The organism is Enterobacter cloacae complex sp. SHL018, from assembly GCF_049237905.1.
GTDB lineage: Bacteria > Pseudomonadota > Gammaproteobacteria > Enterobacterales > Enterobacteriaceae > Enterobacter > Enterobacter hormaechei_C.
Map to the genome: position 1 here is coordinate 1,422,270 of NZ_JBMKJE010000001.1, position 57,295 is coordinate 1,479,564.

The following is a 57,295-nucleotide window of genomic DNA, read 5'->3' on the forward strand; positions in this document are numbered from 1 at the left end:
GTGTTGCGGTAATTAATATTTAGCTCCTTTATAATACCGCCCGACCGCACCCCGTAGCACAGGCCAGAAAGATGACAAACAGCAGTGTCAGGGACGGATCTTCTTAAAAAGAGTGAGTGACATGGACAACAAACTGAAAAAACATCGTTCCCTTTATATTCCTTACGCCGGTCCGGTTTTACTGGAGTTTCCCCTTCTGAACAAAGGCAGCGCCTTTAGCATGGAAGAGCGCAGCAGCTTTAACCTGCTGGGTCTGCTGCCTGAAGTGGTTGAAACCATTGAAGAACAGGCGGAACGCGCCTGGATCCAGTATCAGGGCTTTAAAACCGAAATCGATAAGCACATCTACCTGCGTAATATCCAGGACACCAACGAAACCCTCTTCTACCGCCTGGTGCAGAACCATCTCGAAGAGATGATGCCCGTCATTTACACCCCAACCGTCGGCGCGGCGTGTGAACGCTTCTCAGAGATCTACCGTCGTTCCCGCGGCGTGTTCATCTCCTATCAGAACCGTCACAACATGGACGACATTCTGCAAAACGTGCCTAATCACAACATCAAGGTGATCGTGGTAACCGATGGCGAACGTATTCTGGGCCTTGGCGACCAGGGCATTGGTGGGATGGGTATCCCCATCGGTAAGCTCTCGCTGTATACCGCCTGCGGCGGGATCAGCCCGGCCTACACCCTGCCGGTTGTGCTGGACGTGGGGACCAACAACCAGCAACTGCTGAACGATCCGCTGTACATGGGCTGGCGTCACCCGCGCATTACCGACGACGAGTACTATCAGTTTGTTGATGATTTCATCCAGGCCGTGAAGCACCGCTGGCCGGACGTGCTGTTGCAGTTCGAAGACTTCGCGCAGAAAAACGCCATGCCGCTGCTGAACCGCTACCGCGATGAGATCTGCTCGTTCAACGATGACATTCAGGGCACTGCGGCAGTGACCGTGGGGACGCTGATTGCCGCGAGCCGTGCGGCAGGCAGCCAGCTCAGCTATCAGAAAATTGTCTTCCTGGGTGCAGGCTCCGCGGGCTGCGGCATCGCCGAGCAAATTATTGCCCAGACCCAGCGCGAAGGCTTAAGCGAAGAGCTGGCTCGCTCCCGCGTCTTTATGGTGGACCGTTTTGGCCTGCTGACCGACGGTATGCCAAACCTGCTCCCGTTCCAGACCAAACTGGTGCAGAAGCGTGAAAACCTGAAAAACTGGGATACGGATAACGAAGTGCTCTCGCTTCTTGACGTGGTGCGCAACGTGAAGCCGGACATTCTGATCGGCGTATCCGGGCAGACCGGCCTCTTCACGGAAGAGATTATTCGCGAGATGCACAAGCACTGCGAACGCCCTATCGTGATGCCGCTGTCTAACCCGACTTCACGCGTGGAGGCAACGCCGCAGGATATCATCGCCTGGACAGAAGGTAAGGCACTGGTCGCGACCGGCAGCCCGTTTGATCCGGTGCTGTGGAAGGACAAACTCTATCCCATCGCACAGTGCAATAACTCCTATATCTTCCCGGGTATTGGTCTGGGGGTTATCGCCTCCGGTGCGTCACGCATCACCGACGAAATGCTGATGTCCGCGAGCGAAACGCTGGCAGGTCACTCACCGCTGGTGAATAACGGTGAAGGCCTGGTACTGCCGGAGCTGAAAGACATTCATAAAGTGTCCCGCGCAATTGCCTTCGCGGTAGGCAAAATGGCGCAGCAGCAAGGCGTCGCGGTGAAAACCTCTGCCGATGCGTTGCAGCAGGCGATTGACGATAACTTCTGGATGCCGGAATACCGTAGCTATCGTCGTACTTCTATTTAAGCATTGCCCCTCACCCAGCCCTATCCCCAAAGGGGAGAGGGTTAGGGTGAGGGGAATATACGGCACCTCCCACTAGCCAAACCCATTTTCCCCCGCTACACTCCCTTCATCCATTAACCTACTGAATATATAAGGAGGCCAATTATGCTGTACTGTGAAATTTTCAATGTTTCACATACATTTGGTGATCGCACCAGCTCAAGCGTTATCGGTATCGTGCTGCGATAACTTCCGCTTGAGCGAAGACACCAACCCCTGAAATCCCTTCTCTCGGGCTTACTGAGTTATCGTCAGCGATGTTTGACGAGGCATAAACATGCCTGTAACTCCTGGGTAAGCAACAATGAGCACTTTACTCACTGCACATTCTTTACGCGTTGATACAGCGTTCGGCACGCTCTTCGACTCTCTCTCCTTTACGTTGAAAAAAGGCGATCGCATCGGCCTGCTGGGTGATAACGGCTGCGGAAAAAGTACGCTGCTGAAAATCCTCGACGGGACGCAGTCCCCTGCTGCCGGAACCGTTTCACTGGCGGGGCATTGCCTGCTGGCGCGCGTGGAACAACATCTGCCGGAGGTCCTTTATCCCCTGACCATGCTGGATGCGGTGCTGGCGCAGCTGTCGATCGGTGAGCGCGACAGTTTGCGCTGGAAAGCCGAGTCGCTGCTGGCCGGAATGGGCTTCACGACGCAGGAAACGGCGTTAACCTCCGCCACGCTGAGCGGCGGCCAGCATACGCGGTTGCTGCTGGCACGAGCGTTGATAAGCGATCCGGATCTGCTGCTTCTGGACGAACCGAGCAACCACCTTGACCTGCCGACCCTGCTGTGGCTGGAGCAGTTTCTACAAAACTGGTCCGGCAGCTTTGTGCTGGTCTCACACGACAGGCAACTGCTGGACGCGGTAACCAACGGCAGCTGGATCCTGCGCGATAAAACGCTGCACGCCTTTGCCCTTCCCTGCACTGCCGCCCGTCTGGCGCTCGACGCAAAAGACGAAAGCGATGCGTTGCGCCATAAGGCAGAGCAAAAAGAGATCGACCGCGTCACGGCCAGCGCACGGCGTCTCGCGACCTGGGGCAAGGTCTATGACAACGAAGATCTCTCCCGTAAGGCTAAGCAGATGGAAAAACAGGTCGAACGCCTGAAAGAGACCCAGACGGAACTGACGGCGGGAAGCCCGTGGACCTTAACCCTGCGCGGGGACGCGCTTCGCGCCGACCGCCTGCTGGAAATGACTCACCTCGGCGTCCCCCCGGCGCCGGGTCTGCCAGACCTGTTTACTCTCGACAGCGCGCGGCTGAAGAGCGGCGATTGCGTGGCGATTGTGGGTCGTAACGGCTGCGGAAAATCGTCGCTGCTGAAGCTTATCTGGCGACATTTTCGCGACGAGATCGCGGACGAGCGGCTTAAGCGTCATCCGCGCGTCTCACCCGGCTACTACGACCAGACGCTGCACCAGTTGCCAGACGATGCGGCGCTGCTTGATGCGCTGGAGCCTTTCGCGCCAGATCCGCAGACCCGTAAAATGGCGCTCATCAGTGCCGGGTTCCCGTGGGCGCGTCACGGGCAAAAAGTCAGTACGCTGAGCGGCGGGGAACGTTCGCGCCTGCTGTTCGTCGGCCTGACGCTTGCCCGTTATAGCCTGCTGATGCTGGATGAACCGACCAATCACCTGGACATGGAAGGCAAAGAGGCGCTGGCGGAAACGCTGCAACAGTTTGAAGGCGGAGTGCTGCTGGTGAGCCACGATCGTCAGTTAATTAGCCAGAGCTGTAACCGCTTCTGGCTGATTGAGGACGGCGGGCTGAGCGAATGGCACGATGCGGAGGCGGTGTTTGAGCGCCTGCGTGAGGACACCGCTCCGGTTGTACCTGAGGCATCGAATAACGCATTGAAGGCACCCTCTTCAGCGTCTGACGATCTGCTCGAACGCCTGGTTGCCCTGGAAACACTGCTGGAAGAAGATTTGGCGCGCAAGCCAAAACATCAAAAACCGCAGTTACAGGCGCAATGGCGAAAAGAGATTGAGGTAATAGAAGCGCAACTGTAAATCTGAGCCCGGCGGTGGCGTCGCCGGGCCAGTGTTTTTCACCCCAATTTATGAGGGGTACAGCTTTTTCTTAATCCGAAAATGCATCAAATAATGACATTATGTTGCGGTTACCTTGCATTACAGCGCCAAAGTATTAATCCTTAATGGGTAATCAGACCTGCTATGCAGATACTCATCATGAAAGGAGAAACACATGAAGGCTGCTGTTGTCACTCAGGATCATCAGGTTAATGTCACAGAAAAAACCTTACGCGCGCTCAAACATGGTGAAGCGCTGCTGAAGATGGAGTGCTGTGGCGTTTGCCATACCGATCTCCATGTTAAGAATGGCGATTTTGGCGACAAAACCGGGGTGATCCTCGGCCACGAAGGGATTGGTATCGTCAAAGAGATTGGTCCTGGCGTCACGTCGCTAAAAGTAGGCGATCGTGCAAGCGTGGCGTGGTTCTTCGAAGGCTGTGGCCACTGTGAATATTGTAATACCGGCAACGAAACGCTGTGCCGTGACGTGAAAAACGCGGGTTACTCCGTTGACGGCGGCATGGCGGAAGAATGCATCGTCACCGCGGATTACGCGGTTAAAGTTCCGGACGGACTGGACTCTGCGGCGGCCAGCAGCATCACCTGCGCCGGGGTCACCACTTACAAAGCGGTAAAAGTCTCTGACATCAAACCCGGCCAGTGGATTGCGATCTATGGCCTGGGCGGTCTGGGCAACCTCGCGCTGCAATACGCCAAAAATGTCTTCAATGCGAAAGTTATCGCCATTGACGTGAATGACGAGCAGCTGAAGCTCGCTGCCAGCATGGGCGCAGACTTAACCGTGAACTCCCGCAGTGAAGATGCGGCAAAAGTGATTCAGGAGAAAACCGGCGGTGCGCATGCGGCGGTGGTGACGGCGGTAGCGAAAGCGGCCTTCAACTCTGCCGTTGACGCAGTTCGCGCCGGAGGCCGCGTGGTGGCTGTAGGCCTGCCGCCGGAAGCGATGAGCCTGGATATTCCACGTCTGGTCCTCGATGGGATTCAGGTGGTGGGTTCCCTGGTGGGTACCCGTCAGGATCTGCTCGAAGCCTTCCAGTTTGCGGCTGAAGGTAAGGTGAAACCGAAAGTTACAATGCGCCCACTGGAAGATATCAACGCCATCTTCAAAGAGATGGAACAGGGCCAGATCCGTGGCCGTATGGTGATTGATTTACGTTCTTAACCGCGGTGGCCGGGTAGCGGCTTTGCCCTGCCCGGCTTTTCACGTGGACGAACGGCGATCGGAAATCCATTCCTGAACCTCGATCTGGAACGTGTCCGGCGCTTTCCGATACATCTTCCGCGCCAGATCCAGGATAGTATGGCGCCCTAACTCCTCTTCCATCCGCTGCTGCGCGCTGTCCATGACCGAGCGCACCCCACACGGGCCGTCACAGACCCAGGCAGGTGGCGTTTCATCAAACACCGCCAGGCGCTGACGCACTTCCCGACACTCAAACATATTCTTCTCGCCGTCGATGGCGTGCGCCACGTCCAGCACGCTGATCAGCTCTGCCGGACGCGCCAGCCGGAAGCCTCCCCCTTTGCCTTCGGTGCTGATGACCAGCCCCGCGCGTGATAAACGGGTGAAGATTTTTCCAAGATAGTCGTACGGCACACCCTGCAAGGCCGCCATCTCCCGGACGCTCATCTCACGTTCATTGCCTTTTGCATCCACCATACACATCAGGCTATGAATGCCATATTCCACACCAGAACTGTAAAACGCCATGGCTCACTCCGGGTCATTGTTCGCTGCATTATAACGATTTTTAACTCAGAAAGAAGTTGTCGCAGTTAACTCCGACAAGTATAGTGGCAGTTATGTCAGACATACAGCCTGACGCACTAAAGGATCGAGTATGAAAAAGCAGATTTTAATTGTGGGTAGTGGGTTTTCCGGTATGTGGGCTGCGGTCAGCGCCGCGCGCCTTTCTGCTCTGGAGGGTAACAATAGCCTCAGCATTGCCGTGCTGGCCCCTGTTGCGGAGCTACGCGTTCGCCCACGCTTTTATGAAGAGAACGTGTCGACGATGGTCGCGCCGCTAACCGAACTGTTTGCTGAGCTGGGTATCGCCTTTATTGCGGGCGAAGCACAACGTATTGATACCTCGTCTAAAACCGTTTTGTATCGCGATTCAAACGGCGCGATTGCTGACGTCGCCTGGGAACGTCTGATCCTCGCAACCGGTAGCCAGACTAAACGTCCTCCTGTTGCCGGTCTCGCTGAGTACGCCTTTGATATCGACCAACTCGACTCCGCCAGATTATTCGAGCAGCATCTTGATTCGCTGGTTTCGCGCCCCTCCACCCCGGAGCGTAATACCGTGGTCGTGTGTGGCGGCGGCTTTACCGGCATCGAACTGGCAACGGAACTCCCTGCCCGACTCCGTACTCGCTTCGGCGCTGATACAAAGACTAAAGTAATCGTAGTTGAAAGAGGTGCAACCATCGGCGGGCGTTATAGCGAGGCGCTGCGTAACACAATTGAAGAAGCAAGCAACGCGCTGGGCGTTGAATGGCGTTTAAACAGTGAAATTGAAGCCATCGATGCCAGCGGCGTAACGCTGAAAAACGGAGAGCGCATTGCCAGCGCCACTGTAGTGTGGACGGCAGGGGTAGAAGCTAACCCCCTCAGCCTGCAAATTGACGGGGAACGCGATACTCAGGGACGGCTGATCGTCAACGACACGTTGCAGGTTCCTGCACATCCTGAGGTTTACGCGACGGGTGATATGGCGCACGCCAAAACGGACGATGCGGGCAACACGGCGCTGATGACCTGCCAGCACGCGATCCAGCTTGGGAAATTCGCCGGACACAACGCGGCGGCCAGCCTGTTAAATCTGGAGCCGTACCCTTACCGTCAGGTGAACTACGTCACCTGTCTGGATTTAGGTGGCTGGGGCGCGGTATACACCGAGGGCTGGGAACAGCGCGTTAAATCCGTGCGCGAGGAAGGCAAAAAGATCAAAGTCGCCATCACCAACGAACTGATTTATCCCCCAGCAGCAGACAAAGCGGTCGCTTTTGCCGCCGCTGACCCACTGGCGAAATTCGTTTAGTCCCCTTCTGCGCCCGCGACCAGCGGGCAAAGTGTGTAATCAGGCCAGCGCACCTGCGTTGGCCTGACGCTTTTTGGCACATAAATAACCATACATCAGCAGAGAGGTCATCGCAGAGAAGGATAAAATCGCGGCCGGCAGCGTGACATAGCTCCAGCTAAAGCCGAGCGTAATCATCAATCCACCGAAATAGGCGCCAATTGCGCTGCCGAGGTTAAACGCCATTTGCCCGCCTGCGGCCCCCAGCATCTCGCCGCCTTTCGCATTTTGCAGCAGCAGAATTTGCAGCGGCGCAGAGAGCGCAAACAGCCCGGCGCAGCAGATGAATCCCATGACCAGTGAAGCTGTTTTAAGCTCGCCAAAGGCAAACAACGCCAGCAGCGAAGCCACAATCACCACGTCGGTGGTGGCAGCAATGCGCAGCGGGCTAAAGCGTGACGACAGCTTGCCGCTGAAGACATTTCCCAGCACCATGCCCAGCCCCATCAGCATCATGATCACGGTCATGACGCCCTCAGAAAAGCCTGACACGTTGACCATAAACGGCTTCACGAAGCTAAACCAGGCAAACACCCCGGCATTGCCAAACATCGTAGCGGCAAAAATCAGCCACGGTTCCGGTTTCTTCAGGAAGTGGAATTGTTCTGCCAGCCGGGTGGTTGTCGTGTCGTGAATGTCAGGCACCCACAGCAGAACAGACAGGATCACCAGCGCGTCAAAGACCGCAATCAAAAAGAAGGTGTAACGCCAGTTAAATTCATGTCCCAGCCACGTCCCGAGCGGCACGCCAAGCAGGTTGGCAACGGTCATCCCGGCAATCATCCCGGCCACAGCGACCGTCACTTTACCCGGCGGCGCGATTTTTGACAGGATTATCGCCCCCACTCCGAAAATCGCGCCATGCGGGAAACCAGAGATTAAGCGCCCCGCCGCCAGTCCCACGTAGGAGTCAGCGAAGGTAAAGAGCGCGTTACCGACGACGCACATCGCCACCAGAAACAGCAGCGTTGTTTTCAGCGAAAATTTGCTGGAGAACAGCGCCACAATCGGCGCGCCGATCACCACGCCAAAAGCGTAAAACGAAATCATATTTCCGGCGGAGGGAATCGAAATGCCCGTATCATGAGCCAGCTCGGTCAGCACGCCCATAATGCCAAACTCAGCCATCCCGAGGCCAAAGGTACCCAGTGCTAACGAAAAAATTGTCTTTTTCATACCGCGACCACTGTTAAAAAATATGCAGCGTGCATTATTGATTAAACTTGTATGGTGAACCAGTTCAAATCAGATTTCTGACACATTAATCCATTCATTCAGGCCGATTACACTCTTAGTACGGCCTCGATCCCGCGACCGGATACAAAGGGAGAACCACCATGGTCAGTAAGAAGAAAACCCATGTTGTTGATGATGTCGTTAAAAACGCGCCGCTCAAAACTAAAGCGTACGAGCAAGAGCTTCGCCGCCTCCATGTTGAACTGGTTAAGCTCCAGCAATGGGTAGTCGCCAAAGGGTTAAAGGTCTGTATTGTTTTTGAAGGGCGAGACGGCGCCGGTAAAGGCGGCGCTATCAAAGCCATCACCGAACGCGTCAGCCCTCGGGTGTTTCGCGTTGTTGCGTTACCGGCCCCCACCGATAAAGAGAAAAGTCAGCTCTATTTTCAGCGTTACGTTCCCCATCTGCCTTCTGCCGGGGAAATCGTTATTTTTGACCGCAGCTGGTACAACCGCGCGGGCGTGGAAAGAGTCATGGGTTTCTGTACCGAAGAGCAGGCCGAAAAATTTCTTGATGGAACGCCGGTAATGGAAAAAGCGATGGTCGATGCCGGGATCATTTTGTTGAAATACTGGCTTGAAGTAACGCCAAAAGAGCAGGAGCGACGCCTGCGCGATCGCATCAATGATGGTCGCAAGATCTGGAAGCTGTCTCCAATGGATATTAAATCTTTCAATCTGTGGGATGAATATACCCTCGCCCGCGACGCGATGTTTAAAGCGACCGACACCGCCTGGGCGCCGTGGTTTGTGGCGCGCTCAGAAGATAAAAAAAGGGTGCGGCTGAATATTATTTCGCATCTGCTTTCCCAGATCCCCTATAAAGAAATTCACGTAGACAAGGTGGATTTACCGAAACGCAAGATCGGCAAAGTGAAGCCTACAAAATATCCCTTCCGGTATATTGCAGAGCAATTTTGATATTACTGGAAGACGGCTCGCATAATGTAGATTACCAAGGGAAACAGTATTGTTTTTTGTTGGCTGCGGTTGATAATGACCGCACCAACAAAGGAGAAACCGATGAAACGCACGGCAGAATCGACCCCTTCCAGACCTAAAGCAGCAACAAAGCCTACAACCCATGCTAAGCCAGGCTCGACACCATCACATCAGCTATCAGAAGCGGATCGTGCATTTATACGAGCAATGAATGAGTTTGTGGAGAAACATGGAACTATCACTGATGATGAGTTTTTCAGGGTGCTTTAATGCTGAGACAATTTAATGTTTATCGTAATACGTCTGCGGCAACGCGGGACCAGCTTCCTTATTATATGCTTATCCAGGATGATTATTATGACGATCTCCCCACTCGCGTCATTGTACCCCTCGCGAGAAATAACAGGCTACCGCTATGGCAGAGCCAGCTGGCTCCAGGAATAAATATTGAATTTGAAACCTTTCTGATTTATTCGCCAATGATAACCAATATTAATAACCAGAAAATTAATCCAAAAGACTTTGTTTGTAATTTACGTAACGCTCGTCAGGATGTTATAGCAGCAATTGATCGCTTATTGACTAACACATGACGCCAGCCTGCCAGGCAGTTATTCCTGCCCGCGCAAGTGCAGCGCCGCCGGACAATGCCGACGGCGCGAGGTTTACTTCAACCCTTCCGAACTCTCTTTTTGCGCTTCAAGTCGCTCAACGTCCCGATACCAGCGCGGATGGTGTTTTTGCGCCCAGCGGCGGCTCACCTTCCCTTCAATCATGCCTTTAATCGATCCTTTCACCCAGAAGGCCATATACATATGGATCAGGATGGCGTGGATCAGAATAATGGCCGAGGTCGCGTGGATCAGCAGTGCGTAGCGCACCACCTGGATCGGGAAATATTGGGCAAAATACGGACGCCAGATAATCACTCCGGTTACCAGCAGCACGAAAATCATGCTCATGATGGTCCAGAACATCATCTTCTGCCCGGCGTTGTATTTGCCCACCTTCGCGACTTTATGCTCGTTGCCTTTCAGAACCTCAACAATCCCTTTAATCCAGGGAATATCCTGCTTGTCAGGGATGTTGTGATGAACGAAACGCACGAACATAAACATCAGCACCACGAAAATCAGCACGCCGAAGAACGGATGCAGAATGCGCCCCATCTGCGGTGTCCCGAAGGTTTCCGTGAGCCACTGTAGCGTCGGGAAAAAGAACGAAATGCCGGATACCGCCACCAGGAAGAAGCAGATGACCACCGTCCAGTGACAGGCGCGATCGACAAATTTTGTGCGCACTATCATTTTCGACTTACTCATGATGCTCCTCCTCGTCGTCATCCACCTCTTTATTCGGTCCGATACCGATGTAGTGATAAATCAGCCCGGCAAAGGTGGCGATAAAGCCCGCTGCTGAGAGCGGCTTAAGCGCCCCTTTCCACAGGTTGATTGAGGTATCGATCGCCGGATCTTTCGGCAGATTGTGATACAGCTCCGGCTGGTCATTGTGGTGCAGAACATACATGACGTGCGTACCGCCGACACCCTGCGGGTTATAAATCCCGGCCTTGTCATAGCCGCGCGCTTTGAGCTTATCCACCCGCTGCTGTGCCACTTCCAGCATCTCTTTTTTGGTACCGAAGTGGATCGCCCCGGTAGGACAGGTCTTCACGCAGGCAGGCTCCTGGCCGACGCTGACGCGATCGACGCACAGCGTGCATTTATAGACCCGGTTATCCTCTTTATTGAGGCGCGGGATATTAAACGGACAGCCCGCAATACAGTAACCGCAGCCGATGCAGTTATCCTGCTGGAAGTCGACGATCCCGTTGGCGTACTGAATGATTGCCCCGGCAGACGGGCATGCCTTCAGGCAGCCCGGATCTTCACAGTGCATACAGCCGTCTTTACGGATCAGCCACTCCAGCTTGCCGTTCTGGTCGGTTTCGCTAAAGCGCATCACCGTCCAGGACTTGGCGCTCAGATCAGCAGGATTGTCATAGACCCCAACGCAGTGCCCCACCTCGTCGCGAATATCGTTCCACTCCGAGCAGGCCACCTGGCAGGCCTTACAGCCCACGCAGGAGGAGACATCGATCAGTTTGGCGACTTCTGCCTTGTAATCCCGCGCACGAGGCGCGGGCGTTATCGGGTTGGTCGCGGAGCGTTTAATAATGTCTTGTGTTTCCATCGCCATTTAATCGCTCCTTACGCTTTCTCGATGTTGACCAGAAACGCTTTATACTCCGGCGTTTGCGAGTTTGAATCGCCGACGTTTGGCGTCAGGGTATTGGCGATGTAGCCTTTCTGCGCTACCCCTTCAAAGCCCCAGTGCAGTGGTATACCGACGGTTTCCACCTGCTGGCCATGCACGTTCAGCGTTTGCAGACGACGGGTGACCACCGCCACCGCGCGAATAAAGCCGCGCTTGCTGCTGACCTTCACGCGATCGCCGTTGGCAATGCCTTTCGCCTTCGCCAGCGTTTCGCTTATCTCCACAAACTGTTCCGGCTGCGCGATGGCGTTAAGCCGCGCGTGCTTGGTCCAGGTATGGAAATGCTCGGTCAGGCGGTAGGTGGTGCCGACATACGGGAACTTGTCCTTTTTACCTAAACGCAGCACGTCGTCTTCGTAGATGCGTACCACCGGACTGGAGACCACATTCGGGTGCAGCGGGTTAGTGCCGAGCGGCGTTTCCATCGGCTCGTAGTGTTCCGGGAACGGCCCTTCCGCCAGTTTGTCGATAGCAAACAGACGTCCCAGCCCTTCCGGCTGCATGATAAACGGCCCGGTGTTGCTGCCCGGCGCGGCGGTGTTGAAGTCCGGGATATCGTTCCCCGTCCACTTCGTGCCGTTCCACTCGATCAGCATGCGTTTCGGATCCCACGGCTTACCGTTCACGTCTGCGGAGGCACGGTTGTACAGTACGCGGCGGTTCAACGGCCACGCCCATGCCCAGCCCAGGGTATTGCCCAGGCCTGACGGATCGGCGTTATCGCGGTTGGCCATCTGGTTACCCTGCTCCGTCCAGCTGCCGGTGTAGATCCAGCAGGAAGAGGCCGTGGTACCGTCGTCACGCAACAGCGCGAAGCTATTGAGCAGCTGTCCTTTCTTCGCCACCAGATTGCCGTTGGCATCGTACAGGTCGGCCAGCGCCACGCCGTTGTTCTCTTTTGCCACCTCTTCGGACTCAGGATGATCCGGCTGCTTGTAGTTCCAGCTCATCTTCAGCAGCGGCTCAGCGCCTTTGCCGCCTTCGGCGCGGTACATCTCGCGCAGACGATGGTAAATCCCGGCCAGAATTTCGCCGTCATTACGCGCTTCGCCGGGCGCATCCTGACCTTTCCAGTGCCACTGTAACCAGCGGCCAGAGTTGGCAATAGAACCGTCCTCTTCCGCAAAGCAGGTCGACGGCAGGCGGAACACCTCGGTCTGAATCGCTGCCGGATCGACATCGTTTGATTCACCGTGGTTCTGCCAGAACGTAGACGTTTCGGTGACCAGCGGATCGATAACCACCATGTACTTCAGCTTGCTCAGGCTGCGAACGACTTTGTTTTTATCCGGGAATGACGCTACCGGGTTAAAGCCCTGGCAGATATACCCCGTGACGTCGCCCTTATCCATCATATTGAAATACTTGATGACATCGTAAGCCTGGTCCCATTTCGGCAACCACTCAAAGCCCCAGTCATTCTCTTTCTGCGCCGCGTCGCCGTAGAACGATTTCATCAGACTGACGGCAAACTTCGGATAGTTACTCCAGTAGTTCACCTGGTCCGGACGCGTCGCTTTTGGCGTGTTGGCGTCAAGCCAGCTTTGCCAGTCGGTCTGCTTCTCGGACGGCAGGGTCAGGTAACCCGGCAGGCTGGTCGACAGCAGGCCGAGGTCGGTTAAGCCCTGAATGTTAGAGTGCCCGCGCAGGGCGTTCACGCCGCCACCGGCCATCCCCATGTTGCCGAGCAGCAGCTGGATCATCGCCATGGTACGGATGTTCTGCGCGCCCACGGTATGCTGCGTCCAGCCCAGCGCGTACAGGAATGTAGTGGTTCTGTCGGCGGCACTGGTGGAAGCCAGCACTTCACATACTTTCAGGAAGTCCGCTTTCGGCGTACCGCAGATGTTTTCCACCACGTCCGGCGTATAGCGGGAAACGTGCTGTTTCAGCAAGTTCCACACGCAGCGCGGATCGCTCAGGGTCTCATCGCGTTTCGCGTAGCCGTTTTCGTCGAACTGATAGTTCCAGGACGATTTATCGTACTGACGTTTCCCGGCGTCATAGCCGCTGAAGAGGCCATCTTCGAAGGCGAAATCTTCCCGTACCAGCAGGCCGGCATTGGTGTAATGCTTAACGTATTCCACGTTAATTTTGTTATTTTCGATCAGGTACAACAGCACGCCGGAAAGGAACGTAATATCCGTACCGGAGCGGATCGGCGCATAGATATCAGCCACCGATGCCGTACGCGTAAAGCGCGGATCGACGACGATCAGCGTCGCATCGTTGTTGTTTTTCGCTTCCATCGCCCAGCGGAATCCCACCGGATGGGCTTCAGCGGCGTTACCGCCCATTACCACCACGACGTTAGCGTTTTTGATATCAACCCAGTGGTTGGTCATCGCACCGCGACCAAATGTTGGAGCAAGACTTGCTACCGTTGGTCCGTGTCAGACGCGCGCCTGGTTATCAACCGCCAGCATGCCGAGGGAGCGCACAAATTTTTGCGTCAGCATGCCGGTCTCATTACTTGCCGCAGAGGCACACAGCATCCCGGTGGAGGTCCAGCGGTTTACCGTGATGCCCTGCTCGTTCTTCTCAATAAAGTTGGCGTCGCGATCCGCTTTCATCAGTTTTGCAATTCGGGAGAAGGCTTCGTCCCAGGAGATACGCTGCCATTTGTCAGAGCCCGGCGCACGATACTCCGGGTAGCGCAGACGGTTTTCACTGTGGACGTAGTCCAGCAGCCCCGCCCCTTTCGGGCAAAGCGCCCCGCGGCTCACCGGATGGTCCGGGTCCCCTTCAATATGATAAATCGCTTCTTTGGCGTTCTTTGCGCCATCACCCAGGCTATACATTAATAGCCCACAACCCACGGAGCAGTATGTGCAGGTGTTACGGATCTCTTTCGCGCGCAGCAGTTTATAGTTGCGTGCCTGAGCCAGCGCCATTTTGGGAGCGAATCCCAGCATTGCGGCTGTTGTTCCGGCCATACCGCCCGCGCAGATTTTAAAAAATTGTCTGCGGCTGACGTCCATTGCTGTCCTCGTTATCTAATAAGACTTCGCGCCGCAAACTAACAGCAAAGCCCCTGTTTTTTTTGCGTCAAATCAAGGTCGCCAGACTTCGCCCCCTTAATAGTCACTGCCGGTACGATTTGCTAATCCTTTCGGGTTAACAGGCTCTTTGAAAATTCGCCAGGTGTAGCAAATAGATGCTATAAGTTTTCCCTTTGATTTTTAGAAGACTGGCAGGGTAATGGACAGAAAAAGAGCAACGCTGACAGGCCTGGCGGCCATATTGTTGTGGAGCACCATGGTGGGTCTCATCCGCAGCGTCAGTGAAGGACTGGGCCCGGTGGGCGGCGCGGCGATGATTTACACCGTCAGCGGGCTGTTGTGTCTGGTGACGGTGGGTTTTCCCGATCTTCGGCGTTTTTCCACGCGCTATCTCATTGCGGGCAGCATCCTGTTTGTCAGCTATGAGATGTGCCTGGCCCTGTCGCTGGGATATGCCGCGACGCGCTCACAGGCGATTGAAGTCGGTATGGTCAATTATCTGTGGCCAAGCCTGACGATTGCGTTCGCGATTTTGTTCAACGGGCAAAAAACCACCCTGTGGGTGATCCCTGGGCTTCTCATCTCGCTGTTGGGGGTGTGCTGGGTTTTAGGTGGCGAAAACGGTCTGCAACTGAATGACATCATGCAGAACGTCGTTTCCAGTCCGCTAAGTTATGGGCTGGCGTTTGCTGGCGCTTTTATCTGGGCCGCCTACTGCACCGTCACCAGCAAGTATGCCAAAGGGCAAAATGGCATTACCCTTTTCGTCCTGCTGACCGCCTTGAGCCTGTGGGTCAAATATGCCGTCAGCGATCAGCCCGAAATGGTGTTCAGCGTCCCGGTTGTGGTGAAGCTATTGATGTGTGGGGTTGCGCTTGGCTTTGGCTACGCCGCCTGGAATATCGGTATTCTTCACGGTAACGTCACGGTGCTTGCGGCTGTCTCTTATTTCACGCCAGTTCTTTCCGCCGCACTGGCGGCTATTCTGCTGAGTTCTCCGCTTTCACTCTCATTCTGGCAAGGGGCATTGATGGTGTGCGCCGGATCGTTACTGTGCTGGTATGCCACCCGCAAATAGCATTTTTATTTTTGCCGGGTACCGAATATGCCCGGCAAAATATTAACAATATTTTAATATGTGATCACACCCTCGAATATAATTCGTAACATTAGAGAGTAATTAAATTTCTGTATAGAGTGCTGTCAGAAAGCCAGAGTTGTTGTGGAAATTGACATAAACTGACAACGCAGGTAATTAATTCAGCGCCAATATTCCCGCGCTATATAGCACAAAGTGCAATAGTTTATTTCTGAATATTTCTCTTAAAAAACAGGTTCTGGTTTCCCGAGAAATTTATAATCAACTGTTTTAAAAAAGGTTATCCTGCCACATGCTTTGACATTCCCTGCCAAACCCTTTTAATCTCACCAAAAAACTAAAACGTCCGACAACTATTCACAGCCATATTATCTTGATTGGTTAATAATCACTTTATGTCTATATATTAACCTGATTGGCCGATTTAAGGGCAATTTATCCGATCAGGATCACACTAATTGAAATTATCTTTAATATTTTGAAACTTATTATTGAAAGCAGTCTACGGAATTTTAAAAATAGTCTGCCATTGACGATAAGCCTCGTTTAAAAATCGCTCAGGTGGCTTAGGAAATACCTAAATAAAATTATAAGGATTATTTAAGATGAAACTTAAATTAGTTGCAGTGGCTGTGACTTCCATGTTGGCAGCTGGCGTTGTTAACGCGGCTGAAGTTTTTAACAAAGACGGTAACAAACTGGATCTGTACGGCAAAGTTACTGGTCTGCACTATTTTTCTGATGATGCTGGTAGCGACGGCGACAAAACGTATGTTCGCCTGGGCTTCAAAGGTGAAACTCAGATTAACGATCAGCTGACCGGATACGGCCAGTGGGAATATGAGTTCAAGGGCAATCGCTCTGAAGCTCAAGGTTCCGACGGCAACAAAACCCGTCTGGCGTACGCTGGTCTGAAATTCGATGAATTCGGTTCCTTCGACTACGGTCGTAACTACGGTGTGGCTTATGACATCGGCGCGTGGACTGACGTTCTGCCAGAGTTCGGTGGCGATACCTGGACGCAGACTGACGGCTTCATGACCGGCCGTACCACTGGCGTTGCAACCTACCGTAACACCGACTTCTTTGGTCTGGTTGACGGCCTGAACGTGGCTGCTCAGTACCAGGGTAAAAACGACCGTGACGATATCACCGAATCCAACGGTGACGGCTGGGGTCTGTCTTCTACCTATGAATTCGACGGCTTCGGTGTGGGTGCGACCTACGCGAAATCTGACCGTACCGACCGTCAGGTTCGTGCTGCAAGCAACCTGAACGCCGGTGGCGAAAACGCAGAAGTCTGGGCTGCTGGCCTGAAGTACGATGCGAACAACATCTACCTGGCAACCACCTACTCTGAAACCCGCAACATGACGGCGTTCGGTAACGGTCACGTTGCCAACAAAGCGCAGAACTTCGAAGTTGTGGCTCAGTACCAGTTCGACTTCGGTCTGCGTCCGTCCATCGCTTACCTGAAATCCAAAGGTAAAGACATCGGTTCTTATGGCGACCAGGACCTGGTTGAATACGTTGACGTTGGCGCGAGCTACTACTTCAACAAAAACATGTCCACCTATGTTGATTACAAAATCAACCTCGTGGATGACAGCCAGTTCACCAAAGATGCCAAAGTGGCTACCGACAACATCGTAGCTGTAGGTCTGACCTACCAGTTCTAAAATCTGTTAGTTCAAAAGGCCAGCCCTCGCGGCTGGCCTTTTTTATTACTGCTGCCCTCCGACCTTCGCCAGACTAAACCAAATCCCGACCGCCAGAATCAGCAGCATGCCTCCCGCACTGCCCAGGGCCACGCTGTGCGAGGTGATGAAAGCGGTTTTCGCCGCCGTCATCACCGGCTCGGCCAGCGACGGCGTCAGCTCCTGCGCCACCTTCATCGCTTCACCGATGGACGACGAGGCTTTATCGGTCAGCGACGCGCTCAGCCCCTGCGGCAGTACAATAGACGCCGAAAAGCTGCGGGTTAACAGCAGACCGAAAATGGCGATACCCAGACCAGCACCCAGCTCGTAGGACATGGTTTCGATCGCGCCTGCGGCGGCCGCTTTCTCTTTCGGCGCGGCAGCCATGATCGCTGACGTCGAGGCCAGCAGTGCGCTGGCGGCACTGAAGCCCAGCAGCACCATCAGGCTCCACGCCTGCCACTGTTGGGTGCTGAAATCGAGCGTCGACAGGCCGATAAAACTGACCGCGCTAAGCCCCATGCCTCCGGCCGCGACAATGCGCAGCCCCAGACGCCCGACCAGCACACCCGCGATCGGCCCGCTAAATCCGCTCGCCACCATCACCGGCAGCATAAATATCCCTGCTTCAAACGGCGTAAAACCATGCACGAACTGCAACTCCTGCGCCATCAGCAGTTCAAAGCCCACCAGCGCAATCATGGCGGTCATCGCCATGACCACGCCGCTTAAAATAATGCGATGGCAAAACAGGCGCATGTCGATCATCGGCACGCGGGCGCTCAACTGGATACGGACGAAGATAAACAGCATCACCGCCCCGGTAAGCAGCGTACAGGCCACCATCCACGGCGACAGCACCCCTTTCAGGGCGGTTTTGGCGCTATAGACCAGCAGTAAAATGGCGACAATCAGCATAATGGCATGGCTGATATTGAGCGGCTGTTCGGGACGCCCCTGCTGAGCAGGCACAAAGCGCGCAGCAAGCGAAACCACGATCAGCACGATCGGCACGTTAATCAGGAACACCGCCCCCCAGTAAAAGTGCTCCAGCAACATGCCGCCAATCAGCGGGCCAAACGCCGCGCCGCCCGACCCAACGGCCGCCCAGACGCCGAGGGCAATATTACGGTGCCGCGCGTCAGTAAACAGGGTGCGGATCCCTGCAAGCGTTGCCGGGATGATCATCGCCGCCCCTATCGCCAGCGACGCGCGGGCGGCAATCAGCCAGCCCGCGGAAGGCGCAAAAGCCGCCGCTAACGAAGACAGGCCAAACAGCACGCTGCCGATCATCAGCAGGCGCTTGAAGCCAATGCGATCCCCCAGCGCGCCCATAGGCAGCACCATCCCCGCCATCACCAGCGAGTAAATATCAATAATCCACAGCAATTCGTTGCCGCTGGCACCCAGCGTCATGCTCAATGTTGGCGCCGCCACGTGCAGCACCGTCGCGTCAATCGCCACCGGGATATACACCAGCACGATAATCACTAACGCTAACCACTGACGAAACATAAATTTCCTTTTCAGTTAAAAACTGGACACATGTCCAGAATGCGATCCTACGTAAAGTTGAACACTTGTCCAGCTCTTTGTTACACTCGTTTCGTTGCCATTGAGAGTGAGAAATTATGCGTTATCTGAGCAAGGACGAGCGGCGGGAAGAGATCCTCCAGGCCGCGATGCGCGTGGCGCTGACCGAAGGATTCGCTGCGATGACCGTGCGCCGCATCGCCACCGAAGCGGGCGTCGCCACCGGGCAGGTGCATCACCACTTTGCGTCGGCGGGCGAGCTTAAGTCGCTGGCGTTTGTCCGGCTGATCCGCGATTTGCTGGATGCTGAAATCGTTGGCGAAAACGCCGGCTGGCGTGAGCGCCTGCATGCCATGCTCGGCAGCGATGACGGCGGGTTTGAGCCCTACATTCGACTGTGGCGGGAGGCGCAAATTCTCGCCAGCCGGGATAGCGATATCAAAGGCGCCTACGTTTTGACTATGGAGATGTGGCACCAGGAAACGGTCGCGATTATCCGCGCCGGGGCGGAGGCCAACGCCTTTACGCTTGCTGACCAGCCGGAAAATATCGCCTGGCGTTTAATTGGTCTGGTATGTGGCCTGGATGGCATATACGTATTAAATATGCCTGAAATGGACGACGCGGCATTTAATAAGCATCTGGATAAACTTATTTCCCTCGAATTGTTTTAATACTCCCATCGGGGTATTAATTTCCGCAAATAGTTACAATTAGTAACACATAAAGCGAACCCTGATTCCCATTCCAAACTCAGGGATTCGCTTTTTTATCTATCCTTTCAGATGTATCCCATAACATCCAAAAATTTCTACAAACTGCCGAAAGGTATCTTTCTGTTTTCACTTCTTTTTTCTCTCCATTTGGGTAAGCAAGAGGGTGATATGTCACATCAAAGCGAGAAGAGTAATCAGCATCTGTTGAGTAACTGGAAACCGGAAAACGCGCAATTTTGGGAGAATAAAGGGAAACATATCGCACGTAGAAACCTGTGGATTTCCGTGGCGTGTTTGCTTCTCGCGTTTTGTGTATGGATGTTGTTTAGCGCTATTGCGGTAAATCTTAATAAGGTCGGATTTAATTTCAGCACCGATCAGCTTTTTATGCTAACGGCATTACCTTCTCTTTCCGGCGCGATATTGCGTGTCCCCTACTCTTTTATGGTGCCGATATTTGGCGGACGTTACTGGACCGTGTTAAGTACCGTTATCCTGGTCGTACCCTGTGTCTGGCTTGGGATCGCCATCCAGAATACCGCCACGCCTTACTGGGTCTTTATCATCATCGCACTGCTGTGCGGTTTTGCCGGCGCCAACTTCGCTTCCAGCATGGGAAACATCAGCTTCTTCTTCCCGAAAGCCAGACAGGGCAGCGCGCTGGGCATTAACGGCGGGCTGGGTAACCTGGGCGTGAGCGTGATGCAGCTGGTTGCGCCGCTGGTGATTTTTCTGCCGATGTTTACCTTCCTCGGCGTTCACGGCGTCCCCCAGGAGGATGGCTCGACGATGTGGCTGGCGAACGCGGCGTGGATCTGGGCGCCGCTGCTGATTCTTGCTACCCTTGCGGCGTTTTTTGGCATGAACGACATCGCCAGCTCGAAAGCGTCCATTGCCAGCCAGCTTCCGGTGCTTAAGCGCTTTCACCTCTGGCTGCTGAGCCTGCTTTATCTGGCAACCTTCGGCTCGTTTATCGGTTTCTCGGCAGGCTTTGCTATGCTGTCGAAAACCCAGTTTCCGGACGTAAATATCCTCCACCTCGCCTTCTTTGGCCCGCTGATCGGCGCTCTGGCGCGTTCGGCTGGCGGAATGATTTCAGACAGGCTGGGCGGCGTACGGGTGACGCTGATCAACTTCGTTTTTATGGCCATCTTTAGCGCCCTGATTTTCCTGACGCTCCCCGGGTCTGGTTCAGGCAGTTTTATGGCCTTCTATCTGGTCTTTATGGGCCTGTTCCTCACCGCAGGCCTGGGCAGCGGCTCGACCTTCCAGATGATCGCGATTATCTTTCGCCAAATCACCCTCGACCGCGTGAAAAAACAGGGCGGGAGCGACGAACAGGCACAGCATGAAGCGGTGACCGAAACGGCTGCCGCGCTGGGCTTTATCTCTGCCATCGGTGCGGTAGGCGGGTTCTTTATTCCCAAAGCCTTTGGCACATCCCTGGCGATGACCGGTTCCCCGGTGGGCGCCATGAAAGTCTTCCTCGTGTTTTACATCGTCTGCGTGCTCGTCACCTGGTTGGTGTATGGCCGCAAATCCTCACAAAAATAATAACTACCTCTTCGCCGGAGCGTGATGTCTCACCCTCCGGCAATGCTATCGAAGCAGGAGAAATGTCATGAGCAAACTGTTGGACCGCTTCCGTTACTTCAAAACAAAAGGCGACAGTTTCGCCGATGGGCACGGTCAGGTGTACCACACCAACCGCGACTGGGAGGACAGCTACCGTCAGCGCTGGCAGTTCGACAAGATTGTGCGATCCACCCACGGCGTTAACTGCACCGGCTCCTGTAGCTGGAAGATTTATGTCAAAAATGGCCTGGTGACTTGGGAAACCCAGCAGACCGACTATCCGCGCACCCGCCCTGACCTGCCTAACCACGAACCGCGCGGCTGCCCGCGTGGCGCAAGCTACTCCTGGTATCTCTACAGCGCCAACCGTCTCAAGTACCCGCTGGTACGCCGCAGGCTGATCGAACTCTGGCGCGAGGCGCTGGCGCAGCATACCGATCCGGTGCTGGCCTGGGATGCCATTCAAAACGATCCGCAGAAAGCGCAGAGCTACAGGAAAGCGCGCGGAAAAGGCGGTTTTATCCGCTCAAACTGGAAAGAGCTTAACCAGCTGATTGCTGCCGCCAACGTCTGGACCATCAAAAACTACGGCCCGGATCGGGTAGCCGGTTTTTCCCCCATCCCGGCCATGTCGATGGTCTCTTATGCCGCCGGTACGCGCTATCTCTCCCTGCTCGGCGGCACCTGCCTGAGCTTCTATGACTGGTATTGCGATCTGCCTCCGGCGTCGCCGATGACCTGGGGCGAACAGACTGACGTGCCGGAATCGGCGGACTGGTACAACTCCAGCTATATCATTGCCTGGGGCTCGAACGTGCCGCAGACGCGCACCCCGGACGCCCACTTCTTTACCGAAGTGCGTTACAAGGGCACCAAGACCGTCGCCATTACGCCGGACTTCTCGGAGGTGGCGAAGCTCAGCGACCAGTGGCTGGCCCCCAAACAGGGTACCGACAGCGCCCTTGCCATGGCGATGGGCCATGTGATCCTTAAAGAGTTCCACCTCGATAACCCGAGCGAGTACTTCCTCAACTATTGCCGCCGCTACACCGACATGCCGATGCTGGTCCTGCTGGATGAACAGGCTGACGGTCGCGTGGTGCCGGGCCGCATGCTGCGCGCGTCGGATCTGGCCGACGGGCTGGGTGAAACCAATAATCCGGAGTGGAAAACCATCGCCTTTGACGTGGCCGGAAATCTGGTGGCGCCGAATGGTTCCATCGGCTTCCGCTGGGGTGAAAAAGGCAAATGGAACCTGGAGTCGCTGGCTGCGGGACAGGAAACCGAGCTGACGCTTTCCCTGCTCATCACCCACGACAGCGTGGCAGACGTGGCCTTCCCTTACTTCGGGGGCAACGAGAATCCGCATTTCCGCAGCGTGAAGCAGGAGCCGGTGCTGACGCGCCGAGTACCGAGTAAAACCCTGACGCTGGCCGACGGCAGCCAGAGACGCGTGGTTAGCGTGTACGATCTGGTGCTCGCAAACTACGGCCTCGATCGCGGTCTGGAAGACAGTAACGCGGCGACAAACTACGCCGAGATAAAAGCCTACACCCCGGCCTGGGGCGAACAAATTACCGGCGTCCCCGCTTATCTGATAGAAAAAATCGCCCGTGAATTTGCCGACACGGCGCACAAAACTCACGGTCGTTCGATGATCATCCTCGGGGCCGGTGTGAACCACTGGTACCACATGGACATGAACTACCGCGGGATGATCAACATGCTGGTCTTCTGCGGCTGCGTAGGGCAGAGCGGCGGCGGCTGGTCGCACTATGTCGGCCAGGAAAAGCTGCGCCCGCAAACCGGCTGGCTGCCGCTGGCCTTCGCGCTGGACTGGAACCGTCCGCCGCGCCAGATGAACAGCACATCGTACTTCTACAACCACGCCAGCCAGTGGCGCTATGAGAAGCTCACCGCACAGGAACTGCTTTCTCCCCTTGCAGACGCATCGAAGTTTACCGGTCACCTGATTGATTTCAATGTCCGCGCCGAGCGCATGGGCTGGCTGCCGTCGGCTCCACAGCTTAATCTCAACCCGCTGCACGTTAAGGCCCGGGCGGACGCCGCCGGCATGTCGCCGCAGGACTACACCGTTCAGGCGTTAAAATCGGGCGATATCCGCTTCGCCTGCGAACAGCCGGATAACGGTAAGAACCACCCGCGCAACCTGTTTGTCTGGCGTTCTAACCTGCTTGGCTCGTCCGGGAAAGGCCATGAATACATGCTGAAATACCTGCTTGGCACCGAGAGCGGTATTCAGGGTGAGGATTTAGGCTCAACGGACGACGTGAAACCTGAAGAGGTGGAATGGCAAACCGCCGCCATTGAGGGCAAGCTTGATCTGCTGGTGACGCTCGATTTCCGTATGTCCAGCACCTGCCTGTTCTCGGATATCGTCCTGCCCACCGCCACCTGGTATGAAAAAGACGATATGAATACCTCGGACATGCATCCGTTTATTCACCCGCTTTCCGCAGCCGTTGACCCGGCGTGGGAGTCCCGCAGCGACTGGGAGATTTACAAGGGCATCGCCAAAGTCTTCTCTGAGGTGTGCGTCGGACATCTCGGCACCGAAACTGACGTGGTGCTACAGCCGCTTCAGCATGACTCCCCGGGGGAGCTGTCGCAGCCTTTTGATATTCTGGACTGGCGCAAAGGCGAGTGCGATCTGATCCCCGGCAAAACGGCACCGAACATCGCCGTGGTCGAGCGTAACTACCCGGAAACCTACGAGCGCTTTACGGCCCTTGGGCCGCTGCTGGACAAGCTCGGTAACGGCGGAAAAGGCATATCGTGGAACACCCAGAACGAGGTCGATTTCCTCGGCAAGCTCAACTACGTCAAGCTCGACGGCCCGGCGAAAGGTCGCCCGCGCATCGAGACCGCCATTGACGCTTCAGAGGTGATCCTCGCCCTTGCGCCGGAAACTAACGGTCAGGTCGCGGTCAAAGCCTGGGAAGCCCTCGGCGAACTGACCGGGCGCGATCACACTCATCTGGCGCTGAACAAAGAAGATGAGAAAATCCGCTTCCGCGATATTCAGGCGCAGCCGCGCAAAATCATCTCCAGCCCGACGTGGTCCGGCCTTGAGAGCGAGCACGTCTCCTATAACGCAGGCTATACCAACGTTCACGAGCTGATCCCGTGGCGCACGATTTCGGGCCGCCAGCAGCTGTATCAGGATCATGCCTGGATGCGCGCCTTCGGGGAGAGTTTGGTGGCCTATCGTCCACCGATTGACACCCGCAGCGTTACCCATATGCGCGAAATCCCGCCGAACGGGTTCCCGGAAAAAGCGCTTAACTTCCTGACGCCGCACCAGAAATGGGGCATTCACTCCACCTACAGCGAAAACCTGCTGATGCAGACCCTGTCGCGCGGTGGGCCAATCGTCTGGATCAGCGAAACCGACGCGCGCGAGCTGGGCATTGAGGACAACGACTGGATCGAAGCTTTTAACGCAAACGGCGCCCTCACCGCCCGCGCGGTGGTCAGCCAGCGCGTGCCGCCGGGCATGACCATGATGTACCACGCTCAGGAGCGCATCCTGAACATTCCGGGGTCAGAAGTAACCGGACGGCGCGGCGGGATCCACAACTCGGTCACCCGCGTCTGCCCGAAACCGACCCACATGATCGGCGGCTACGCGCAGCTGGCGTACAGCTTCAACTATTACGGCACCGTCGGCTCGAACCGCGACGAGTTCATCATGATCCGTAAAATGAAAAACATTAACTGGCTGGACGGCGAAGGTCGGGATCAGGTACAGGAGGCGAAAAAATGAAAATACGCTCACAGGTTGGCATGGTTCTGAATCTCGATAAATGCATTGGCTGCCACACCTGCTCGGTCACCTGTAAGAACGTCTGGACCGGGCGCGAAGGGATGGAGTACGCGTGGTTTAATAACGTCGAAACCAAACCGGGTATCGGCTATCCGAAAAACTGGGAAGATCAGGATGAGTGGCAAGGCGGCTGGATCCGCGGTATTCACGGCAAGCTGACCCCGCGCCTCGGCGGCAAAATGGGCGTGCTGTCGAAGATTTTCGCTAACCCCGTCCTGCCGCAGATTGACGATTACTATGAACCCTTCACCTTCGATTACCAGGATCTGCACCGCGCGCCAGAGAGCGATCACCTCCCTACCGCCCGCCCGCGCTCGCTGATTGACGGCAAGCGAATGGATAAAATCGAATGGGGGCCCAACTGGGAAGAGCTGCTGGGCGGCGAGTTCGAAAAACGCGCCCGCGACCGCAATTTCCAGAAGATCCAGAAGGAGATGTACGGCCAGTTTGAAAACACCTTCATGATGTACCTGCCGCGCCTGTGCGAGCACTGTCTGAACCCCAGTTGCGTTGCCACCTGCCCGAGCGGTGCGATTTACAAGCGCGAAGAGGACGGCATTGTGCTGATTGACCAGGACAAATGCCGCGGCTGGCGTCTGTGCATCAGCGGCTGCCCGTACAAGAAAATCTACTTCAACTGGAAGAGCGGCAAGTCAGAGAAATGCATCTTCTGCTACCCGCGCATTGAATCGGGTCAGCCGACCGTCTGTTCGGAAACCTGCGTCGGGCGCATCCGCTACCTTGGCGTGCTGCTGTATGACGCGGACCGTATCGAGGAGGCAGCGAGCACCGAGCATGAAACCGATCTGTACGAGCGCCAGTGCGACGTGTTCCTTAACCCGAACGATCCGGCGGTCATTGAAGAAGCGCTAAAACAGGGTATTCCGCAGAACGTCATCGACGCGGCACAGCGTTCCCCGGTTTACAAAATGGCGATGGACTGGAAGCTTGCCCTGCCGCTGCATCCGGAATACCGCACCCTGCCGATGGTCTGGTATGTGCCGCCGCTGTCACCGATTCAGTCCTACGCGGACGCGGGTGGTTTGCCGCAGAGCGACGGCGTGCTGCCTGCCGTAGAGAGCCTGCGCATTCCGGTGCAGTACCTGGCAAACATGCTCAGCGCGGGCGATACCGGTCCGGTGCTGCGCGCCCTGAAGCGCATGATGGCGATGCGCCACTACAAGCGTTCCCAGACCGTGGAAGGCGTGACCGACACCCGCGCCATCGAAGAGGTCGGCCTGACGGAAGAACAGGTAGAAGAGATGTATCGCTACCTGGCGATTGCCAACTACGAAGACCGCTTCGTGATCCCGACCAGCCACCGCGAAATGGCGCGCGACGCCTTCCCGGAGAAAAACGGCTGCGGCTTCACCTTTGGCGACGGCTGCCACGGTTCCGACACCAAATTCAACCTCTTCAACAGCAGCCGCATTGACGCGATCAACATCACCGAGGTGCGTGAACACGGGGAGGGAGAATAATGCAAATCCTCAAAATCATCGCGCTACTCATTGAGTATCCCGATGAGCTGCTGTGGGAAAACCGTGACGAAGCGCTTTCCCTGGTGGATCAGGACGCGCCCATGCTGCTGCCGTTTGCGCAGCAGCACCTGAGCGCCACGCTGCTGGATAAGCAGGCCGAATGGTGTGAAGTCTTCGAGCGGGGGCGCGCAACCTCACTACTGCTGTTCGAACACGTTCACGCCGAGTCTCGCGATCGCGGTCAGGCGATGGTCGACCTGATGAGCCAGTATGAGAAAGCCGGGCTCCAGCTGGACTGCCGCGAGCTGCCGGACTATCTGCCGCTCTATCTGGAATATCTCAGTATCGTCAGCGATGACGAGGCGCGTGAAGGGCTGCAAAACGTCGCGCCGATCCTGGCGCTGATTGGCGGCCGGCTGAAACAGCGCGAGGTGGCGCATTACCAGCTGTTTGACGCCCTGCTGACGATGGCCGGTACACGGCTTTCCAGCGACAGCGTGGCGAAGCAGGTGTCTGGTGAAAAACGGGATGATACCCGTCAGGCGCTGGACGCCGTGTGGGAAGAGGAACAGGTGAAGTTTATCGAAGACAACGCCACATCGTGCGACAGCTCGCCGATGCAGCAATATCAACGACGCTTTAGCCAGGACGTCGCGCCGCAGTACGTGGACGTCAGCGCCGGAGGCCCAAAATGACACATTACCTGAACGTGTTTTTTTATGACATTTATCCGTACATCTGCGCCACCGTGTTTTTCCTTGGCAGCTGGTTGCGCTACGACTACGGGCAGTACACCTGGCGCGCCTCGTCGAGCCAGATGCTCAGCAAGCGCGGTATGAACTGGGGCTCTAACCTGTTTCATATCGGGATTTTGGGGATCTTCTTCGGGCATTTATTCGGCATGTTAACTCCGCACTGGATGTACGCCTGGTTTTTACCCGTCGCGGTTAAACAGCAGTTAGCCATGATTGCGGGGGGGATTTGCGGGGTGCTGACGCTGATTGGCGGGTCGATGCTGCTGATCCGCCGCCTGTTCAACCAGCGGGTGCGTGCCACGTCCACCACGCCGGATATTATCATCATGAGTATCCTGCTGCTTCAGTGCATCCTTGGGCTGTCGACCATTCCTTTCTCCGCCCAGTATCCTGACGGAAGCGAGATGATGAAGCTGGTCGGCTGGGCGCAGGGGATCGTGACGTTTAAGGGAGGCTCGTCAGAAATGCTGAGCGGCGTCGCACCGATCTTCCGCGTGCATCTGGTGCTGGGGATGACGATCTTCCTTATCTTCCCGTTCACCCGTCTGGTGCACGTGTGGAGTGCGCCGTTTGAGTATTTTACCCGTCGCTATCAGGTGGTGAGATCGCGCCGTTGATTTTGTCGGGTGGCGGCTTCGCCTTACCCGACCTACGTTTCAAGCCGCTGTAGGCCCGGTAAGGCGTAGCCGCCACCGGGCTATTTACCTGCCTGTGGATGCGTATCAAACCCCGCCATCACGGCCGTCAGCTCGGCCAGGGTAAAGCCGTGCTTCGGGTCATCAACGCCCAGGCCAAACCGCGCCTGCATCAGCTTATACAGCGCCTCCGCATCCGGCAAATGGATCTGCTCCTCCACATGCCCGTTCTGCCAGTGGGTAAAATTAAAGTTGGTCAGCGTTAGCTTGCCCCCGTCCGGCAGGTGGCGACACATCAGCAGGTGATGACGGAAATGGGACTGCGGCCAGTGCGCCGACCAGAAGTTTCCCATCACGTAATCGTTGAAGTACTGGGTCGCCAGGTCAAAATGGTACATCGACTGCCAGTGCTCGTGATGGCGGAATTGCAGTACCCAGTCGTTACCCTCGCTCAGCAAACGATAACGCCCGTGTGGGGTTTCCTGTTCCTCGTTGGCGATCAAACGAATCGGCGCCGTCAGCGTTTGTCCGCCAAATCCCACATCGGCGATCCGGCGCTCGCCGTTCAGCTCAACCAGCAGCAACCGGTGCGTACGCGGCGGCATCTGCGACGGATTGGCCAGCACAACCCGCCCCAGCACGCTGCGCACCGTAAACCCGACTTCGCGCAACACCCGCTCAAACAGGCCGTTTTGCTCGAAGCAATACCCCCCCCGACGTGCGGTGACCAGTTTATCCACCAGACACCCGTCGTCCAGATGGATTTCACGCGGCAAAACGACATCAATATTTTCGAAAGGGATCGCGCAGTTATGGTGTAAATGCAGCCCCCGCAGGGTATCGATATCAACCGGTACGGGCTGCTGCCAGCCCGTGCGGGCGAAATAAGCACTCAGAAATGGGGACATGATTTGCTCCAGGATGTGATATCCCCTGTTTATAAACTATTTTCCCTTATGCATATGCGCAAAAGTGCTTTTTCGTCATACTCATCGTGTACATGAGGAGATCCTATGAACCACTTTCGCTCTGTTGAATTACGTCATGCCAGCCGTCTTCTGAATCACGGTCCAACCGTGCTCATCACCAGCCGGGATGAGACCATCGATCGTCGCAACGTCATGGCCGCCGCATGGTCTATGCCGGTGGAATTTGAGCCCCCGCGTATCGCGATTGTGGTAGACAAAAGCGCGTGGTCACGGGAGTTGATCGAACGCAGCGGGAAATTCGGCATTGTGATCCCCGGCGTGGCGGCAGCCAACTGGACCTGGGCGGTCGGCAGCGTCAGCGGGCGCGACGAGGATAAATTCAACTGCTACGGGATCCCGGTTATTTATGGCCCTGAGCTTGGCCTGCCGGTTATAGAAGAGAAATGTCTGGCGTGGATGGAGTGCCGGTTATTACCTGTAACCTCTGCGGCCGAGAAATATGACACTCTGTTTGGCGAAGTGGTTTCCGCCGCGGCGGATGAACGCGCATTTGTCGCCGGACGCTGGCAGTTTGACGGGGATAAACTGAATACGCTGCATCATCTGGGTGCGGGTACGTTTGTCGCGAGCGGGAAAATGGTGAAGGCGCTGGAATGATTTTTTAATTATACCCATCTGAATTATATAAAATTTCTATGGCATTTTATGTTTACCACTGCGTTGTAGAACGGAGGATATTTCTTGAGTTGCTGAGTTAGCAATTCCCCGTTAAGGAAATATTAATGTCCTGGATAGATATGGCGAAATTTTATATTCCAAATAAAATGCTCAAGCAAAAAGCATCGGTAATTGGGCACATTATGTCATCGAAGCCACTCTTCTTTTTACTTTTCATCCTGTCTTCCTTAGCGGGCGCGGAAACCACCTATGCACCGGGGCTAGTGGCGCTTAAATTCAATCAATGGTATATAGCGCAGTTAGATCAGAACAAACCACCCGTACTCAATCCAGACATTATGAACGAGTACGTAGCCTCAGGGACCATTGCAGCAATTAAAGAAATGTACTCTGGCGACAGTAACGACAAAGATATGCCCGATGCGGATATGTTTATCAAAGCGCAGGACTGGGATGATGACTGGAATCAGATAACCGTCTTACATTCTGATTTTGACGCCGTTTGCACAAACGTCTATGTCGCATTTGGTAAGAAGCAAGATCATGTGATTGCAGATTGTCTCGTTGAAGAGCAAGGAAAATGGAAAGTGCGATCGGCGACGCTAATTAAGTAACAGGCATAAACTCCCTGTCGTAATAATAAAGGCACATGGTAGCCAAATGACTACCATGTGCAATTAATTAACTCTTCACACGCTTCGCAATAATCTCATCCGCCACATTCCGCGGAGCTTCCGCAAAATGATGGAACTCCATCGTATACGTCGCGCGCCCCTGGGACATCGAGCGCAGCGTGGTGGCGTAGCCAAACATCTCAGCCAGCGGGACGTCAGCGCGAATAATCTGGCTGCCGTACTGTTCTGCCATTCCCTGCACCAGGCCGCGACGGGAGGAGAGATCGCCCATAATGTTCCCGGCGTACTCTTCCGGCGTTTCCACCTCAACGTGCATCACCGGCTCAAGAATAACCGGATCCGCCCGCCTAGCGCCCTCTTTGAAGCCGAGGATCGCCGCCATGCGGAAGGCCATCTCCGAGGAGTCAACGTCATGGTAGGAACCAAACGTCAGGGTCGCTTTCACATCCACCACCGGATAGCCCGCCAGCACTCCCGTATTCATGGCTTCTCGCAAGCCTTTTTCCACCGACGGGATGTACTCCCGCGGCACCACCCCGCCTTTGGTGGCATCTTCAAACACAAAACCACTCCCGGCGGCTAACGGCTCAAGGCTCAGAACCACATGACCGTACTGCCCTTTCCCGCCGGACTGTCGGACAAATTTACCTTCAATATCCTTCACCGCTTTACGCAGGGTTTCACGGTAGGTGACCTGCGGACGACCAATGTTCGCCTCAACGCCAAACTCACGCTTCATGCGGTCAACGATGATCTCCAGATGCAACTCGCCCATCCCGGAGATGATGGTCTGACCGGACTCTTCGTCCGTGTGCAGGCGGAACGACGGATCCTCCGCAGCCAGGCGCTGTAGGGCGATCCCCATTTTCTCCTGATCGGCCTTGGTTTTCGGCTCAATCGCCAGCGAAATAACCGGATCCGGGAACTCCATCCGTTCAAGGGTGATCACCGCATTCGGGTCGGTCAGCGTGTCACCGGTGGTAACGTCTTTCAGCCCGACACAGGCTGCGATATCCCCTGCGCGCAGCTCGTCCACCTCATGGCGATCGTTGGCATGCATCAGCACGATGCGCCCGATACGTTCTTTCTTGCCCTTCACCGGGTTGTACACCGCGTCGCCTTTGCGCAGTATGCCGGAATAGACGCGGATAAAGGTCAGCTGGCCGACGTACGGATCGCTCATCAGCTTGAAGGCCAGCGCCGAGAACGGTTCATCATCGCTTGGGTGGCGCTCGGCGTGCTGTCCGTCTTCGTCTACCCCATCAATAGCGGGCACGTCCAGTGGAGACGGCATCAATTCAATCACCGCGTCGAGCATGCGCTGCACACCCTTGTTCTTGAAAGCGCTGCCGCACAGCATGGGCTGTATTTCACCGGAGATGGTCCGGACGCGCAGCCCTTTGATGATTTCCGCTTCATCCAGTTCGCCCGTCTCAAGGTACTTATCCATAAGCTCATCGCTGGCTTCTGCCGCAGCCGAAACCATTTTTTCTCGCCACGCCTGGGCGGTGCTCAGCAGATCGTCAGGCACTGGCGCATAGCTAAACGCCATGCCCTGCGTCGCATCATCCCACAGTATGGTGCGCATCCTGATGAGATCCACCACGCCAGTGAAATGCTCTTCTGCCCCCACGGGGATCACAATCGGGACCGGATTGGCTTTCAGCCGCTCCTGCATCATCCGCACCACGCGGAAGAAATCTGCGCCCGGGCGGTCCATTTTGTTGACGAACGCCAGACGCGGGACGTGATATTTATTCGCCTGACGCCAGACGGTTTCCGACTGCGGCTGCACGCCACCGACGGAGTCATAGACCATCACCGCGCCGTCGAGCACACGCATGGAACGTTCCACCTCAATGGTGAAATCCACGTGCCCGGGGGTGTCGATAATATTGATGCGGTGCGGTTCAAAGCCTCTGTCCATACCGGGCCAGAAACAGCTTACCGCCGCCGACGTAATGGTGATCCCGCGCTCCTGCTCCTGCGCCATCCAGTCGGTGGTTGCCGCGCCATCGTGTACTTCACCCAGCTTGTGGCTCATCCCGGTGTAAAACAGGATGCGCTCAGTGGTGGTTGTTTTGCCCGCATCGATATGCGCGGAGATACCGATGTTGCGATAACGTTCGAGTGGAATGGGTCGGGGCATGATATTTCCTTAAGTCTTCATGACTGGTTTGTGACGACCGGGATGGTCGCGTATTCGTTCGTTTGTTATAATAGTCCCATTGTACGAGTATTATCGAACTATTTTTTAACGGTTGACCTATTGTTGATATAGCTCAATCTCACGCGAGACGCAGGAAAACGATGATCCCAAACCACCCGGAACCTGAACAAATAGTGTTGGAAAATGTGCTGTTCGCCCTCGGCAACCCGCTGCGATTAGCGATTATCCGCAGGCTGGCCGACGGCAGCGAACTGAGCTGTAACGCGCTGCGCCCGGAAGAGGTGGTGAAATCTACTATGACTCACCACTGGCGCGTGCTGCGCGACAGCGGCGTGATCTGGCAGCGCCCGCAGGGGCGCGAGAATATGATCTCACTGAGAAGAGAAGATCTGGACGCCCGCTTTCCTGGGCTGCTGGCGATCCTGCTCTAGGCTAAGTAGCGGCAGCGTCCTCAAGACGATAAACCGGAATGCGCCGTGTTGTTCCGGTAAGGGTGTCGAACACCTCCGTATCGGACGTCACTATCCTCATCCCGGTCTTCCTTAACCTCTGCACGTCGGCGGCTATGCGCTGGAGGCCAAACCAGAAAAGCCCGTCAAGCGCGGTGACCGTAAGCCCCTGCTCCAGCGCCAGCTGGAGGCGCTCGCGGGGGGCTTTCACCTGCTGAGCGATTTGCCGGTAAGGCACTTCCGAACCGCCGGACGCATCGATTCGCTGAATACGGGTCTTCAGGTGGTAGGTAAATTCATCGGGAATGCCGTTCAAATCCTGTTTAAGGCTGTAGACGCAGCCAAACCGCTTGCCGTTGAACAGGACATTTTTTTGACTGAGCTGAAACTCATTTCTGATGCCATCAATCAGCTGCGGTGCGCGGGTAAGAAGTAACCGGAAGGGAAGCTCAAAGCTGGTCACGTAATCCACATTCAGCAGCGCAAGACGCAGCCGCTCTTCTGCCCCGGATTTCTGGTCATGACACTCGCGCATCACCTCCGCCCACTGGCGCGTCAGACGTTCCGGCTCACCGGCTTCGGTGAGGAGGTATTTTTCCAGATGATAATCGACTCTTCCGGTCATGTTGGGCATCCCGTCAATGTGGATGCGGTAATTCTATCCAGCGCGGCAGGATTTATAAAGGGCGGAGCGCACCGGCATCCGCCCTGCCGGGCTACTGCTGGATACTCGACCGGTCCGAAATATCGCTGGCAGAAAAGGTTCTTGCAGTAGACGCGACCTGTTTTTTGCGTTTATACCGGTCCGGCTGGCCTTCAGGGCGGGTTTTGAACCGGCGATGCAGCCACATATATTGCTCAGGCGCCATCATCACGGCGCGCTCAATCGCTCTGTTCATTTGCGTGGCCACCGACGCTTTGTCGCCTCCCTGCAAGGTATCGCTAATATCTTCCAGAATAATCAGCTCATACCCTGTGCCGTCTGCTTTTCTGCGCGGTACAAACGGAATCACGGCCGGTCTGGCACTTTTCACCAGCATGTAGCTCCCGGCAGTTGTCGCGGCGTCCGGGACGGCAAAAAACGGCACAAACACGCTATTCGTTTTGCCATAGTCGTGGTCCGGGGCATACCACAGGATCTCGTTTTGCTTCAGCGCACGGATCATGCCCTTCAGGTCATAGCGGTCAAGCATGGTTTTATTGGAACGCAGACGACCGCGCGTTTGCAGCCAGTCGAGCAACGCATTATTGTTGGGACGATACACACCAATACCCGCGTTGAGCATCCCAAAGATGCGTGCGCCTAATTCCAGCGTGAGAAAATGCATGCCAATGAGCACCACTCCCCTTCCTTGCGCCCGCGCCTGTTCCATATGTTCGTAGCCGGTTACGCTGAAGTGTTTCCGTACGCGCCAGTCTGGCCAGAACCACGCTATCCCCGTTTCGATGACGCCCATTCCAACCGATTCAAAATTACGCTCAAGTAAACGCTCGCGCTCGTCCTCTTTCATATCAGGAAAGCAAAGCTCAAGATTTCGTCTGGCGATCTCCACGCGGCGTGGAAGCAGGCGCATAGCCAGACGCCCAAGCCCGTGACCTGTTTTCAACAGCAGCGGGTACGGAAGCTGAACCGTGCACCAGAGCGCGGCAATGCCTGCCCAGCTGAGCCAGTAACGAGGATGAATAAAGGCGAGTGAAAACTGAGGTAATTTTGTCATGGAAAAATTATCCTTTTACTAATTTGTACTTAATCTGGTGCAGTTGCAGTGCTTACCTGCTGATTTAACGAATATTGTTCGGAAGGATGAATTGTAGCGGAATCGTTATGGTTTTTATTATCGATTTTTGCGAAAGGAAATAAAAGCGAGGAGCGCCGGGTGATATTGCACCACCCGGCAGGCAAGTTACATCGAATAACCGGGCTTCTTAATCAGTTCATCCAGTTTCGGGCCGATCTCGGTATCCCAGACCTGCGCCTTCCAGTCAGCTTCCTGAACCTCCTGAAGCGCCACGGAGATTGAGCGATCTTTGCTGTTCAGATGACGGGCGATCGCTTCGGCGATATCCGCCGCCAGGGCCGTTTTTTGTTCGTCAGTCAGATCGCGTGGAAAACATTTGATATCAACGTGTGGCATGGGCAGGGCTCCTTTTATAGGTGAGCGTTCCACGTTATCAGATTATATCGTTAGCTTTTAGCACCTTGTGCAGTTCCGGCAGCGCGCAGACGGCATCCGCGACGGCGGTAATATTAGGCGTGTTAGTGGCAAACCACTCATGACGTGGCCCCCAGGTACGCGCAACGGCAATATAGACGTCAAGCAGCGTCAGCTGTTTGCCAAACGCAAACGGCGAGGCGCTGAGCTGGCTGTCGAACCACAGATAGAGCGATTTTCGGTACTCTATGCAATTTTTCTTCAGCTGTTCCGGGGCATCAGGCACCCAGCGTTCCGGGTAATCTGCATACGTAAAGGTGGGATAGACGTTCGCCACAAACCAGATGAGCAGGCGCTGAAACTGCTGGCGCTCGGCCTGCCCTACGGGCGGCGCGAGGTCGGGACGTCTGTCGAGCACCATCAGGGCGATCGCTGCGGTTTCCGTCACGATCGCCCCATTTTCCAGCTCCAGCGTCGGCACCTGGCACAGCGGGTTCAGTTTTAACAGCAATTCGCGCTGCGGGCCGGGCTGGTCAAACCCGTCCACGTTGACGAACTGATACGGGATGTCTGCCAGAGTCAGCATCACTTCACTGATTGCCGATCCCCAGCCGGGTACGCCATAGAGTTTGATCATGTTGCCCCCTCAGGGATGAAAACCCTAAGTGTAGAGCACCATTAGTAGGTTATCCCGGGCGGATTAACATCTGAAGACGTCACCGCTTCGCCCGCTTCCCCCCAGCGCGCCAGCACCTTTTGATACTCCCCGCGCTTAATCGCACCGTCCAGCGCAGCCTGCAACGCATACACCAGCCCATTGCCTTTTTTGGTTGTGGTGGCGACATAGGCTTTCTTCGGCCCTAATCCCACGACGCGGGTTTTGCCGGTTAACGCGGCTTTATAGGCAGAAACGGACTGCGGTCCAAAGAAGACATCCGCCCTGCCGGACTGAATATAAAGATTGCCTGAGGCGTCGTCGGTCAGATAAACCGGCAACGCAGGCTCGCGCCCGGCCTTTTTATTCTCTTCGTTCCAGCCCAGCAGAATACGTTCCTGATTGGTGCCTGACCCGACAATCACCTTTTTACCGGCCAGATCTTTCGCACGGGTGATCGACTGTACGTTGCTGGTGGATTTCACCGAGAAGGCCAGGGAATCGACGCGATAGGTCGCAAAATCGAACTTCGCCTTACGTTGCTCGGTGACGGCGATATTCACCAACGCCACGTCATAACGCCCGGAAGTGATCCCCAGCGGCCAGTCTTCCCACGCCGTTGGCACCAGCTTCAGCTTCAGCCCCAGACTGCCCGCCAGCAACCGGGCGATATCCGGGTCGCTGCCAATACGGGTGCGGTTATCACTGGCCAGCAGCGCCAGCGGCGGAGAATTCAGGGCTGAAATCGCCACCGTGAGGGTACCCGGCTCAACAAATTTATAGTTCGCCGGGATTTTCGCCACTGCCTGTTGATCAACCGTCACCGGCAGCGGCTGTTCGTTGGCCTTTAAATCAATGCTGGCGTAGCTCGCCGTCGTGAAGACCAGCCCCGCCAGGAGTCCATATTTCATCTGCGCTCCTTACAGCACTTTTGAGAGGAACTGGCGCGTTCGCGGATGCGACGGTCGGTTTAACACGTCGTCGCTGCTGCCCTGCTCCACAATTTTACCGTCGACCATAAATACCACCTGGTCCGCCACTTCCCGGGCAAAGCCGATCTCATGGGTGACCACCACCAGCGTAGTGCCGGAACGGGCGAGCTTTTTAATCACATCCAGCACTTCGCCAACCAGTTCCGGATCCAGCGCCGAGGTGGGTTCATCAAACAGCATCACGCGCGGGCGCAGCGCCAGCGCGCGGGCAATGGCAATACGCTGCTGTTGGCCGCCGGAGAGGTGACGCGACCAGGCATCGGCTTTATCGCGCAGACCTACCACATCCAGAAGGCTGTAGGCGTTTTCAACAGCCTCTTTTTTACTGAACTTTTTATGCGCGATGGGTGCTTCAATCAGGTTTTCCAGCACCGTGAGATGCGGAAAAAGATTGAAGTTCTGAAACACGTACCCAACGTTGACGCGCTGTTTGAGGATCTCTTTCTCTTTGAGCTCGTAGAGTTTGTCACCCTGACGGCGATAGCCGATGTAATCCCCGTCAATCTGAATAAAGCCTTCGTCTACGCGCTCAAGATGGTTAATGGTGCGCAGCAGCGTCGATTTTCCAGATCCAGAGGGGCCGAGGATCACCGTCACGGAGCCCGGCGGGATCTCAAGCGTGACGTTATCGAGCGCTTTATGTCGGCCAAAAAACTTACTGACGCCGGTAATGGAAATGTGTCCTTCAGGAGAGGCTTGCATGAACGGGCTCCTGTGCTGGCGAAGTGGTGACGGAACGCGTGCGGCTGGCCACCCGGTTGTGGTTTACGGCGGAGCGGCGCTCGCTGCGGGCGAGTCCACGCTCAATAACATGCTGGATGGCAGACAGTACGGTGGTGATCACCAGATACCAGACGGCCCCCACCATCAACAGCGGGATCACCTCCTGGGTGCGGTTGTAGATCATCTGGATCGTGTAGAACAGTTCCGGCATCGCCAGCACGTAAACCATCGCCGTCCCTTTGGCGAGGCTGATGATTTCGTTAAACCCGGACGGCAGAATGGTGCGCAGCGCCTGCGGGAGAATTATGCGCACCGTGCGACGCCACGCCGGCAGACCCAGCGCAGCGGCCGCCTCATACTGACCGTGGTCGACCCCAAGGAACCCCCCGCGAATGATCTCCGCAGTATAGGCGCTCTGCACCAGCGTCAGCCCCACGATGGCGGTAGAAAACTGCCCGAGAACATTGATGGTTTCAAAGCTGCCCCAGGTAATGCCGGTAAAAGGCACGCCGAGAGAGAGCGTGTCGTAGAGATAGGAGAAGTTATAGAGGATAATCAGCACCACGATCAGCGGCAGGGAACGGAACAGCCAGATGTACCCCCACGCCAGGCTGCTCAACAGCCATGATGACGAGAGCCTCGCCAGCGCCAGCATGCCGCCAATAACCACGCTCAGTACGGTGCTTATTAACGTCAGCAGCAGCGTCTGGCCGACGCCTTCGAGGATCACCGGGTCGAAGAACCAGCGGGCAAATACCGCCCATTCCCAGCGCGGATTAAAGGCCACGGACTGGATCACGACCGCCAGTACAAACAGCGCCACCACGGCGCCAGCAGCGCGCAGCGGATAACGTGCCGGGACCACTTTTATGGTTTCAACGTTGCTCATCGTCGCTCCTTATGCGGTTTTGCTGAGCGCTTCGCGGATCAGCGTCTTGGTGAAACGCAGCCGACCGTCGAACGGCGGCTGGCTATACTCTTCCGGATCGCGGTTAAGATCGAACTGCGGCTGATACCCCTGACTGAGATAGAGCCGCACCGCCTCCGGCTGGCGAAACCCCGTGGTCAGGTAGATGCGGCTGTAGCCCGCCAGCACCGCCCGGCGCTCCAGCTCCTGTACCACGCGCGCGGCCAGCCCCTGCTGGCGCAGCGTTTTATTCGTCCAGATGCGTTTGATCTCTGCGGTATGTTCGTCGAAGGGCTTGTACGCACCGGTGGCGATGATCTCGCCATCGCGCTCCAGGACGATAAACAGCCCCTGCGGCGCCAGGTACCACTCTGTCAGCTCGACTTCCGCATCCTTTGAAAAGTAGTCGCCGTAACGAGCGGCGTACTCACCGAAAAGCCCCTCGATAATGGGCTGAAGATCGGCATCTTCCGGCGAAACGTCACGAAATTGTTCGCGCATAGCGCCTCCTTAATCGCCCAGACCCGCCGGGTTAACTTCGGAACTGGGGATACGCTCCACGCCTTCCCCCCAGCGGTTCAGCACTTTGTCGTAATCTCCGTTCTTGATCGCGCCGTTCAGCGCGGTTTGAACCGGCTCGACCAGGCCGCTGCCTTTTTTCAGCGTCACCGCGATATGCGCCGCCTTCGGCCAGCCGCCGTCGACGCTGCCGACCAGTTTGGTTTTACCGTTAAGCGCCGCTTTCCAGGCACCGATCACGTTCGGGCCAAAGTAGGCGTCCGCGCGTCCGGACTGAAGCGCCAGCGTTTGGGCCGCGTCGTCTTTGGTGTAGATCGGCGTAAAGGGTTTAAGCCCTTTTTTGAGGTTCTCTTCGTTCCATGCCAGAAGGATGGCCTCCTGGTTGGTGCCGGAACCCACGATGATGCGCAGCCCGGCGATATCCTCTGCCTTCACAAGCGAGTTGATCGGACTGGTGGATTTCACGTAGAAGCCAAGTGAATCCTTGCGGTAGGTGGCGAAGTCGAACTTCTCTTTGCGCGCTTTAGTGACGGTGATGTTGCTGATAGCCGCGTCGTATTTCCCGGAGGCAACCCCCAGCGGCCAATCCTCCCAGGAGGTGGGCACCACGTTCAGCTCCAGTCCGAGGCTGTCCGCTACCAGACGCGCGATGTCGACCTCACTTCCCAGCAGAGTTTTGTTGTCGTCGGAAAAGACCGTCAGTGGCGGTTGATTCAGTCCCGCCACCGCCACGGTAAATTTCCCCGGCACGGCAAAACGATAGTCTTTCGGCAGTTGCGCGATCGCATCGCTGTTTTTGGCGGTATTGATCGGCGTTTTATTGGCCTCAATGCTCACGCCGGTGCCGTTAATATTGACGTTCTCTGCCCAGACGGCAGGGGTAAAGGCCAGCGCAAGCGCCAGAATAAGCGATGATTTCTGCATAGCATTTTTCTCTTTTATTGTTGTGTGAACTGATTTTTGGGCTCGTCTAAGCCCAGACTTTCGCGCAGCGTGGTGCCGGGATAGTCGGTGCGGAACAGGCCGCGCGCCTGTAAAACGGGCACCACCTGGTCGACAAAGCGCGGGAAGGTGTCCGGCGTGCCGCCCTGAATGATGAAGCCATCCGCCGCCTTCTCTTCGAACCAGGCCTGTAAACCATCGGCCACCTGCTCCGGTGTGCCGGAAAAACGCGGGCGCGGCGATGCGGCTTCCAGCGCGACCTGACGCAGAGTTAAGTTGCGCTCACGGGCGTTACGCTTGATTTCATCGGTGGTGCTGCGGAAGCTGTTTTTGCCCAAATCGCCAATATCCGGGAACGGCGCGTCGAGGGGATACTGGCTGAAGTCGTGATGCTCGAAATAACGTCCGAGGTAATTCAGCGCATCATTAATAGAGACCAGTGCCGCCGTAGTTTGATACTGGTTTTCTACGTCATCGGCGTCGTTTCCAACAATCACGCTGACGCCCTGGAATATATGTAAATCCTCTGCGCGGCGGCCGTGACTTTCCAGCTGCTGTTTAACATCGCGGTAAAAAGCCTGGGCTTCTTCCCGCGTGTCATGGTGGGTAAAGATGGCGTCAGCGTGTTTTGCCGCCAGCTTTTTACCGTCGTCGGACGCGCCAGCCTGAAAGACAATCGGACGTCCCTGCGGCGTGCGGCCAATATTCAGCGGGCCGGAAACCTGGAAGAAATCACCGTGGTGATCAAGAGTATGCAGTTTCGACGCATCAAAGAACTGTCCGCTCTCTTTATTGCGGATAAAGGCATCCCCTTCCCAGGAATCCCACAGCCCCTTCACCACGTCGAGATACTCATCGGCAATGCGGTAGCGCAGCGCATGCTCCGGGTGTTTTTCGCGGGAGAAGTTCCTGGCTGACCCTTCCAGCGGTGACGTCACCACGTTCCAGCCCGCGCGTCCGTTGCTCAGGTGATCGAGGCTGGCGAACTGGCGTGCAACGGTGAAAGGCTCGCTGTAGGAGGTGGATAACGTGCCGACCAGCCCCAGGCGCGAGGTGATACTCGCCAGCGCGGACAACACCGTCAGCGGCTCAAAGCGGTTTAAAAAATGCGGAATGGATTTCTCGTTAATATAAAGGCCGTCGGCCACAAATATAAAGTCGAGCTTGCCCTCTTCTGCTTTTAAAGCCGTTTCTTTAACGAAATCAAAATTAATGCTGGCATCCGCGACCGCCGCCGGGTGGCGCCAGGCAGACATATTTCCGGATGCACCATGCAAAATGGTCCCCAGCCGCAATTGACGATGTGCAGACATATTCACCTCAAATTAATTAAACGTGTTGCAGGGCTTTTTCCGCGAGCTGAGCAAAATAGCGGGCAGCGGGTTCGATTAATGCTTCGTCCGGGTTAAATGCCGGGTGATGTAACCCAAACGGACTGTTGCTGCCAATGCTGACAAACGCGCCGGGTATGTTTTGCAGATAGACCGCGAAATCCTCCCCGCCCATGTGCAGTTCCGCATGCCGGGTTTCATATCCCGCTTCGCGCGCGACCGAGGTGGCAAACCCGGCCCAGTGCTCATCGTTCACCAGCGCGGTGGGCCCGGCGTACCAGGTGATGTTGATTTGCGCGCTAAAGGCGCTGGCAAATCCGGCGGCGATTTCACCGACGCGCGCTTTCACGTTCTGCTGCACTTCCGTGCGGTGCGTGCGCAGCGTGCCCTCCAGCTCAACGCTTTCCGGCAGCACGTTCCAGGTATTCCCCCCGGCGATGCGCGTCACGCTCAGAACAACCGAATCCAGCGTGTTGACGTTACGGCTGGCTACGCTTTGCAGCGCGGTTACCAGCTGGCTTGCGAGCACGATGGCGTCGTTGCCTTCATGGGGACGTGCGGCATGCGCGCCTTTGCCGGTCACGTGAATAACGAAGCGATCAACGTTGGCATAGAACGGGCCGCCGCGCGTGGCAAACTCGCCGACCGGCAGTGACGGCTCGTTATGCATCCCGAAAATCGCGCGTACGTCGCGTAACGCCCCGGCCCGCACCATGCTTTTTGCTCCGCCGAAATTCTCTTCCGCTGGCTGGAACAGGATCCGCACGCGACCGTTGAGCGAGGCTTCCCGCTCTTTCAGCTTTAGCGCGGCGCCGAGGATCACGCTGGTGTGAATGTCGTGTCCGCAGGCATGCATCACCCCGGCGCGCCGGGAGCTAAACGGCACCCCGCTGCGCTCGTCGATGGGTAACGCGTCGATATCGGCGCGCAGCGCAACCAGTGCGTTGCCCGTGCCGATCTCCGCAACCAGCCCGGTCTGGAGATCGTAAGGCAGCGGGGCAATCCCGGCTGCCGTCAGCCACTCGCGCAGGCGCGCCGTTGTTTCGACCTCCTGACCAGAGAGTTCAGGGTTCTGGTGCAGCTCACGGCGCCAGGCAATCAGTTGTTCGCTAAAGCTCATACGGTAACCTCCCTGTTAAGACGCGCCTCGGCCAGCAGTCGCAGGGACTGTACGCGCGTTGCGCCATCAGCGACCGGCGTGTCGATGATAAATTCGTCAATCCCCCACTGCTGATGCAGCGCGTTGAGCTGTTCAAGCACCGACGCCGCCGTTCCGGCCAGCAGAGACTGCGCCCGACGCCCGATGCGCACCGGTTCACTCCCTGCCTGCCGCGCAAAGGCGTAGGCCTGTTCTTCGCTGGCGACGGTGACGCGCTGTCCGTTTGCCAGCTCCACGCCCCACACTTCAACCTTCTGCGCCAGCGCATCGGCCTCAGCCTGGGTTGGGGCAACAATGGCCTGCACGGCCACAATCACCTCCCGGACGCTGTGTTGACGCCAGGCTGTGACGACCTCGCGCAGCAGCTCAGGATCACCGTTCAGATGGGCGGCAAAGACAAAATGCCAGTCGAGGGAGGCCGCCAGCAGCGCGCTTTCTGTGCTGGCGCCCAGCAGAAACCCCCGGGCAGGCACCGGCGGCAGCGGCGTGGCGCGAACGTCCTCCTCCGCTGACTGATTTTCAGGGCGGATCCAGCGATCGAGCTGCGTCAGTTGTTCAGCAAAGCTGCCTTTTTCCTGCGGATTAAGGCCGTGCTGCAAGGCGCGGGTAGAGAGCGGCAGACCGCCGGGCGCTTTGCCAACGCCCAGATCAACCCGGCCCGGCGCAATGGCGGCCAGTACGTTAAAATTTTCGGCGACTTTATAGGGGCTGTAATGTTGCAGCATGACGCCGCCTGAGCCCACGCGAATACGTTTTGTTTGCCCGAGGATCCAGGCAATCAGCAGCTCCGGCGAGGGGCTGGCAAGCTGCGGGGTATTGTGGTGTTCGGCAATCCAGAAGCGGTGATAACCCAGCGTTTCTGCCTGTTGCGCCAGTGCTAAGGTTCGCGCCAGCGCATCGGCGGCTGTTTCGTGTTCTGCGACGGGGCTTTTATCCAGAATGCTGATTCGCCATGACATGTTGCGTTCTCGTTTGACTAACATGTCGTCATTATTAAAGGTGGATTTCACCTCTGAGAAACAATTAATTTACATTTGGATTGCCGGAAAACGGCAATAGAGAGTCTGTCATCGGCGTGATTTGAGCGATGTAATGAGTCTTTCCGCATCCTGCCGTCGGGTAATGCGGAGAAAGCGGATGTGTGCGTACTGCGGGTTTTGCATATCCGCCTCATATCGTTTGCGGTTGCTGCGCCAGGTTTTGATCGTCCAGATGATAATAGAGTCCTTGCTAAGGAACGACCGACGAAAGCTTTCGCGGTTCCCCGTGCCGGGCCAGAGCTCCTGTTTGTGCCAGGCGCGTCTGGAGGCCCGCGTCACCGCCTGCCAGAGCGTGCGGATAAACCCACGATCTATCCACACCACCAGATCGACGTCGCGCCACTTAACGTCGCGTGTGCGGTTGTAATTCCCGTCCAGGACCCAGTCAGGCGAGGCGGCGAGCGCTTTTTCCAGGGTTGCACGAAACTCATCATCCGGTGTTCCCTGCCAGTTCGCTCGCCAGTAAAGCCTGTCCATCTCAATGTAAGGGATAGCCAGCGCCTCCGCGATTCGCCTGCCAAACGTGCTTTTCCCACTTCCGCTGGTGCCTATGATATTGATTTTCACCGTTCCGCCTGCACATGCTGAAGAAAACGGATCGAATCATAACGTTAATAATTTGTTTACGAAACGCCAGACTACTCGTCCGGATACTGCTCGTCGGTGACCTTCTCCAGCCATGCCACCGGGCTCCCGTCGACAGCTTCTGCGATGGCGATATGGGTCATGGCCGTCTGCGCGCTTGCGCCGTGCCAGTGCTTCACGCCGGGTGGGATCCAGGCGATATCACCCTGATTCAGCGGTTCCGCCTCTTTCCCCCACTCCTGTAACCAGCCGCGCCCCTGCGTCACGATCAGCGTTTGTCCAAGAGGATGCGTATGCCAGGCGGTACGTGCGCCGGGTTCAAAGGTGACGGTTGCGCCGCCGACTTTTGCCGGTTCAGTCGCCTGGAAAGGCGCGTCAATGCGCACGCAGCCGGTAAACCAGGCCTCTGACCCCTGAACGGAAGGTAACGAACCGCTACGGATAATTTTCATGATTAACTCCTCGTTTGCTGTTGCGTTAACAGTAGCGTAAAGCCATGGGGAGCATTAGAGTGCATAATCAGAAAGGAACCATGAATTCAATTCATAAATCGAGTAAACCGCCATGTTAAAAGACAACTTCAACGATCTGCTTTCCTTTATGGTCGTCGCCCGGGAGCGCAGCTTTACCCGCGCCGCGGCGCAGCTTGGGGTATCTCAGTCGGCGCTCAGCCACGCAATGCGCAATCTGGAAACGAGGCTGGAAGTCCGTCTGTTAACCCGCACCACCCGTAGCGTGGCCCCTACCGAGGCCGGCGAGCAACTCCTCATGCGCTTAAGCCCCCATCTGCTGGAGATCGAGCAGGAACTCACCGCGCTGCGTGATACCCGCGACAGACCTGCCGGGAATATTCGCCTTACCGCCGGGGAGCACGCCATGTCTGCGGTGCTGTGGCCTGTGCTTAAACCCTTTATGGCGCAGTATCCTGATATCAACGTTGAAGTCACGGTGGACAATGGGCTGACTGATATTGTCGATGGCCGCTTTGACGCGGGGGTGCGTCTGGGTGAGCAGGTGGCGAAAGATATGATTGCCGTTCGTATTGCGCCGGACATGCGCATGGCGGTCGTCGGGTCGGCAGAGTATTTGCAACGTTTCGGCGTACCGGAAACGCCGGAGCAGCTTGATCAGCACCGCTGCATTAATATGCGCCTGCCCACACGCGGCGGATTATATGCCTGGGAATTTGAACGGGACGGACGTGAGCTGCGCGTGCGGGTTGACGGCCAGCTGATCCTCAACAGCCTGCCGCAGCGCATCGATGCCGCCGAAAACGGTCTGGGGCTGGCGTACGTCCCGGAAGATGCGGTTCAGGACGCCCTTGCTGAGGGCCGGTTAGTGCGTGTGCTTGAAGCCTGGTGTCCGGTTTTTACGGGATACCATCTGTATTATCCTAGCCGCCGCCAGCACACTACCGCCTTTGCATTACTCATTGCAGCCCTGCGGCATTCATAGTCTCTACCTATAAGTAACTATTAAGTAAACCTGATGATTAAATCAGCATTCGCCGACCTTTTTGCCTAAAAAAACGTCACGATTCAGCGCGTTGTGATCGCCGTCTGCTCTGACCACACGATTTCCTTCGACGAGCATCACTTTCGACACGGTTATATTTTGCGTCGCTTAACAATTGCGGGTAGGATGCCTCGCCATGTTTTGCCTTATCCATACACAGAATGACTGGAAAGGCGGCATGTGTCTGCGCAGAAGCAATCGTTTGTTTCGGCATCTGCCAGGCAGGACTATCACGTTAATGGTTCAGACAGGCAAACAGGTAACTCAATGAAAACAAGCAATAAAAGCGCAGCCGATCATCATGCTGCGAAACGTCGCTGGTTGAACTCTCATGAAGAGGGCTATCACAAGGCGATGGGCAACCGTCAGGTGCAGATGATCGCCATCGGCGGCGCTATCGGTACAGGTCTGTTTTTAGGTGCAGGCGCACGTCTGCAAATGGCTGGCCCCGCTCTCGCCCTGGTCTATCTGGTGTGCGGGATCTTCTCTTTCTTCATCCTTCGCGCCCTCGGCGAACTGGTACTCCACCGCCCTTCCAGCGGCAGCTTTGTCTCTTACGCCCGCGAGTTTCTTGGTGAAAAAGCCGCGTATGTCGCGGGCTGGATGTACTTCGTTAACTGGGCGATGACCGGTATCGTCGATATCACCGCCGTTGCGCTGTACATGCACTACTGGGGCGCGTTTGGCGATGTGCCGCAGTGGGTGTTCGCCCTTGGGGCGCTGGCAATTGTCGGGACCATGAACATGATAGGCGTGAAATGGTTCGCCGAGATGGAGTTCTGGTTCGCACTGGTGAAGGTGCTGGCCATTGTGATCTTCCTGGTGGTCGGAACCGTATTCCTCGGTACTGGTAAACCACTGGACGGTAACGCAACCGGCTTCCACCTGATTACCGATAACGGTGGTTTCTTCCCGCACGGCCTGCTGCCTGCGCTGGTGCTGGTGCAGGGGGTGGTGTTCGCCTTTGCTTCCATCGAACTGGTCGGTACGGCGGCAGGCGAATGTAAAGATCCGCAGACGATGGTGCCAAAAGCCATCAACAGCGTGATCTGGCGTATCGGTCTGTTCTATGTGGGTTCCGTGGTGCTGCTGGTGCTGCTGCTGCCGTGGAATGCATACCAGGCGGGGCAAAGCCCGTTTGTAACCTTCTTCTCTAAGCTGGGCGTGCCGTACGTGGGCAGCATCATGAACATAGTGGTACTGACCGCCGCGCTCTCCAGCCTGAACTCCGGGCTCTATTCGACGGGCCGTATCCTGCGCTCCATGTCGATGGGAGGCTCTGCGCCGAAGTTTATGTCGAAGATGAGCAGGCAGCAGGTTCCTTATGCGGGGATTCTGGCCACGCTGGTGGTTTACGTCTTTGGCGTGTTCCTGAACTATCTGGTGCCGTCCCGCGTATTTGAGATCGTTCTGAACGTGGCTGCACTGGGGATTATCGCCTCCTGGGCCTTTATTGTGGTCTGCCAGATGCGTCTGCGCAAAGCGATCAAAGAAGGCAAAGCGGCTGATGTGTGCTTCAAGATGCCGGGCGCACCGGTGACCTCCTGGCTCACCCTGCTGTTCCTGTTCAGCGTGCTGGTGCTGATGGCCTTCGACTACCCGAACGGTACCTACACCATCGCGACGATCCCGCTGCTGGCGGTTCTGCTGATTGCTGGCTGGTTCGGCGTGCGTAAGCGCGTTCACGAGATCCACAGCACCGCGCCGCTTCATCACGACGATGAAAAGCACGACGCACCGCTGGTAGAAGAAACCTCGCGTTAATAAAAAAGCCGGGTGGCGGCTTCGCCTTACCCGGCCTACATCTCATGGTTTTGTAGGCCCGGTAAGCGCAGCGCCACCGGGCAATTCCACCATCACAGCGCGATACGAATCACATCGTCAGGCTGGGTCGCTTCCTGCTGACGGGTTGATTTCTGTTTCACCGTTACGTACAGCGTTTTACCGTCCGCAGACAGCGCCAGGCTGTTCGGGTAAACCGGGGTATCGTAGGTCCTGGTCACTTTGTAGGTTTTGGCGTCAATCACGCTCACCTTGCCCGCCTCGCGGTGCGTCACATAGGCTTCGTTACGCGCCGGGTTAAACAGTACGGCCAGCGATGCTGGCGCGGCGATTTTCTGCATCACGCTGCCATCTTTCAGATTCACCACCAGCACTTCTGGCTGTTTTGAATCCGTCACAAACGCACGCTGGCCGGCAGTGTCCAGGCTCAGGTTCAGGTAGAAGTGCTCTTTTCCGTCATCCTGCACTTTTTTACGACTGAGGATTTTGTTGGTTGCCGTATCAATGGTCACCAGCTCGCCGTCCGCATTGGTGGTATACAGGCGTTTTGCCTTCGCATCCAGGGCCAGACCGGTGCTGAACGTGCCGGTGTTCGTGATGGTGTCCTTCAGCTTCAGCGTTGCGCCATCAACAACCCAGATCACGCTCTCCTTGCCGATACCGGTAATGTACACCGTATTGGTCGTGTCATCGGCCACCAGCTGGCGCGGCTGAAGCGGCTTCACCGTGTCGCTACGCTTGCGATCGTCCAGCACCAGGCGCCCTTTCACCTCGCTCGTTTTGGCGTCAATCGCCGTCACGGTGCTGTTGACGGTGTTACCGAACCACAGCGTCTGGGTGGCGTTATCGATCGTGGCGCCAAACGGCTTGAGATCGTTATGAATCGCCTGCGTCACTTCCAGCGTGACCGGATCCAGACGATAGACCACGCCGCCCTTATCGGTTTTGCGGCTTTGTGACGTCGCAACCCACAGCGCGTTTTCCTGCTGGCTGACGGCCATTTCATACGCGCCCTTGCCGACCGCTTTGCGCAGCATCTCTTCAGCGGCATGAACCTGGAACGTACCGGCAAACAGTAAAGAGCCCAACAGCAGAGACCCACGCAGGCGCGGCGAGCACAGATGACGTAAAGACATAACAATTCCTTTTTAAATGAGGAGATTTACCGCTGACATCACTTCCGGTGGGCAAAGTCATCGCTTTGCCGTTATTTTAATGAGAATAGTAATCATTAATGAGTTGAATGTGGAGTATTTCTTTCCTTCAAAACCTTACATTCACGAAATGTGCGGTTATAGTTTTCATAACATTTACAAAGGATTTAACATATATACACAGGTTCCAGTTGATTTGGTTCGAATTTTTCTTAACCGGTTTACTCCATGAAAATTATTACTGCCCGTAAGGCATCACTACCACTGCTCTTCGTTCCCGTCATTTTTGGCCCGCTGAGTGCGATGGCCGCGGATGAACAGACCCTGATCGTCAGCGCCACGCCGCAAACCGTCTCCGAACTGGACACCCCGGCCGCAGTCAGCGTGGTGAGCGGCGAGGATATGCGACATGCCACACCGCGCATCAACCTTTCTGAATCCCTTGGGAGCGTACCAGGCCTGCAAATCCAGAACCGCCAGAACTATGCTCAGGATCTGCAACTTTCCGTTCGCGGATTCGGCGCGCGTTCGACCTTCGGCGTACGCGGGATCCGCATGTACGTGGACGGCATTCCGGCAACCATGCCCGACGGCCAGGGGCAGACGTCAAACATTGACCTCAACAGCATTGAGAGCGTCGACGTGCTGCGCGGCCCCTTCTCTGCCCTGTACGGCAATGCCTCCGGCGGCGTGATCAACATCAACACCCAGACCGGACAACAGCCAGCCACAATTGAAGCCAGCAGCTATTACGGCAGCTACGGCACCTGGCGTTACGGCATGAAGGCCACCGGTGCGGTGGGCGACGGGACTCAGGCGGGGGATGTGGACTATGCGGTATCCACCACCCGTTTCACCACACATGGCTATCGTGACCACAGCGGCGCACGGAAAAACCTCGCCAACGCGAAACTGGGCGTGCGCATTGATGATGTCAGCAAGCTAACGCTGATTTTTAACAGCGTGGACATGAAAGCCAACGATCCGGGCGGACTGAGTTATCAGGAGTGGCAGAACAACCCGCGCCAGTCACCCCGTGGCGATCAGTACAATACGCGTAAAACCATTAAGCAGACCCAGGCCGGGATCCGCTACGACCGTCAGCTGAGCGAACAGGACGACCTCAGCGTGATGATGTACGCCGGTGAGCGTGAAATGACCCAGTACCAGTCCATTCCGGATACCACGCAGACTGAAAATCCAGCGCATTCGGGCGGCGTAATTGATATGCAGCGCCACTATCAGGGTATTGATACCCGCTGGACCCACCGCGGCGAGCTGCTGGTGCCGGTAACGTTTACCACCGGCCTTAACTACGAAAATATGAGTGAAAATCGCCGCGGGTATGAAAACTTCGTGATGAACAACGGCGTGCCGGATTTTGGCGTGAAGGGTAACAAACGCCGTGACGAACGTAACCTGATGTGGAACCTTGATCCCTACCTGCAAACCCAGTGGCAGCTCACGCAAAAGCTGTCCGTTGAGGCGGGCGTGCGTTACAGCTCCGTCTGGTTTGACTCCAACGATCATTACATTACCCCGCAAAACGGCGATGACAGCGGTGACGCCAGCTACCATAAATGGCTCCCGGCTGGTGCGGTGAAATACGCCGTGACCGACGCCTGGAACCTTTATGCCGCGGCGGGACGTGGATTTGAGACCCCGACCATCAACGAACTCTCCTACCGTTCTGATGGCAAAGGCGGCCTCAATATTAATCTGCAACCGTCAACCAACAACACCTATGAGATTGGCAGCAAAACCCGCATCGGTAATGGCATCCTGACGGCGGCGCTGTTCCGCACGGATACCGACAACGAGATCGTGGTGGACGAAAACAAAGATGGTCGCACTACCTACAAAAATGCGGGGAAAACGCGCCGTCAGGGTGTGGAAATTGCGCTCGACCAGCAGTTTGCCGAAAACTGGAAGCTGAAAATGGCGTGGACCTATCTCGATGCGACCTACCGTACCAACGTCTGTAACAATGCAGACTGTAGCGGCAACCGGATGCCGGGGATTGCCCGTAACATGGGGTATGCGTCGTTTGGCTGGGAGCCTGAGGAAGGCTGGTACGCGGGGGCAGATGCCCGCTACATGAGCGACGTGATGGCAAACGACACCAATACCGCCAAAGCGCCCTCTTATACCGTGGTCGGTCTGAATACCGGGTATAAACTCAATTACGGCAAATGGGGAATGGACATCTTTGGTCGCGTCGATAACCTGTTTGATAAAGAGTACGTCGGTTCAGAGATTGTAAACGCCGGCTACAATCGCTATTACGAACCCGCCCCTGGCCGTAACTATGGCGTGGGCCTGTCGGTCTCTTATCGCTTTGAGTAAAACATTTTCCGGCAGCGCACGTTGCCGGTAAAAAAATAACATCATTCCCGGTAGCCTTAAGCGCCGGGAATATACTCAGGGAAGTTTAAAACGAATAAAAAAATAAGTGCGCCAGTGCGATCCTTAACTGTAGTATTGCCGTTGCAGGAGGATATTAGCTTCATCAATGGCTCGGTCGATCGCTTCCCGACTGGCCGTCACGTCCCTTTGCTCAAGCGCAGAAAGCAGATCGGCATAATGGTAAGTCGTTGCAGGGATATCTTTCATCTCTTCGTGCAGGTAGTTGATACACGGACCAATCCGTACCCAGAGCTGCTCAATCAGCGAGTTCAGGGTCGGCATTTCGGCATACTGATAAAGCGTAAACCGGAACACGCGGTTGGCATGGATCGCCTTCTGCACATCGCCCTGATGCATGGCGGTGCTGAAGTTATCTGACAGCGCGCGTAATGCATCCAGTTTGGTCTCGGTCATATTCTGACACGCCGCCGCAACGGCCATCGGCTCAAGCTGTTTTCGAATGGCGTTAATTTCGTTATAACGCTCCAGCGTAACCTCTGGCACCAAAAACGCCTGAGCAGGCGTGGCCTGTAATGCGCCTGCCGACACCAGGCGCAGCAGGGCTTCGCGCACCGGTGTGATGCTGGTGCCTAATTTATCCGCAATCTCTTTCGTGATGAGTCGAGCCCCAGGTTTTAATGAGCCCGTAATTAACGCTCCCTTTAAACTGTTCTCAACTTGCATCGTCAGACTGATTCTTTGTGCTTTTTCCAGGTTTTCCAAATCAAGCATGTTTAATTCCCGTAGCCAAAACAAAATGCCATTTTCAGCGACTGTTTAAAAAAACATCGCCGGTTTGATATATCCTGTATCGTCATGCCTGGTATGAAGGGCGCGCGTTAAAATAAAAATTGTTCAATTAATATTACGTTTACCACTTCTGGCTCAGCTGGGCCGATGGCGCGCAATGCTCATGGATTAATTAAAGACAATATATCGTATCTTCACAAATAATTATGGCGGACTTTGCCCGCCATAACCGATGCTCTGTTTAGTCCGCCGCCACGCGGATCACGACCTTGCCGAAGTTTTTCCCTTCCAGCAGCCCAATCAGCGCCTCCGGCGCCGCGTCCAGCCCTTCGGTGACCTGCTCGCGATAGTGAATTTTGCCTTCCTTCACCCAGCGTCCCATTTCCTGCTGGAACTCGTCGATACGATGACCATAGTCCTGAGCGATGATAAAGCCCTGCATGCGGATGCGTTTTTTGAGGATGGTCCCCATCAGCAGCGGCAAGCGATCCGGACCATCCGGCAGGTTGGTCGCGTTGTAGCCGCTGACCAGTCCGCAAACAGGTACGCGCGCGGAGGTATTCAGGAGCGGCAGTACGGCGTCAAAGACTTTACCGCCGACGTTTTCATAATACACGTCAATGCCCTGCGGGCAGGCTTTCGCCAGCTGTTCGGAAAAATCATCCGCATGGTGATCCAGACAGGCGGCGAAACCGAGCACGTCGACCGCATGGCGGCATTTCTCCTCCCCGCCGGCCACGCCGATAACCCGGCACCCCTTGATTTTACCGATCTGCCCCACCGTTGCGCCGACCGGCCCCGTGGCTGCCGCCACGACAAGCGTTTCCCCCGCCTGAGGCTGGCCGATATCAAGCAGCCCCATATACGCGGTGAAGCCCGGCATTCCCAGCACGCCGAGTGCCCATGAAGGGTGCGACGGGTTTTCGCCCAGCCTGACCAGCCCTTTCCCGTCGGAAAGTTCATACTCCTGCCAGCCGCTGTAGCCCAGAACCCACTCACCCTCTTTATAATCCGGATGGCGGGAGGTCTCGACGCGGCTTACCGTGCCGCCCACCATCACCGCGCCAATCTCGACAGGAGGTGAATAGGATGGGGCATCGCTCATACGGCCACGCATGTACGGATCAAGCGAGAGCCATACGGTGCGTAATAACACCTGCCCCTCTGCGGGCGTGGGGATCGGCTGCTCTTCCAGGCGGAAATTTTCGGCAACCGGTGCGCCGTGTGGACGGGAAGCCAGTACCCAGCGTCGGTTTTGCGTAGTTGATTGACTCATTCATCGCTCCTTACAGCTGAAAATGTCATTCAAGTCTGGCACGTTATCCTGCGGATCGCCTTTGCATTATGAGCCGGACTGATTAAGCCGCACGACCAGATAAAGGCACGATTCATCCGTTTCGTTAATAAACCGGCAGTCGTTCGGCGGCCCGAGTTCCAGACAATCTCCGGCCTTCATTTCATGGCGGGTGTCCCCCTCCAGAAAGACCAGTTCACCTGCCTGCAACCAAATCAGCTGTCGCGCCAGCGCATAAGAGGAGGCGGGCATCGGCACATCGCTGCCCGCGGGCAGTTCCACCTGGACGAGGTCAATAGGCATATCGCTGCGCGGCGACACATGACGACGTAAATAGTGGGTTTGCGGATCGCGCCAGACGGGCTGGTTCGCCAGACGTAACAGTTTGCCCTCCTGCATTTCCGCGCGCGCAATGAGCGTAGACATGCTAATACCGAAGGCACCGGATAACCGGGCAAGCAGCGTCGCCGTTGGGCTACTGTCCCCCCGTTCAATCTTATGGATCATGGCGCGTGAAATACCTGCCCGTTCGGCCAGTTCGCTTAATGACCAGCCCCGCGACTCGCGTTCAAGGCGTATGCGGGCGCTAATGCGTTGATTCATATTGTCTGTCATTGTGTTCATGACGTCATACTATAGTGTACGGATGGTTTTTCGGGGCAGTTTGGTGACAAAAAAATAGGGATTTTGTCGTAGCGATGCAACACAAGAACTGTGTAATATTGTGAGTGAATCGTACTACTATAGTAAACAACACAGCCAGAGGTTAACCATGATCGTTCGTCATGCCTGCAAAGAAGATTGTGCCGCTATCGGTGAAATTTATAACCATGCGGTGCTGCACACCGCCGCCATCTGGAACGATACAACTGTCGACACCGATAACCGTATTGCATGGTTTGAGGCGCGCACGCTGTTGGGTTATCCGGTGCTGGTCAGTGAAGAAGAAGGTGTTGTGACGGGATACGCCTCATTTGGCGACTGGCGAGCGTTCGACGGTTTTCGCCATACGGTGGAGCACTCGGTTTACGTTCATCCCGATCATCAGGGCAAAGGCATCGGTCGGCTGCTGATGACGGAATTAATCAAGGAAGCCCGCCAGATTGGTAAACATGTGATGGTTGCCGGTATCGAGGCGCAGAACCAGGCGTCGATTCATCTGCACGAAACCCTGGGCTTTGTTACCACCGGTAATATGCCGCAGGTGGGAACCAAATTCGGTCGCTGGCTGGATTTAACCTTTATGCAACTCCAGCTCGATGAGCGCAGCGATCCGGATGCTCTGCCATGAATCAATCGTTGACGTTAGCGTTTCTGGTGGCCGCCGGGATTGGGCTGGTGGTACAAAACACCCTGATGGTGCGCATTACGCAATCCTCTTCCACTATTCTTATCGCCATGCTGCTGAACTCGCTGGTGGGGATTGTGCTGTTTGTCAGCCTTTTGCTGGTGAAAAATGGCCTGGCGGGGTTTAGCGAACTGGCGTCGACGGTGCGCTGGTGGACGCTGATCCCCGGCCTGCTGGGGTCATTTTTTGTCTTTGCCAGTATTAGCGGGTATCAGAATGTGGGCGCGGCAACGACCATTGCCGTGCTGGTAGCAAGCCAGCTGATTGGCGGCCTGGTGATGGACATCCTCAAGAGCAACGGCGTTCCCCTGCGCGCGCTGGTAGGCCCGGTCTGCGGCGCAGCGATGCTGGTGGTCGGCGCCTGGCTGGTGGCACGGCGCCAGTTTTAACCCTTACAGGATAGTCCCACCCTGCGTGAGGTGGGCATGGCGCGCCTCCGCCTCTTCTTTATGCTGCTTACCATGATGCGCAATCGCGGTACGCAGGCGCTGCTGCTGGGTATAGCGATCTTCACGGCTGAGCTCTGCATCGTCGCTTAATTCGATCAGCAGTTCGTTCATGCGGGTAATTATGCTCTCTTCGATGGCGGCATCGACGCGGGCGATAACATCGTTTAAATGTGACATTGTCACTCCTTTCCAAATGCCCGGTGGCGCTACGCTTACCGGGCCTACGGGTGGTAACTGTAGGCCGGGTAAGGCATAGCCGCCACCCGGCAAGAATACGATCAGTTCAGCTTCGCTTTCGAGAAGTCACTGCCCATCAGACTCACGCTGTACCCGGTCACGTTGCTGCGGGTCGCGTAGAACGTTTTGCCGTTAGCTAACGCAATCCACGGTGCCTGCTGGTAGAAAATCTCCTGTGCCTGGCCATACAGCTTCGCACGTTCGTCCGGGTTGCTGGTCAGTTTGGCCTTTTGCACCAGCTCATCATACCCCTTATCACACCAGCGCGCGGCGTTAGATCCGGTTTTGATGCTGTTACAACCCAGCAGCACATCGGCGAAGTTGTCCGGATCGCCGTTATCAGACATCCAGCCGAACAGCGCGGAATCATGCTCGCCTTTACGCATGCCGGAGAGATATTCCCCCCACTCGTATGAGACGATTTTCGCCTTCACGCCCACTTTCGCCCAGTCAGCCTGGATCATCTCCGCAATGCGTCGCGAGTTCGGGTTGTACGGACGCTGAACCGGCATGGACCAGAGGGTCACTTCCGCGCCCTTATCCAGACCCGCCTGCTTCAGCAGCGCTTTCGCTTTTTCCGGATCGTAGCCGTAATCCTTCAGGTCTTTGTTAAAGCCGAGCATGTTCGGCGGGATCGGCGATTTAGCGACCGTACCAGACCCCATAAAGACCGCGTTAACAATGGCCTTTTTGTCCGTTGCGTAATTCAGAGCCTGGCGCACCAGCACGTTATCAAACGGTTTTTTCTCCGTGTTGAACGCCAGGTACCCCACGTTCAGCGCATCCACCGAGTGCAGGGTCAGGTCTTTGTTTTTCTTGATCGCTTCAAACTGCACCGGCGACGGCGCAGGAATGATCTGACACTCGTTCGTTTGCAGCTTAGCCAGACGCGTCTCAACATTTGGCGTGATGGAGAAGATCAGGTGTTTGGTCGGCACCTCTCCCTCCCAGTAGTTCGGATTGGCGACGTAGCGGATCAGCGAATCCACCTTGTACTGCTGAAGCACATACGGGCCGGTGCCGATTGGCCAGGTATCCACATTTTCAGGCGTACCCTTTTTCAGCATCGCGTCCGCGTACTCGGCAGAGAGGATCGAGGCGAAGTCCATTCCCCAGTCGGCCAGGAACGCCGCGTTGGGTTCACTCAGCGTGAACTGAACATGATAATCGTCGATCTTTTTCACATCCTGAATGAGCTTGTCGAGGCCCACGTCATTAAAGTATTCGTAATTACCCTGGGAAACATTGTGATAGGGATGCTTAGGGTCTTTCTGACGCATAACGGAGAAAATAACGTCATCAGCGTTAAAATCACGGGTCGGTTTGAAGTATTTATTGCTGTTGAACTTTACCCCTTTACGCAGGGTAAACGTGTATGTTTTGCCGTCTGGCGAAATGGTCCACGACTCGGCCAGAGAAGGCACCGGCGTGTTTTTTACCGGGTCGAAGTTAATCAGACGGTTATACAGCGTTTGCGAGCTGGCGACAAATGAGGGCCCAGAGCTGGCGATCTGCGGGTTAAACGACTCCGGCGACGCCTCGGAGCAGTAGATAATGGTGTCTTTGTTTGCCGCCCATGCGGCGCTTGCCGGTAGCAGCGCGCTCAGCGCGAGGGCGAGCACGGTTTTCCCTGTAGACATGGTTATTACCCTTTCGGTTTTATTATAGTGAACAGTAATAACAGCACAGACGTTTTGGCCTGACAAATAACGAATCACTATCAGGTTATTCTAAAGCCGTACATTTCGCTGGTTTTAGCATCATCCCGCAGAAACCGATTTGCCTTAAGGTCCATTATTCGTCAAGCACAACCGTCACGATCAATGCCGCAAGAAATCGTCCCTTTTGCCGTCTCCTCAGCCGTTTGCTTGCTTACCTGATTCGCTAAAGTAATGGCGTGAAAAAGTCTACAGGACCAAATCGTGGCAAAAACACTTTTACGCAGCGGTAATCTGGATGATTTTCAGGCCGTTGGCGGCGGCGGACAGGCCGTTTTTGAATCAGCGCTGCAAATCCGCGAAGCGCTTCGGTTGCGCAAACAACAGGCTATCGTTGATTGCCTGGCCATCCCCCAGGTCAACGACGGCGGCGATCGCGTTGACTGGTACTCCCCGGTTGAGGGAACTGTCTCCAGCTGGAAGGCGGCGGATGAAGATGATCGTTATCGCGCCCTGCGCTATCTGGAAAACACGCTCACCAGCGTGGAGTCGCTGAGTAAAAAATGCCTTCAGTCACCGAAAACGGCGCAGCAACTGTTTGGCTCTCTGCTCTCAAAAGCCTTTCAGTTTCCCGGTGAAAACTTTGTTTTCCTGGTGGATGGCAAACCGGTGCTCTGCTTCTGGGGTTTCGTCAACCTTAACGAAAACGCGCGCGACGACGTGCTGGACTGCCTGCGCGAATCGTTGGTCACTGAACCTGAGCCAGTGGTGATTAACGAGCCTGAACCTGAACCGGAGCCAGAACCGGCCCCGGTGGTGACCTTTGAGCAGGCCGACGCGCCGCTTATCACGCCTGTGACTACAGTCCGTATCACCGACGATGAACTGTATACGCCAGAGCCGGTGCGCATGAACGCCGCGCCGCCAGAGCCCGCACCGGCGGCCATACAGAAAAAACGTCGCTCCCCCCTGTGGTTGCTGCCGGTTGCCGCCGTCATTATTGCAGCCATCGCCACCCCGCTGCTCTGGCCAAAACAG

Annotated in this window: 50 protein-coding genes and 1 pseudogene (1 of these 51 running past the window's edge); 24 read left to right on the forward strand and 27 right to left on the reverse strand. The window is 55.9% G+C overall.

The genetic code is table 11. From position 1 onward, the window contains the following. Positions 1–121 precede the first annotated feature (121 nt). The 3 genes from ACOTY5_RS06925 (at position 122) to adhP (ending at position 5,079) form a co-directional block, all read left to right on the forward strand. A complete protein-coding gene (locus tag ACOTY5_RS06925; protein ID WP_006810704.1) occupies positions 122–1,819 on the forward strand; it encodes an NAD-dependent malic enzyme in 1,698 nt (565 codons plus the stop codon). A gap of 343 nt (positions 1,820–2,162) precedes the next feature. Continuing rightward, positions 2,163–3,872 carry an ABC-F family ATP-binding cassette domain-containing protein gene (locus ACOTY5_RS06930; protein WP_045142158.1) on the forward strand — a complete coding sequence of 570 codons (1,710 nt, stop codon included), beginning with the start codon at positions 2,163–2,165 and terminating at the stop codon, positions 3,870–3,872. 196 nt (positions 3,873–4,068) lie between these two features. After that, the gene (gene adhP, locus ACOTY5_RS06935; RefSeq protein ID WP_006810706.1) at positions 4,069–5,079 is read left to right on the forward strand and encodes an alcohol dehydrogenase AdhP; all 1,011 of its coding nucleotides are present in this window, start codon (positions 4,069–4,071) and stop codon (positions 5,077–5,079) included. A 39-nt stretch (positions 5,080–5,118) separates the two neighbouring features. Here adhP and ACOTY5_RS06940 read toward each other — a convergent pair whose 3' ends face one another. Beyond that, positions 5,119–5,628, reverse strand: coding sequence for an RrF2 family transcriptional regulator (locus ACOTY5_RS06940; protein WP_015570482.1), 510 nt, complete (start codon positions 5,626–5,628; stop codon positions 5,119–5,121). A 130-nt stretch (positions 5,629–5,758) separates the two neighbouring features. Here ACOTY5_RS06940 and ACOTY5_RS06945 point away from each other — a divergent pair, with 130 nt between their 5' ends. Continuing rightward, on the forward strand, positions 5,759–6,961 hold the full coding sequence (locus tag ACOTY5_RS06945; RefSeq protein ID WP_045142159.1) for an NAD(P)/FAD-dependent oxidoreductase: 1,203 nt from the start codon (positions 5,759–5,761) through the stop codon (positions 6,959–6,961). A gap of 39 nt (positions 6,962–7,000) precedes the next feature. On the opposite strand, the gene araJ is transcribed toward ACOTY5_RS06945, so the two are convergent. Then, on the reverse strand, positions 7,001–8,176 hold the full coding sequence (gene araJ, locus ACOTY5_RS06950; RefSeq protein ID WP_421631882.1) for an MFS transporter AraJ: 1,176 nt from the start codon (positions 8,174–8,176) through the stop codon (positions 7,001–7,003). Positions 8,177–8,337: 161 nt separating this feature from the next. On the opposite strand from araJ, the gene ppk2 reads away from it, so the two are divergent. The 3 genes from ppk2 to ACOTY5_RS06965 all read left to right on the forward strand — a co-directional run bounded on the left by ppk2 (position 8,338) and on the right by ACOTY5_RS06965 (position 9,770). Continuing rightward, positions 8,338–9,156, forward strand: coding sequence for a polyphosphate kinase 2 (gene ppk2, locus ACOTY5_RS06955; RefSeq protein ID WP_015570479.1), 819 nt, complete (start codon positions 8,338–8,340; stop codon positions 9,154–9,156). 102 nt (positions 9,157–9,258) lie between these two features. Continuing rightward, positions 9,259–9,447, forward strand: a complete 189-nt coding sequence (locus ACOTY5_RS06960; protein WP_049017617.1) for a hypothetical protein — start codon at positions 9,259–9,261, stop codon at positions 9,445–9,447. Beyond that, positions 9,447–9,770, forward strand: a complete 324-nt coding sequence (locus tag ACOTY5_RS06965; protein WP_045142160.1) for a CcdB family protein — start codon at positions 9,447–9,449, stop codon at positions 9,768–9,770. The genes ACOTY5_RS06960 and ACOTY5_RS06965 overlap by 1 nt, the downstream gene beginning before the upstream one ends. A 72-nt stretch (positions 9,771–9,842) precedes the next feature. Here ACOTY5_RS06965 and fdnI read toward each other — a convergent pair whose 3' ends face one another. From fdnI to fdnG, 3 genes are read right to left on the reverse strand one after another with little or no spacing between them, the layout of a single operon-like run. Further along, complete coding sequence (gene fdnI, locus ACOTY5_RS06970) at positions 9,843–10,499, reverse strand: formate dehydrogenase-N subunit gamma (RefSeq protein WP_015570477.1); 657 nt, start codon at positions 10,497–10,499, stop codon at positions 9,843–9,845. Then, a complete protein-coding gene (gene fdxH, locus ACOTY5_RS06975; protein WP_003857048.1) occupies positions 10,492–11,376 on the reverse strand; it encodes a formate dehydrogenase subunit beta in 885 nt (294 codons plus the stop codon). The genes fdnI and fdxH overlap by 8 nt, the downstream gene beginning before the upstream one ends. Positions 11,377–11,387: 11 nt before the next feature. Then, positions 11,388–14,435, reverse strand: coding sequence for a formate dehydrogenase-N subunit alpha (fdnG, locus tag ACOTY5_RS06980; protein ID WP_100244796.1), 3,048 nt, complete (start codon positions 14,433–14,435; stop codon positions 11,388–11,390). A gap of 220 nt (positions 14,436–14,655) precedes the next feature. On the opposite strand from fdnG, the gene yddG reads away from it, so the two are divergent. Both yddG and ompC read left to right on the forward strand, forming a co-directional pair. Beyond that, positions 14,656–15,534 carry an aromatic amino acid DMT transporter YddG gene (gene yddG, locus ACOTY5_RS06985; RefSeq protein WP_032102980.1) on the forward strand — a complete coding sequence of 293 codons (879 nt, stop codon included), beginning with the start codon at positions 14,656–14,658 and terminating at the stop codon, positions 15,532–15,534. A gap of 626 nt (positions 15,535–16,160) precedes the next feature. Next, on the forward strand, positions 16,161–17,234 hold the full coding sequence (gene ompC, locus ACOTY5_RS06990; protein WP_017382300.1) for a porin OmpC: 1,074 nt from the start codon (positions 16,161–16,163) through the stop codon (positions 17,232–17,234). Between the two features lie 45 nt (positions 17,235–17,279). Here the strand turns inward: ompC and ACOTY5_RS06995 are convergent, their stop codons facing one another. Beyond that, positions 17,280–18,770 (reverse strand): MFS transporter, encoded by a 1,491-nt coding sequence (locus ACOTY5_RS06995; RefSeq protein ID WP_062933949.1) that lies wholly within the window; start codon positions 18,768–18,770, stop codon positions 17,280–17,282. 116 nt (positions 18,771–18,886) lie between these two features. Here ACOTY5_RS06995 and ACOTY5_RS07000 point away from each other — a divergent pair, with 116 nt between their 5' ends. The 6 genes from ACOTY5_RS07000 (at position 18,887) to narI (ending at position 27,779) form a co-directional block, all read left to right on the forward strand. Beyond that, positions 18,887–19,462, forward strand: coding sequence for a TetR family transcriptional regulator (locus ACOTY5_RS07000; protein WP_015570471.1), 576 nt, complete (start codon positions 18,887–18,889; stop codon positions 19,460–19,462). A gap of 210 nt (positions 19,463–19,672) precedes the next feature. Next, the gene (locus ACOTY5_RS07005) at positions 19,673–21,058 is read left to right on the forward strand and encodes a NarK family nitrate/nitrite MFS transporter (protein ID WP_026094300.1); all 1,386 of its coding nucleotides are present in this window, start codon (positions 19,673–19,675) and stop codon (positions 21,056–21,058) included. Positions 21,059–21,125: 67 nt separating this feature from the next. After that, the gene (locus ACOTY5_RS07010; RefSeq protein WP_032102976.1) at positions 21,126–24,866 is read left to right on the forward strand and encodes a nitrate reductase subunit alpha; all 3,741 of its coding nucleotides are present in this window, start codon (positions 21,126–21,128) and stop codon (positions 24,864–24,866) included. Further along, complete coding sequence (narH, locus tag ACOTY5_RS07015; RefSeq protein ID WP_045142598.1) at positions 24,863–26,407, forward strand: nitrate reductase subunit beta; 1,545 nt, start codon at positions 24,863–24,865, stop codon at positions 26,405–26,407. Before ACOTY5_RS07010 ends, narH begins: the two co-directional genes overlap by 4 nt. Continuing rightward, positions 26,407–27,102: a nitrate reductase molybdenum cofactor assembly chaperone gene (narW, locus tag ACOTY5_RS07020; RefSeq protein ID WP_045142597.1), complete on the forward strand. Its 696-nt coding sequence runs from the start codon at positions 26,407–26,409 to the stop codon at positions 27,100–27,102. Before narH ends, narW begins: the two co-directional genes overlap by 1 nt. Then, positions 27,099–27,779: a respiratory nitrate reductase subunit gamma gene (gene narI, locus ACOTY5_RS07025; protein WP_015570467.1), complete on the forward strand. Its 681-nt coding sequence runs from the start codon at positions 27,099–27,101 to the stop codon at positions 27,777–27,779. The genes narW and narI overlap by 4 nt, the downstream gene beginning before the upstream one ends. Before the next feature lie 80 nt (positions 27,780–27,859). Here the strand turns inward: narI and nhoA are convergent, their stop codons facing one another. Beyond that, on the reverse strand, positions 27,860–28,705 hold the full coding sequence (gene nhoA / locus ACOTY5_RS07030; RefSeq protein ID WP_045142596.1) for an N-hydroxyarylamine O-acetyltransferase: 846 nt from the start codon (positions 28,703–28,705) through the stop codon (positions 27,860–27,862). Positions 28,706–28,810: 105 nt separating this feature from the next. Between nhoA and ACOTY5_RS07035 the strand changes: the two genes are divergently transcribed. After that, on the forward strand, positions 28,811–29,383 hold the full coding sequence (locus tag ACOTY5_RS07035) for a flavin reductase family protein (protein ID WP_062933950.1): 573 nt from the start codon (positions 28,811–28,813) through the stop codon (positions 29,381–29,383). Between the two features lie 203 nt (positions 29,384–29,586). Next, on the forward strand, positions 29,587–30,018 hold the full coding sequence (locus ACOTY5_RS07040; protein WP_032620331.1) for a DUF3828 domain-containing protein: 432 nt from the start codon (positions 29,587–29,589) through the stop codon (positions 30,016–30,018). A gap of 67 nt (positions 30,019–30,085) precedes the next feature. Here the strand turns inward: ACOTY5_RS07040 and fusA are convergent, their stop codons facing one another. After that, positions 30,086–32,188: an elongation factor G gene (fusA, locus tag ACOTY5_RS07045; protein WP_045142595.1), complete on the reverse strand. Its 2,103-nt coding sequence runs from the start codon at positions 32,186–32,188 to the stop codon at positions 30,086–30,088. Between the two features lie 161 nt (positions 32,189–32,349). On the opposite strand from fusA, the gene ACOTY5_RS07050 reads away from it, so the two are divergent. Further along, positions 32,350–32,640, forward strand: a complete 291-nt coding sequence (locus ACOTY5_RS07050) for an ArsR/SmtB family transcription factor (protein WP_045142594.1) — start codon at positions 32,350–32,352, stop codon at positions 32,638–32,640. Between the two features lies 1 nt (position 32,641). On the opposite strand, the gene ACOTY5_RS07055 is transcribed toward ACOTY5_RS07050, so the two are convergent. The 13 genes and pseudogenes from ACOTY5_RS07055 to ACOTY5_RS07115 form a co-directional block, all read right to left on the reverse strand. After that, positions 32,642–33,283 (reverse strand): DNA-binding protein, encoded by a 642-nt coding sequence (locus ACOTY5_RS07055; protein ID WP_045142593.1) that lies wholly within the window; start codon positions 33,281–33,283, stop codon positions 32,642–32,644. A gap of 91 nt (positions 33,284–33,374) precedes the next feature. Beyond that, the gene (locus ACOTY5_RS07060; RefSeq protein WP_032648397.1) at positions 33,375–34,376 is read right to left on the reverse strand and encodes a Kdo(2)-lipid IV(A) acyltransferase; all 1,002 of its coding nucleotides are present in this window, start codon (positions 34,374–34,376) and stop codon (positions 33,375–33,377) included. Between the two features lie 186 nt (positions 34,377–34,562). Then, a complete protein-coding gene (pptA, locus tag ACOTY5_RS07065; RefSeq protein WP_003857012.1) occupies positions 34,563–34,793 on the reverse strand; it encodes a tautomerase PptA in 231 nt (76 codons plus the stop codon). A 37-nt stretch (positions 34,794–34,830) separates the two neighbouring features. Next, entirely contained in the window at positions 34,831–35,448 is a 618-nt protein-coding gene (locus ACOTY5_RS07070) for a glutathione S-transferase family protein (RefSeq protein WP_006810732.1), read from the reverse strand. Positions 35,449–35,489: 41 nt separating this feature from the next. Continuing rightward, complete coding sequence (locus ACOTY5_RS07075) at positions 35,490–36,377, reverse strand: transporter substrate-binding domain-containing protein (RefSeq protein ID WP_017382289.1); 888 nt, start codon at positions 36,375–36,377, stop codon at positions 35,490–35,492. Positions 36,378–36,386: 9 nt separating this feature from the next. Further along, positions 36,387–37,160: an amino acid ABC transporter ATP-binding protein gene (locus ACOTY5_RS07080; protein ID WP_017693375.1), complete on the reverse strand. Its 774-nt coding sequence runs from the start codon at positions 37,158–37,160 to the stop codon at positions 36,387–36,389. Then, positions 37,144–38,070 carry an amino acid ABC transporter permease gene (locus ACOTY5_RS07085; protein WP_045142592.1) on the reverse strand — a complete coding sequence of 309 codons (927 nt, stop codon included), beginning with the start codon at positions 38,068–38,070 and terminating at the stop codon, positions 37,144–37,146. Before ACOTY5_RS07085 ends, ACOTY5_RS07080 begins: the two co-directional genes overlap by 17 nt. A gap of 9 nt (positions 38,071–38,079) precedes the next feature. Then, positions 38,080–38,589 carry a GNAT family N-acetyltransferase gene (locus tag ACOTY5_RS07090; RefSeq protein ID WP_015570459.1) on the reverse strand — a complete coding sequence of 170 codons (510 nt, stop codon included), beginning with the start codon at positions 38,587–38,589 and terminating at the stop codon, positions 38,080–38,082. A gap of 9 nt (positions 38,590–38,598) precedes the next feature. Beyond that, positions 38,599–40,862 (reverse strand): annotated as a pseudogene (locus tag ACOTY5_RS07095) (NtaA/DmoA family FMN-dependent monooxygenase). Positions 40,863–40,878: 16 nt separating this feature from the next. Continuing rightward, positions 40,879–42,000 (reverse strand): amidohydrolase, encoded by a 1,122-nt coding sequence (locus tag ACOTY5_RS07100; protein ID WP_017382285.1) that lies wholly within the window; start codon positions 41,998–42,000, stop codon positions 40,879–40,881. After that, positions 41,997–42,998 (reverse strand): LLM class flavin-dependent oxidoreductase, encoded by a 1,002-nt coding sequence (locus ACOTY5_RS07105; RefSeq protein WP_017382284.1) that lies wholly within the window; start codon positions 42,996–42,998, stop codon positions 41,997–41,999. The genes ACOTY5_RS07100 and ACOTY5_RS07105 overlap by 4 nt, the downstream gene beginning before the upstream one ends. Positions 42,999–43,106: 108 nt before the next feature. Then, positions 43,107–43,646, reverse strand: a complete 540-nt coding sequence (locus tag ACOTY5_RS07110; protein ID WP_045142591.1) for a shikimate kinase — start codon at positions 43,644–43,646, stop codon at positions 43,107–43,109. 71 nt (positions 43,647–43,717) lie between these two features. After that, positions 43,718–44,116 carry a (R)-mandelonitrile lyase gene (locus tag ACOTY5_RS07115; RefSeq protein ID WP_045142590.1) on the reverse strand — a complete coding sequence of 133 codons (399 nt, stop codon included), beginning with the start codon at positions 44,114–44,116 and terminating at the stop codon, positions 43,718–43,720. Between the two features lie 112 nt (positions 44,117–44,228). Between ACOTY5_RS07115 and ACOTY5_RS07120 the strand changes: the two genes are divergently transcribed. Together ACOTY5_RS07120 and ansP are read left to right on the forward strand one after the other, a co-directional pair. Then, entirely contained in the window at positions 44,229–45,119 is an 891-nt protein-coding gene (locus ACOTY5_RS07120; RefSeq protein WP_045142589.1) for a LysR family transcriptional regulator, read from the forward strand. 327 nt (positions 45,120–45,446) lie between these two features. Then, positions 45,447–46,943: an L-asparagine permease gene (gene ansP, locus ACOTY5_RS07125; protein ID WP_015570454.1), complete on the forward strand. Its 1,497-nt coding sequence runs from the start codon at positions 45,447–45,449 to the stop codon at positions 46,941–46,943. 92 nt (positions 46,944–47,035) lie between these two features. Here the strand turns inward: ansP and ACOTY5_RS07130 are convergent, their stop codons facing one another. After that, positions 47,036–48,097, reverse strand: a complete 1,062-nt coding sequence (locus tag ACOTY5_RS07130; RefSeq protein ID WP_023303790.1) for a YncE family protein — start codon at positions 48,095–48,097, stop codon at positions 47,036–47,038. 246 nt (positions 48,098–48,343) lie between these two features. Between ACOTY5_RS07130 and pqqU the strand changes: the two genes are divergently transcribed. Next, entirely contained in the window at positions 48,344–50,461 is a 2,118-nt protein-coding gene (gene pqqU, locus ACOTY5_RS07135; RefSeq protein ID WP_032671187.1) for a TonB-dependent receptor PqqU, read from the forward strand. Positions 50,462–50,584: 123 nt separating this feature from the next. Here pqqU and ACOTY5_RS07140 read toward each other — a convergent pair whose 3' ends face one another. The 3 genes from ACOTY5_RS07140 to ACOTY5_RS07150 all read right to left on the reverse strand — a co-directional run bounded on the left by ACOTY5_RS07140 (position 50,585) and on the right by ACOTY5_RS07150 (position 53,189). Beyond that, on the reverse strand, positions 50,585–51,253 hold the full coding sequence (locus tag ACOTY5_RS07140) for a GntR family transcriptional regulator (RefSeq protein ID WP_003856981.1): 669 nt from the start codon (positions 51,251–51,253) through the stop codon (positions 50,585–50,587). Between the two features lie 259 nt (positions 51,254–51,512). After that, positions 51,513–52,547, reverse strand: coding sequence for an NADP-dependent oxidoreductase (locus tag ACOTY5_RS07145; protein ID WP_045142588.1), 1,035 nt, complete (start codon positions 52,545–52,547; stop codon positions 51,513–51,515). Positions 52,548–52,613: 66 nt separating this feature from the next. Next, positions 52,614–53,189 (reverse strand): helix-turn-helix domain-containing protein, encoded by a 576-nt coding sequence (locus ACOTY5_RS07150; RefSeq protein WP_017382277.1) that lies wholly within the window; start codon positions 53,187–53,189, stop codon positions 52,614–52,616. A 148-nt stretch (positions 53,190–53,337) separates the two neighbouring features. On the opposite strand from ACOTY5_RS07150, the gene ACOTY5_RS07155 reads away from it, so the two are divergent. Together ACOTY5_RS07155 and ACOTY5_RS07160 are read left to right on the forward strand one after the other, a co-directional pair. Continuing rightward, the gene (locus ACOTY5_RS07155; RefSeq protein WP_015570449.1) at positions 53,338–53,856 is read left to right on the forward strand and encodes a GNAT family N-acetyltransferase; all 519 of its coding nucleotides are present in this window, start codon (positions 53,338–53,340) and stop codon (positions 53,854–53,856) included. Next, positions 53,853–54,302 (forward strand): DMT family transporter, encoded by a 450-nt coding sequence (locus ACOTY5_RS07160; protein ID WP_017382276.1) that lies wholly within the window; start codon positions 53,853–53,855, stop codon positions 54,300–54,302. The genes ACOTY5_RS07155 and ACOTY5_RS07160 overlap by 4 nt, the downstream gene beginning before the upstream one ends. Positions 54,303–54,305: 3 nt before the next feature. On the opposite strand, the gene ACOTY5_RS07165 is transcribed toward ACOTY5_RS07160, so the two are convergent. Next, positions 54,306–54,539 carry a YdcY family protein gene (locus ACOTY5_RS07165; RefSeq protein ID WP_045142587.1) on the reverse strand — a complete coding sequence of 78 codons (234 nt, stop codon included), beginning with the start codon at positions 54,537–54,539 and terminating at the stop codon, positions 54,306–54,308. Between the two features lie 101 nt (positions 54,540–54,640). Next, the gene (locus ACOTY5_RS07170; protein ID WP_017382274.1) at positions 54,641–56,239 is read right to left on the reverse strand and encodes an ABC transporter substrate-binding protein; all 1,599 of its coding nucleotides are present in this window, start codon (positions 56,237–56,239) and stop codon (positions 54,641–54,643) included. Positions 56,240–56,521: 282 nt separating this feature from the next. Here ACOTY5_RS07170 and ACOTY5_RS07175 point away from each other — a divergent pair, with 282 nt between their 5' ends. Further along, positions 56,522–57,295: the 5' portion of an SrfA family protein gene (locus tag ACOTY5_RS07175; RefSeq protein ID WP_045142586.1), read on the forward strand. The gene runs 564 nt beyond the window's last position; 774 of the gene's 1,338 nt are visible here — the first part of the coding sequence; its start codon is at positions 56,522–56,524; the stop codon falls past the right edge of the window.

What these genes read in the sequence shown, in the direction of transcription:
- ACOTY5_RS06925 (WP_006810704.1), top strand. Translation starts at nt 122, where the DNA reads ATGGACAACAAACTGAAAAAACATCGTTCCCTTTATATTCCTTACGCC.
- ACOTY5_RS06930 (WP_045142158.1), top strand. Translation starts at nt 2,163, where the DNA reads ATGAGCACTTTACTCACTGCACATTCTTTACGCGTTGATACAGCGTTC.
- adhP (WP_006810706.1), top strand. Translation starts at nt 4,069, where the DNA reads ATGAAGGCTGCTGTTGTCACTCAGGATCATCAGGTTAATGTCACAGAA.
- ACOTY5_RS06940 (WP_015570482.1), bottom strand. Translation starts at nt 5,628, where the DNA reads ATGGCGTTTTACAGTTCTGGTGTGGAATATGGCATTCATAGCCTGATG.
- ACOTY5_RS06945 (WP_045142159.1), top strand. Translation starts at nt 5,759, where the DNA reads ATGAAAAAGCAGATTTTAATTGTGGGTAGTGGGTTTTCCGGTATGTGG.
- araJ (WP_421631882.1), bottom strand. Translation starts at nt 8,176, where the DNA reads ATGAAAAAGACAATTTTTTCGTTAGCACTGGGTACCTTTGGCCTCGGG.
- ppk2 (WP_015570479.1), top strand. Translation starts at nt 8,338, where the DNA reads ATGGTCAGTAAGAAGAAAACCCATGTTGTTGATGATGTCGTTAAAAAC.
- ACOTY5_RS06960 (WP_049017617.1), top strand. Translation starts at nt 9,259, where the DNA reads ATGAAACGCACGGCAGAATCGACCCCTTCCAGACCTAAAGCAGCAACA.
- ACOTY5_RS06965 (WP_045142160.1), top strand. Translation starts at nt 9,447, where the DNA reads ATGCTGAGACAATTTAATGTTTATCGTAATACGTCTGCGGCAACGCGG.
- fdnI (WP_015570477.1), bottom strand. Translation starts at nt 10,499, where the DNA reads ATGAGTAAGTCGAAAATGATAGTGCGCACAAAATTTGTCGATCGCGCC.
- fdxH (WP_003857048.1), bottom strand. Translation starts at nt 11,376, where the DNA reads ATGGCGATGGAAACACAAGACATTATTAAACGCTCCGCGACCAACCCG.
- yddG (WP_032102980.1), top strand. Translation starts at nt 14,656, where the DNA reads ATGGACAGAAAAAGAGCAACGCTGACAGGCCTGGCGGCCATATTGTTG.
- ompC (WP_017382300.1), top strand. Translation starts at nt 16,161, where the DNA reads ATGAAACTTAAATTAGTTGCAGTGGCTGTGACTTCCATGTTGGCAGCT.
- ACOTY5_RS06995 (WP_062933949.1), bottom strand. Translation starts at nt 18,770, where the DNA reads ATGTTTCGTCAGTGGTTAGCGTTAGTGATTATCGTGCTGGTGTATATC.
- ACOTY5_RS07000 (WP_015570471.1), top strand. Translation starts at nt 18,887, where the DNA reads ATGCGTTATCTGAGCAAGGACGAGCGGCGGGAAGAGATCCTCCAGGCC.
- ACOTY5_RS07005 (WP_026094300.1), top strand. Translation starts at nt 19,673, where the DNA reads ATGTCACATCAAAGCGAGAAGAGTAATCAGCATCTGTTGAGTAACTGG.
- ACOTY5_RS07010 (WP_032102976.1), top strand. Translation starts at nt 21,126, where the DNA reads ATGAGCAAACTGTTGGACCGCTTCCGTTACTTCAAAACAAAAGGCGAC.
- narH (WP_045142598.1), top strand. Translation starts at nt 24,863, where the DNA reads ATGAAAATACGCTCACAGGTTGGCATGGTTCTGAATCTCGATAAATGC.
- narW (WP_045142597.1), top strand. Translation starts at nt 26,407, where the DNA reads ATGCAAATCCTCAAAATCATCGCGCTACTCATTGAGTATCCCGATGAG.
- narI (WP_015570467.1), top strand. Translation starts at nt 27,099, where the DNA reads ATGACACATTACCTGAACGTGTTTTTTTATGACATTTATCCGTACATC.
- nhoA (WP_045142596.1), bottom strand. Translation starts at nt 28,705, where the DNA reads ATGTCCCCATTTCTGAGTGCTTATTTCGCCCGCACGGGCTGGCAGCAG.
- ACOTY5_RS07035 (WP_062933950.1), top strand. Translation starts at nt 28,811, where the DNA reads ATGAACCACTTTCGCTCTGTTGAATTACGTCATGCCAGCCGTCTTCTG.
- ACOTY5_RS07040 (WP_032620331.1), top strand. Translation starts at nt 29,587, where the DNA reads ATGTCATCGAAGCCACTCTTCTTTTTACTTTTCATCCTGTCTTCCTTA.
- fusA (WP_045142595.1), bottom strand. Translation starts at nt 32,188, where the DNA reads ATGCCCCGACCCATTCCACTCGAACGTTATCGCAACATCGGTATCTCC.
- ACOTY5_RS07050 (WP_045142594.1), top strand. Translation starts at nt 32,350, where the DNA reads ATGATCCCAAACCACCCGGAACCTGAACAAATAGTGTTGGAAAATGTG.
- ACOTY5_RS07055 (WP_045142593.1), bottom strand. Translation starts at nt 33,283, where the DNA reads ATGACCGGAAGAGTCGATTATCATCTGGAAAAATACCTCCTCACCGAA.
- ACOTY5_RS07060 (WP_032648397.1), bottom strand. Translation starts at nt 34,376, where the DNA reads ATGACAAAATTACCTCAGTTTTCACTCGCCTTTATTCATCCTCGTTAC.
- pptA (WP_003857012.1), bottom strand. Translation starts at nt 34,793, where the DNA reads ATGCCACACGTTGATATCAAATGTTTTCCACGCGATCTGACTGACGAA.
- ACOTY5_RS07070 (WP_006810732.1), bottom strand. Translation starts at nt 35,448, where the DNA reads ATGATCAAACTCTATGGCGTACCCGGCTGGGGATCGGCAATCAGTGAA.
- ACOTY5_RS07075 (WP_017382289.1), bottom strand. Translation starts at nt 36,377, where the DNA reads ATGAAATATGGACTCCTGGCGGGGCTGGTCTTCACGACGGCGAGCTAC.
- ACOTY5_RS07080 (WP_017693375.1), bottom strand. Translation starts at nt 37,160, where the DNA reads ATGCAAGCCTCTCCTGAAGGACACATTTCCATTACCGGCGTCAGTAAG.
- ACOTY5_RS07085 (WP_045142592.1), bottom strand. Translation starts at nt 38,070, where the DNA reads ATGAGCAACGTTGAAACCATAAAAGTGGTCCCGGCACGTTATCCGCTG.
- ACOTY5_RS07090 (WP_015570459.1), bottom strand. Translation starts at nt 38,589, where the DNA reads ATGCGCGAACAATTTCGTGACGTTTCGCCGGAAGATGCCGATCTTCAG.
- ACOTY5_RS07100 (WP_017382285.1), bottom strand. Translation starts at nt 42,000, where the DNA reads ATGAGCTTTAGCGAACAACTGATTGCCTGGCGCCGTGAGCTGCACCAG.
- ACOTY5_RS07105 (WP_017382284.1), bottom strand. Translation starts at nt 42,998, where the DNA reads ATGTCATGGCGAATCAGCATTCTGGATAAAAGCCCCGTCGCAGAACAC.
- ACOTY5_RS07115 (WP_045142590.1), bottom strand. Translation starts at nt 44,116, where the DNA reads ATGAAAATTATCCGTAGCGGTTCGTTACCTTCCGTTCAGGGGTCAGAG.
- ACOTY5_RS07120 (WP_045142589.1), top strand. Translation starts at nt 44,229, where the DNA reads ATGTTAAAAGACAACTTCAACGATCTGCTTTCCTTTATGGTCGTCGCC.
- ansP (WP_015570454.1), top strand. Translation starts at nt 45,447, where the DNA reads ATGAAAACAAGCAATAAAAGCGCAGCCGATCATCATGCTGCGAAACGT.
- ACOTY5_RS07130 (WP_023303790.1), bottom strand. Translation starts at nt 48,097, where the DNA reads ATGTCTTTACGTCATCTGTGCTCGCCGCGCCTGCGTGGGTCTCTGCTG.
- pqqU (WP_032671187.1), top strand. Translation starts at nt 48,344, where the DNA reads ATGAAAATTATTACTGCCCGTAAGGCATCACTACCACTGCTCTTCGTT.
- ACOTY5_RS07140 (WP_003856981.1), bottom strand. Translation starts at nt 51,253, where the DNA reads ATGCTTGATTTGGAAAACCTGGAAAAAGCACAAAGAATCAGTCTGACG.
- ACOTY5_RS07145 (WP_045142588.1), bottom strand. Translation starts at nt 52,547, where the DNA reads ATGAGTCAATCAACTACGCAAAACCGACGCTGGGTACTGGCTTCCCGT.
- ACOTY5_RS07150 (WP_017382277.1), bottom strand. Translation starts at nt 53,189, where the DNA reads ATGAACACAATGACAGACAATATGAATCAACGCATTAGCGCCCGCATA.
- ACOTY5_RS07155 (WP_015570449.1), top strand. Translation starts at nt 53,338, where the DNA reads ATGATCGTTCGTCATGCCTGCAAAGAAGATTGTGCCGCTATCGGTGAA.
- ACOTY5_RS07160 (WP_017382276.1), top strand. Translation starts at nt 53,853, where the DNA reads ATGAATCAATCGTTGACGTTAGCGTTTCTGGTGGCCGCCGGGATTGGG.
- ACOTY5_RS07165 (WP_045142587.1), bottom strand. Translation starts at nt 54,539, where the DNA reads ATGTCACATTTAAACGATGTTATCGCCCGCGTCGATGCCGCCATCGAA.
- ACOTY5_RS07170 (WP_017382274.1), bottom strand. Translation starts at nt 56,239, where the DNA reads ATGTCTACAGGGAAAACCGTGCTCGCCCTCGCGCTGAGCGCGCTGCTA.